Annotated in this window: 54 protein-coding genes (1 of these 54 cut by a window edge); 27 read left to right on the top strand and 27 right to left on the bottom strand. The window is 63.7% G+C overall.

The window, feature by feature from the left end; all coding sequences use genetic code 11:
• Together crgA and NG898_RS10725 are read left to right on the top strand one after the other, a co-directional pair.
• A protein-coding gene (crgA, locus tag NG898_RS10730; RefSeq protein ID WP_252692284.1) for a LysR family transcriptional regulator CrgA crosses the window boundary here: on the top strand, window positions 1–590 show its 3' portion. 319 nt of this gene lie to the left of the window's left edge; only the last 590 of its 909 coding nucleotides appear in the window; its start codon lies off the left edge, out of view; its stop codon occupies window positions 588–590.
• 5 nt (window positions 591–595) lie between these two features.
• Complete coding sequence (locus NG898_RS10725) at window positions 596–811, top strand: DUF3820 family protein (RefSeq protein WP_252692283.1); 216 nt, start codon at window positions 596–598, stop codon at window positions 809–811.
• A gap of 12 nt (window positions 812–823) precedes the next feature.
• Here the strand turns inward: NG898_RS10725 and NG898_RS10720 are convergent, their stop codons facing one another.
• Complete coding sequence (locus NG898_RS10720) at window positions 824–1,720, bottom strand: LysR family transcriptional regulator (protein WP_252692282.1); 897 nt, start codon at window positions 1,718–1,720, stop codon at window positions 824–826.
• 105 nt (window positions 1,721–1,825) lie between these two features.
• Between NG898_RS10720 and NG898_RS10715 the strand changes: the two genes are divergently transcribed.
• On the top strand, window positions 1,826–2,782 hold the full coding sequence (locus NG898_RS10715; protein ID WP_252692281.1) for an SDR family oxidoreductase: 957 nt from the start codon (window positions 1,826–1,828) through the stop codon (window positions 2,780–2,782).
• Here NG898_RS10715 and NG898_RS10710 read toward each other — a convergent pair.
• Window positions 2,768–3,319 carry a phosphonate degradation HD-domain oxygenase gene (locus tag NG898_RS10710; protein ID WP_252692280.1) on the bottom strand — a complete coding sequence of 184 codons (552 nt, stop codon included), beginning with the start codon at window positions 3,317–3,319 and terminating at the stop codon, window positions 2,768–2,770. The two genes, NG898_RS10715 and NG898_RS10710, sit on opposite strands and share 15 nt — an antisense overlap.
• A 169-nt stretch (window positions 3,320–3,488) precedes the next feature.
• On the opposite strand from NG898_RS10710, the gene NG898_RS10705 reads away from it, so the two are divergent.
• Window positions 3,489–3,866 carry a cupin domain-containing protein gene (locus NG898_RS10705; protein WP_252692279.1) on the top strand — a complete coding sequence of 126 codons (378 nt, stop codon included), beginning with the start codon at window positions 3,489–3,491 and terminating at the stop codon, window positions 3,864–3,866.
• Here NG898_RS10705 and NG898_RS10700 read toward each other — a convergent pair.
• Both NG898_RS10700 and NG898_RS10695 read right to left on the bottom strand, forming a co-directional pair.
• Window positions 3,856–4,614, bottom strand: a complete 759-nt coding sequence (locus NG898_RS10700; RefSeq protein WP_252692278.1) for a sulfite exporter TauE/SafE family protein — start codon at window positions 4,612–4,614, stop codon at window positions 3,856–3,858. The genes NG898_RS10705 and NG898_RS10700 overlap by 11 nt on opposite strands.
• 23 nt (window positions 4,615–4,637) lie before the next feature.
• Window positions 4,638–5,075 carry a hypothetical protein gene (locus tag NG898_RS10695; protein ID WP_252692277.1) on the bottom strand — a complete coding sequence of 146 codons (438 nt, stop codon included), beginning with the start codon at window positions 5,073–5,075 and terminating at the stop codon, window positions 4,638–4,640.
• A gap of 121 nt (window positions 5,076–5,196) precedes the next feature.
• Between NG898_RS10695 and NG898_RS10690 the strand changes: the two genes are divergently transcribed.
• Window positions 5,197–5,421: a hypothetical protein gene (locus tag NG898_RS10690; RefSeq protein WP_252692276.1), complete on the top strand. Its 225-nt coding sequence runs from the start codon at window positions 5,197–5,199 to the stop codon at window positions 5,419–5,421.
• A gap of 246 nt (window positions 5,422–5,667) precedes the next feature.
• Here the strand turns inward: NG898_RS10690 and NG898_RS10685 are convergent, their stop codons facing one another.
• The 6 genes from NG898_RS10685 to NG898_RS10660 all read right to left on the bottom strand — a co-directional run bounded on the left by NG898_RS10685 (window position 5,668) and on the right by NG898_RS10660 (window position 12,406).
• The gene (locus tag NG898_RS10685) at window positions 5,668–6,654 is read right to left on the bottom strand and encodes a branched-chain amino acid ABC transporter permease (RefSeq protein ID WP_092976335.1); all 987 of its coding nucleotides are present in this window, start codon (window positions 6,652–6,654) and stop codon (window positions 5,668–5,670) included.
• Between the two features lie 14 nt (window positions 6,655–6,668).
• On the bottom strand, window positions 6,669–7,553 hold the full coding sequence (locus NG898_RS10680) for a branched-chain amino acid ABC transporter permease (protein WP_252692275.1): 885 nt from the start codon (window positions 7,551–7,553) through the stop codon (window positions 6,669–6,671).
• 83 nt (window positions 7,554–7,636) lie between these two features.
• A complete protein-coding gene (locus tag NG898_RS10675; protein ID WP_252692274.1) occupies window positions 7,637–8,845 on the bottom strand; it encodes an ABC transporter substrate-binding protein in 1,209 nt (402 codons plus the stop codon).
• Window positions 8,846–8,920: 75 nt separating this feature from the next.
• Window positions 8,921–9,661 carry an ABC transporter ATP-binding protein gene (locus NG898_RS10670; protein WP_252692273.1) on the bottom strand — a complete coding sequence of 247 codons (741 nt, stop codon included), beginning with the start codon at window positions 9,659–9,661 and terminating at the stop codon, window positions 8,921–8,923.
• A 94-nt stretch (window positions 9,662–9,755) separates the two neighbouring features.
• Window positions 9,756–10,526, bottom strand: coding sequence for an ABC transporter ATP-binding protein (locus NG898_RS10665; RefSeq protein WP_252692272.1), 771 nt, complete (start codon window positions 10,524–10,526; stop codon window positions 9,756–9,758).
• Window positions 10,527–10,771: 245 nt separating this feature from the next.
• A complete protein-coding gene (locus NG898_RS10660) occupies window positions 10,772–12,406 on the bottom strand; it encodes a GMC family oxidoreductase (protein WP_027678825.1) in 1,635 nt (544 codons plus the stop codon).
• Between the two features lie 569 nt (window positions 12,407–12,975).
• Here NG898_RS10660 and NG898_RS10655 point away from each other — a divergent pair.
• Both NG898_RS10655 and NG898_RS10650 read left to right on the top strand, forming a co-directional pair.
• Entirely contained in the window at window positions 12,976–13,569 is a 594-nt protein-coding gene (locus NG898_RS10655) for a hypothetical protein (protein WP_252692271.1), read from the top strand.
• Window positions 13,560–15,083, top strand: coding sequence for a hypothetical protein (locus NG898_RS10650; protein ID WP_252692270.1), 1,524 nt, complete (start codon window positions 13,560–13,562; stop codon window positions 15,081–15,083). The genes NG898_RS10655 and NG898_RS10650 overlap by 10 nt, the downstream gene beginning before the upstream one ends.
• 46 nt (window positions 15,084–15,129) lie before the next feature.
• Here NG898_RS10650 and NG898_RS10645 read toward each other — a convergent pair whose 3' ends face one another.
• The 3 genes from NG898_RS10645 to NG898_RS10635 all read right to left on the bottom strand — a co-directional run bounded on the left by NG898_RS10645 (window position 15,130) and on the right by NG898_RS10635 (window position 18,755).
• Window positions 15,130–15,999, bottom strand: coding sequence for an alpha/beta hydrolase (locus NG898_RS10645; protein WP_252692269.1), 870 nt, complete (start codon window positions 15,997–15,999; stop codon window positions 15,130–15,132).
• 75 nt (window positions 16,000–16,074) lie between these two features.
• Window positions 16,075–16,536, bottom strand: a complete 462-nt coding sequence (gene cueR / locus NG898_RS10640; RefSeq protein ID WP_252692268.1) for a Cu(I)-responsive transcriptional regulator — start codon at window positions 16,534–16,536, stop codon at window positions 16,075–16,077.
• A complete protein-coding gene (locus tag NG898_RS10635; RefSeq protein ID WP_252692267.1) occupies window positions 16,533–18,755 on the bottom strand; it encodes a heavy metal translocating P-type ATPase in 2,223 nt (740 codons plus the stop codon). Before NG898_RS10635 ends, cueR begins: the two co-directional genes overlap by 4 nt.
• A 147-nt stretch (window positions 18,756–18,902) precedes the next feature.
• Here NG898_RS10635 and NG898_RS10630 point away from each other — a divergent pair, with 147 nt between their 5' ends.
• Entirely contained in the window at window positions 18,903–19,115 is a 213-nt protein-coding gene (locus tag NG898_RS10630) for a heavy-metal-associated domain-containing protein (protein ID WP_252692266.1), read from the top strand.
• A gap of 65 nt (window positions 19,116–19,180) precedes the next feature.
• Here the strand turns inward: NG898_RS10630 and NG898_RS10625 are convergent, their stop codons facing one another.
• From NG898_RS10625 to NG898_RS10610, 4 genes are all read right to left on the bottom strand, one after another.
• Window positions 19,181–19,909, bottom strand: coding sequence for an OmpW/AlkL family protein (locus tag NG898_RS10625; protein ID WP_252692265.1), 729 nt, complete (start codon window positions 19,907–19,909; stop codon window positions 19,181–19,183).
• A 205-nt stretch (window positions 19,910–20,114) separates the two neighbouring features.
• Window positions 20,115–21,116 (bottom strand): delta(1)-pyrroline-2-carboxylate reductase family protein, encoded by a 1,002-nt coding sequence (locus NG898_RS10620; protein WP_252692264.1) that lies wholly within the window; start codon window positions 21,114–21,116, stop codon window positions 20,115–20,117.
• A gap of 34 nt (window positions 21,117–21,150) precedes the next feature.
• Complete coding sequence (locus NG898_RS10615) at window positions 21,151–21,915, bottom strand: lysoplasmalogenase (protein WP_252692263.1); 765 nt, start codon at window positions 21,913–21,915, stop codon at window positions 21,151–21,153.
• Between the two features lie 92 nt (window positions 21,916–22,007).
• Entirely contained in the window at window positions 22,008–22,484 is a 477-nt protein-coding gene (locus tag NG898_RS10610; protein ID WP_004628561.1) for an Lrp/AsnC family transcriptional regulator, read from the bottom strand.
• 138 nt (window positions 22,485–22,622) lie between these two features.
• Here NG898_RS10610 and phhA point away from each other — a divergent pair, with 138 nt between their 5' ends.
• The gene (gene phhA, locus NG898_RS10605) at window positions 22,623–23,567 is read left to right on the top strand and encodes a phenylalanine 4-monooxygenase (RefSeq protein WP_092976170.1); all 945 of its coding nucleotides are present in this window, start codon (window positions 22,623–22,625) and stop codon (window positions 23,565–23,567) included.
• Between the two features lie 61 nt (window positions 23,568–23,628).
• Window positions 23,629–23,943 (top strand): 4a-hydroxytetrahydrobiopterin dehydratase, encoded by a 315-nt coding sequence (locus NG898_RS10600; RefSeq protein ID WP_092976167.1) that lies wholly within the window; start codon window positions 23,629–23,631, stop codon window positions 23,941–23,943.
• 18 nt (window positions 23,944–23,961) lie between these two features.
• Here the strand turns inward: NG898_RS10600 and NG898_RS10595 are convergent, their stop codons facing one another.
• The gene (locus tag NG898_RS10595) at window positions 23,962–24,189 is read right to left on the bottom strand and encodes a DUF3717 domain-containing protein (protein WP_045205351.1); all 228 of its coding nucleotides are present in this window, start codon (window positions 24,187–24,189) and stop codon (window positions 23,962–23,964) included.
• 76 nt (window positions 24,190–24,265) lie between these two features.
• Between NG898_RS10595 and NG898_RS10590 the strand changes: the two genes are divergently transcribed.
• Window positions 24,266–24,976 carry a response regulator transcription factor gene (locus NG898_RS10590; protein ID WP_252692262.1) on the top strand — a complete coding sequence of 237 codons (711 nt, stop codon included), beginning with the start codon at window positions 24,266–24,268 and terminating at the stop codon, window positions 24,974–24,976.
• A gap of 8 nt (window positions 24,977–24,984) precedes the next feature.
• Window positions 24,985–26,661, top strand: a complete 1,677-nt coding sequence (locus NG898_RS10585; protein ID WP_252692261.1) for a sensor histidine kinase — start codon at window positions 24,985–24,987, stop codon at window positions 26,659–26,661.
• 16 nt (window positions 26,662–26,677) lie between these two features.
• On the opposite strand, the gene NG898_RS10580 is transcribed toward NG898_RS10585, so the two are convergent.
• Window positions 26,678–27,217 (bottom strand): SET domain-containing protein, encoded by a 540-nt coding sequence (locus tag NG898_RS10580; protein ID WP_252692260.1) that lies wholly within the window; start codon window positions 27,215–27,217, stop codon window positions 26,678–26,680.
• Between the two features lie 633 nt (window positions 27,218–27,850).
• Here NG898_RS10580 and NG898_RS10575 point away from each other — a divergent pair.
• The 4 genes from NG898_RS10575 to NG898_RS10560 all read left to right on the top strand — a co-directional run bounded on the left by NG898_RS10575 (window position 27,851) and on the right by NG898_RS10560 (window position 31,148).
• Window positions 27,851–28,129, top strand: a complete 279-nt coding sequence (locus NG898_RS10575) for an HU family DNA-binding protein (protein WP_004628548.1) — start codon at window positions 27,851–27,853, stop codon at window positions 28,127–28,129.
• A 144-nt stretch (window positions 28,130–28,273) separates the two neighbouring features.
• Window positions 28,274–29,221 carry a DUF2272 domain-containing protein gene (locus NG898_RS10570; protein WP_252692259.1) on the top strand — a complete coding sequence of 316 codons (948 nt, stop codon included), beginning with the start codon at window positions 28,274–28,276 and terminating at the stop codon, window positions 29,219–29,221.
• Between the two features lie 120 nt (window positions 29,222–29,341).
• Window positions 29,342–30,166, top strand: a complete 825-nt coding sequence (locus NG898_RS10565) for a class II aldolase/adducin family protein (RefSeq protein WP_252692258.1) — start codon at window positions 29,342–29,344, stop codon at window positions 30,164–30,166.
• 4 nt (window positions 30,167–30,170) lie between these two features.
• Window positions 30,171–31,148, top strand: a complete 978-nt coding sequence (locus tag NG898_RS10560) for a 2-dehydropantoate 2-reductase (protein ID WP_252692257.1) — start codon at window positions 30,171–30,173, stop codon at window positions 31,146–31,148.
• A 14-nt stretch (window positions 31,149–31,162) separates the two neighbouring features.
• Here the strand turns inward: NG898_RS10560 and NG898_RS26175 are convergent, their stop codons facing one another.
• From NG898_RS26175 to NG898_RS10540, 4 genes are all read right to left on the bottom strand, one after another.
• The gene (locus NG898_RS26175) at window positions 31,163–32,176 is read right to left on the bottom strand and encodes a fimbrial protein (protein WP_252692256.1); all 1,014 of its coding nucleotides are present in this window, start codon (window positions 32,174–32,176) and stop codon (window positions 31,163–31,165) included.
• Between the two features lie 193 nt (window positions 32,177–32,369).
• Window positions 32,370–33,374, bottom strand: a complete 1,005-nt coding sequence (locus tag NG898_RS10550) for a fimbrial protein (protein ID WP_252692255.1) — start codon at window positions 33,372–33,374, stop codon at window positions 32,370–32,372.
• A 229-nt stretch (window positions 33,375–33,603) separates the two neighbouring features.
• Window positions 33,604–34,407, bottom strand: a complete 804-nt coding sequence (locus NG898_RS10545; RefSeq protein ID WP_252692254.1) for a tetratricopeptide repeat protein — start codon at window positions 34,405–34,407, stop codon at window positions 33,604–33,606.
• A 12-nt stretch (window positions 34,408–34,419) separates the two neighbouring features.
• Window positions 34,420–36,486: a bifunctional 2',3'-cyclic-nucleotide 2'-phosphodiesterase/3'-nucleotidase gene (locus tag NG898_RS10540; RefSeq protein ID WP_252692253.1), complete on the bottom strand. Its 2,067-nt coding sequence runs from the start codon at window positions 36,484–36,486 to the stop codon at window positions 34,420–34,422.
• A 342-nt stretch (window positions 36,487–36,828) separates the two neighbouring features.
• On the opposite strand from NG898_RS10540, the gene minC reads away from it, so the two are divergent.
• The 3 genes from minC to minE are packed head-to-tail and all read left to right on the top strand — an operon-like array spanning window position 36,829 to window position 38,734.
• A complete protein-coding gene (gene minC / locus NG898_RS10535; protein ID WP_252692252.1) occupies window positions 36,829–37,599 on the top strand; it encodes a septum site-determining protein MinC in 771 nt (256 codons plus the stop codon).
• Between the two features lie 44 nt (window positions 37,600–37,643).
• Window positions 37,644–38,465 (top strand): septum site-determining protein MinD, encoded by an 822-nt coding sequence (minD, locus tag NG898_RS10530; protein ID WP_012436754.1) that lies wholly within the window; start codon window positions 37,644–37,646, stop codon window positions 38,463–38,465.
• Window positions 38,466–38,479: 14 nt separating this feature from the next.
• Window positions 38,480–38,734, top strand: coding sequence for a cell division topological specificity factor MinE (gene minE / locus NG898_RS10525; RefSeq protein WP_024977189.1), 255 nt, complete (start codon window positions 38,480–38,482; stop codon window positions 38,732–38,734).
• A 7-nt stretch (window positions 38,735–38,741) separates the two neighbouring features.
• On the opposite strand, the gene NG898_RS10520 is transcribed toward minE, so the two are convergent.
• Complete coding sequence (locus NG898_RS10520) at window positions 38,742–39,974, bottom strand: citrate synthase family protein (protein WP_252692251.1); 1,233 nt, start codon at window positions 39,972–39,974, stop codon at window positions 38,742–38,744.
• A 107-nt stretch (window positions 39,975–40,081) separates the two neighbouring features.
• Between NG898_RS10520 and NG898_RS10515 the strand changes: the two genes are divergently transcribed.
• Complete coding sequence (locus tag NG898_RS10515; protein ID WP_252692250.1) at window positions 40,082–41,515, top strand: CoA transferase; 1,434 nt, start codon at window positions 40,082–40,084, stop codon at window positions 41,513–41,515.
• 60 nt (window positions 41,516–41,575) lie between these two features.
• Window positions 41,576–42,433, top strand: a complete 858-nt coding sequence (locus NG898_RS10510) for a 23S rRNA (adenine(2030)-N(6))-methyltransferase RlmJ (RefSeq protein WP_045205262.1) — start codon at window positions 41,576–41,578, stop codon at window positions 42,431–42,433.
• 28 nt (window positions 42,434–42,461) lie between these two features.
• Here NG898_RS10510 and NG898_RS10505 read toward each other — a convergent pair whose 3' ends face one another.
• Window positions 42,462–43,661: an AVRPPHE avirulence protein gene (locus NG898_RS10505; RefSeq protein ID WP_252692249.1), complete on the bottom strand. Its 1,200-nt coding sequence runs from the start codon at window positions 43,659–43,661 to the stop codon at window positions 42,462–42,464.
• Between the two features lie 232 nt (window positions 43,662–43,893).
• Here NG898_RS10505 and ppk2 point away from each other — a divergent pair, with 232 nt between their 5' ends.
• Entirely contained in the window at window positions 43,894–44,796 is a 903-nt protein-coding gene (gene ppk2, locus NG898_RS10500; protein WP_252692248.1) for a polyphosphate kinase 2, read from the top strand.
• Window positions 44,797–44,901: 105 nt separating this feature from the next.
• On the opposite strand, the gene NG898_RS10495 is transcribed toward ppk2, so the two are convergent.
• The gene (locus tag NG898_RS10495; protein ID WP_252692247.1) at window positions 44,902–45,189 is read right to left on the bottom strand and encodes an acylphosphatase; all 288 of its coding nucleotides are present in this window, start codon (window positions 45,187–45,189) and stop codon (window positions 44,902–44,904) included.
• A gap of 288 nt (window positions 45,190–45,477) precedes the next feature.
• On the opposite strand from NG898_RS10495, the gene NG898_RS10490 reads away from it, so the two are divergent.
• The 3 genes from NG898_RS10490 (at window position 45,478) to NG898_RS10480 (ending at window position 49,946) form a co-directional block, all read left to right on the top strand.
• A complete protein-coding gene (locus NG898_RS10490; RefSeq protein WP_252692246.1) occupies window positions 45,478–47,262 on the top strand; it encodes an ABC transporter permease in 1,785 nt (594 codons plus the stop codon).
• Between the two features lie 156 nt (window positions 47,263–47,418).
• On the top strand, window positions 47,419–48,792 hold the full coding sequence (locus NG898_RS10485; protein ID WP_252692245.1) for an ABC transporter ATP-binding protein: 1,374 nt from the start codon (window positions 47,419–47,421) through the stop codon (window positions 48,790–48,792).
• Window positions 48,793–48,983: 191 nt separating this feature from the next.
• Window positions 48,984–49,946 (top strand): mannuronate-specific alginate lyase, encoded by a 963-nt coding sequence (locus NG898_RS10480; protein WP_315862497.1) that lies wholly within the window; start codon window positions 48,984–48,986, stop codon window positions 49,944–49,946.
• A 50-nt stretch (window positions 49,947–49,996) separates the two neighbouring features.
• Here NG898_RS10480 and NG898_RS10475 read toward each other — a convergent pair whose 3' ends face one another.
• On the bottom strand, window positions 49,997–53,479 hold the full coding sequence (locus tag NG898_RS10475; protein ID WP_252692243.1) for an autotransporter outer membrane beta-barrel domain-containing protein: 3,483 nt from the start codon (window positions 53,477–53,479) through the stop codon (window positions 49,997–49,999).
• A 533-nt stretch (window positions 53,480–54,012) separates the two neighbouring features.
• On the opposite strand from NG898_RS10475, the gene NG898_RS10470 reads away from it, so the two are divergent.
• Window positions 54,013–55,023 (top strand): dienelactone hydrolase family protein, encoded by a 1,011-nt coding sequence (locus NG898_RS10470; protein ID WP_252692242.1) that lies wholly within the window; start codon window positions 54,013–54,015, stop codon window positions 55,021–55,023.
• A 54-nt stretch (window positions 55,024–55,077) separates the two neighbouring features.
• Window positions 55,078–56,040 carry a chromate resistance protein ChrB domain-containing protein gene (locus NG898_RS10465; protein WP_252692510.1) on the top strand — a complete coding sequence of 321 codons (963 nt, stop codon included), beginning with the start codon at window positions 55,078–55,080 and terminating at the stop codon, window positions 56,038–56,040.
• The last annotated feature ends 4 nt before the right edge of the window (window positions 56,041–56,044 follow it).

Raw genomic sequence — 56,044 nt, 5'->3', positions numbered from 1 at the left:
TCGCACCGTTGGCGGCGACGTTCCAGCAGGCACATCCGCAGGTGCTCGTAGAGCTGAACCTAAGCAACAGCATGGTCGATCTCGTCGACGAGGGGTTCGACCTCGCCATCCGCATCGGGCCGCTGGGCGATGCCGATCTGGTCGCCAAGCCGCTGTGCGTGTATCGCATGGTCATCTGCGCGTCGCCGGATTACCTCACGCGGTACGGGCGGCCGGAAACACCGGCAGACCTGCCACAGCACCGCTGCCTCTCGCACATGGTGTGGAACAACCGCAATGCCTGGCAGTTGCGGGACTGGGAAGGCGACACGCCCTGGCGCGACGACCCCGCCTTCACCTGCAACGACGGCCACGGCCTGCGCGCTGCAGCGGTTGCGGGCGCGGGCCTGCTGCTGCAGCCCGAAGTGCTTGTCGCAGAAGACCTGGCAAGCGGCCGCCTCGTGCGCGTGCTGCAGGCGTATGCGCCCGAGCCACGGCCGATTCATGTCGTGTATCGGCAAGACCGGCGGCCGTTGCCGAAGCTCTCCGGTTTTGTTGCGCATTTGCTGAAGCAGGTGCCCGCGCTCGTCCCCACATCGACGGCACAATAGCGCCCATGAACCCCGAAGATCTCCAACGCCTCGTCACCACGCAAATGCCCTTTGGCAAGTACAAGGGCCGCCTGATTGCCGACTTGCCGGGCCATTACCTCAACTGGTTCGCGCGCGAGGGCTTCCCGCCGGGGCAGATCGGCCGCTTGCTCGCGCTGATGCAGGAGCTGGATCACAACGGGTTGAAGGGGCTTCTCGACCCATTGCGCCAGAGGCGATAGCAACACGATCGATCAATCGCCGTTGATGTATCGCAGCAACCCCGAGGCCAACGCATCAAACACGACGCGGCAGCGCGGGCTGTCACGCAGGTCTTCGTGCATGGCGAGCCAGGTGTCGAGCGTGATGGCGATCCGATCGCTGAACAGCCGGACCAGATCCGCGTTGTGCCGTATCAAGCCGACCTGGCAAAAGCCGACACCAAAACCAGCACGCAGCGCGGCAATCGCAGCCAGATCACTGTCGGTGCGCAGCGCGAAGCGGTTGCGTTGGATCCATGGGAACTGCGCCCGCACGCTGCGCAGAAATGCGTTTTCCTTGTCGTAGCCAATCAGGGTGTGGCCCGCGAGTTCTTCCATCGTGGTTGGCGTGCCGCGCTGTGCCAGATAGCGCTGATGCGCAAACAACCCCAATTCGATGCCGCCCAGATACCGCGCGACAAGCACGCCCTGGCTCGGCGGCTGCATGCGCACAGCGATGTCCGCCTCGCGGCGCAGCAGGTCTTCCATGCGGTTGGACGGCACAAGTTCAAGCGTCAGCTCCGGATATGCAGCGTGCAGATCGGCGAGGATGGGCGGCAACACCTCCACCGCCACGACCTCGCTGGCGGTGATGCGCACGGTGCCGCGCACACCCTCGCCCTGGCTGGAGGCGGCGCGCAACAAGGCGGCGCTGGTGGCTTCGAGCGATTCGGCAAACGGCCGCAGCGATAGCGCCGTTTCTGTCGGGCTCAGCCCCTGCTGCGTGCGAATGAACAGCGACATGCCCAGCGCCCGTTCCAGCGCGTCGACATGCCGGCCCGCCGTCGGCTGCGTCAGCCCCAGCGCGCGGGCGGCGCCCGACAGCGATCCTTCTCGCACGACGGCAAGAAACGTCCGATACAACTCCCAACCCGGCTCAGATCCGTTCATACAAATTCGTATAGCTGTACGCTCATCATCAACAATTCCATTGAAGCACAGCTGCGTCCAGAATGCCTCCATCGCAACGCTCTCACACACAACAGGAGCACGGTCATGGAACAGGCACAACGCATTGCATTGGTATTGGGCGCCACCGGCGGCATCGGCGGCGAAGTGGCACGTCGGCTGGTGGCACGTGGCTGGCATGTGCGGGCGTTGCAGCGCAATCCGGACGCGCTGACGAACCGCAACACCGCATTCGAATGGATTCGCGGCGACGCGATGGTGCGCGAAGACGTGGTTGGCGCGGCGCAAGGCGCGGAGTTGATCATCCACGCCGTCAACCCGCCGGGCTACAAGAACTGGGCCGGCCTGGTGCTGCCGATGATCGACAACACCATCGCCGCCGCCCGTGCTTCAGGTGCGCGCATCGTGCTGCCGGGCACGGTGTACAACTTCGCACCGGACACGTTTCCAGTGCTGCGCGAAACGACAAAGCAGGCACCGCTCACGCGCAAGGGCAAGATCCGCGCAGAACTGGAGCGCCGCATGCAGGCCGCCAGCGCCGAGGGCATGCGTAGCCTGATCGTGCGTGCGGGCGACTTCTTCGGGCCGCAAACAAGCAATACGTGGTTCGCTGGCGCGCTGGTCAAGCCGGGCAAGCGCGTTCGCACCGTCACGTATCCGGGCGCCGACGGCATCGGCCACCAATGGGCGTACTTGCCGGACGTGGCCGAAACGATGCTGCGTCTTGTCGAGCAAGGCGACCGTCTGCCGGACTTCGCCGTTTATCACATGCGCGGGCACTGGGATGCCGACGGCACGCAGATGCCCGCATCGATCGGCCGTGCGGTGGGCCACCCGGTCAAGACGCGCGCATTCCCGTGGTGGCTGATGCCCGTGCTGGCGCCATTCTCGGAGATGCTGCGCGAGATGCGCGAGATGCGTTATCTGTGGCAACAGCCGGTGCGCATGGACAACGCCAAGCTCGTGCAGACGCTCGGGGCCGAGCCGCACACACCGTGGGACGAAGCCGTGGGCACGACGCTGCGTAGCCTAGGCTGCCACTGAAACCCGCGCGGCCGTCGCGAGGAAGTGGGCAAGATCAGGTGTGCGCTGCCCGGCTACCTTGGCGAGGTCATCCCAGCGGCGCAGTTGCAGTGCATCGGCAGCGTACGGACGCTGCATGAAGGCCTCCGCTTCCTGCGCCGAAAACACTCCGCCCTGCAATGCCAGGCTCCGTACGGAATCCGCTGACAGACGCGCGTAGTAATGCGCATCCATCGCGCACAGGCAGCGCTTGGCATCCACATGCAAGCGGATTGGCTCCAGCACGGCATCGGGAAACGTCGCACGCAGAAACGGCAGCGCAAAGTATTGGTGCTGATCGTCGATGCCGTGGGCGGTCGGCGTCTCACCCTGCAGGTTCAGCAAATGGCCAAGGTCGTGCAGCAGCGCCGCCGTGATTAGCGCATCCGACGCGCCGGCAGCCTCTGCCAGCGCCGCCGTCTGCAAGGCATGTTCGAGCTGGGTGACGGGCTCGCCGCTGTAGGCAATGTCGCCGTGGCGGTCGAACAGCGTGCGGATGTCGTCGAAACTCAGGGCCATGATGCTGCGCGGGCAAAAGCAGAACCTCGCAGCGTAGCCGCCCCGTGCGGCAACACGGTGACAACGCGCCGCGCATTAGCCCGCGTGATCGGCACGATTAGAAAGTTTGGTTGGGAATGCGCGGCGCCCGCCCATATCTTCAGTGCCTTCCCACACATCGGAGCGCAACATGCTCGCAGGACACGCCGTACAGGTCACGCAGGCGCTGGAACAGGTCACGGACTATTGGTCGCCGCGCGTCGTCGGCCAGGTCAACGACCAATACGTCAAGGTCGCCAAGCTCAAGGGCGAATTCGTCTGGCACGACCACCCGAATGAAGACGAGCTGTTCTTCGTCGTCTACGGCCACCTGAAAATCGCCTTCGAAGACCGCGCCGACGTGCATCTCGGCCCCGGCGAATTCTGCGTCGTGCCGCGCGGCGTGCGTCACTTTCCCGTGGCCGACGAGGAATGCGGAATCATGCTGATTGAGACTGTCACCACACAGCACACGGGTGACGTCATCACCGAGCGCAGCGTGGCGCTTGAGAAGCAGCTCAACGGATAAACGCGTCGTAAGCCGTCTTCAAAATCAACGCCAGCACCACCACGATGAACACCTTGCGCACGAAGCGGCTGCCGTGCCGCAGCGCGAGGTGGCTGCCGACCTGATTGCCGGCCACGTTGGCGACCGCCATCACCAAGCCGAGCTGCCACCACACGTGGCCCTTGGAAGCCAGCAGCAGCAAAGCCGCCACGTTGGTCGCCAGATTCACGATCTTGGTAGACGCCGACGCGTGCAGGAAGTCGTAACCGAACACGCGCACGAACACGATCATCAGAAAGCTGCCGGTGCCCGGGCCAAACACGCCGTCGTAGAAGCCGATGGCCGCGCCGGCCAGCAATGCCGCCGCGCGCTCGCGCCAGCCCTTGAGGCTCGGGGCATGATCGGCGCCCAGGTTCTTCTTAGCCACGGTGTAGACGAGCAGCGCCACCAGCACGAACGGCAGCGCGCGGCGCAGCGGCTCGGCCGGGATATGCATGAGCGCCCACGCGCCCAGCAGCGAAAAGGCAAACGCCGTGACCACTGCCGGCGCCGTCGCGCCCCAATAGATGCGCACTGTGCGGCCGTAACGCACCGCCGCCGTCGCGGTGCCCGACATCGACGCGACCTTGTTCGTGCCGATGAGCGTAGCGGGCGCGATGTTGGGATACGCCGAAAACAGCGCGGGAATCTGCACCAAGCCGCCGCCACCGGCCACGGCATCGATCAGGCCGGCCAGAAAGCCAGCCACGGCGAGCAAAGCGAATTCCATCAGGAAAAACGAAACGGGAAGGATTAGCCCAGCGACTTGGGCGACGGACGTGCGCTGCGCCGCCAGCAGCCCGATGTGTCAGGCGCAAAGCCGAGCGCTGCAGCCTCTTCAGCCGAAAGCGCCGCGGGCGGCAGCAGGACGTGGAGTATGCCATGTGCTCTGGCGTACTCATTCACGGCGGCCAAGGCGGTGTCACGGGTGGCCATGTCGCCGGAAAGCACCAACACGCCAGCTGGCAACCACGCTACCAACCCGCCCAACACCAGATGCGGCACGAGCGTGATCGGGGCCACGCCGGCCAATACCTCCTCCTTTTCGATCAGGAAGCAGGGATGCACGCTCGGATGGGCGAGCAGCGTATCAACGGCATGCGCCAGCTGCAGCGGCGAGGCGGTCGAGGCGACGGCGGCCAGCAGGCGCTGCCGGTCTTCGGGCGTGGCAAGGCGAGTGGAGAGGGTCATGGGCAGTTTTGGCGAAGGCGCCATTGTCATGCAGCGCGCGCATAGGCGTCGACACCGAATGCATTTCTCTTGTGAACGCGCGCGAACCAGAATGGATCGGTCGCCCCACGTGGAGCCCGCCATGGCCGATCCGACGCATGCTCTCACCCTGCAATTGCTGCAGTCGCTGGCGGAGCGGCCCCGGCCCTATGCCGAAGTGCTGGAAACGTGGCGGACGTCCTGTCCGCGTTTGTCGATCTGGGAAGATGCGTGCATTGACGGGCTGGTGGACTACGCGCCGGGATCGCATCTGGTGACGGTTAGCGCCCGGGGCCGGGCACTATTGGCGGCAAACGCCACCGATTGAACACACAAACTAAAAGGCCCTGCCGGGGATCGCCTGGCAGGGCCTTCATTTATTTTGCATCTCCACCGTACGTGCGGTGTGTGCTGTCGTCTCCTCGCTCCCGCCTCATTTATCTCGTGCGAAAACCGTAACGCGACTGTAAAAGATGCACCGCAATGCAGCAACTAGAGCAAACCCTTACGGTGCATGAGGCACCAAATTCAGCCGTCTGGGTGAAATTCGCCGGCATCTTCGCGCATTGTGGCGTCAACGTCGCAACCAGGGCACACGAGCTGCAATTTCGCCCATGATGCCGCGGCGGAAGGTCAGCACGCAGATCACGAAGATCGCGCCCGTGACCGTGGTGACCGATTCGCCGAGGATATTGAAGCCGTCGATGCCGGTGGCGCCCGCCAGGAAGCTGCCGATGTCGCCGAGCTTGTTTTCCAGCGCAATCACCAGCGCCGCGCCCAGCAGCGGGCCCGACAGGATACCCAGGCCGCCCACCAGCGTCATCAGGATGACCGAGCCGGACATCGACCAGTGCACGTCGGTGAGCGTCTCGAAGCCGAGGACCAGCGTCTTGAGCGAGCCGGCCAGACCTGTGAGCGCCGCCGACAGCACGAAGGCCAGCAGCTTGAAACGATCGGTGTCGTAGCCGAGGGACGTCGCGCGCGGCTCGTTCTCCTTGATGGCCTTGAGGATCTGTCCGAACGGCGAGTGGATCGTGCGCACGATCAGCAGAAACGCCAGCGCAACGATGACGAGCACCACGTAATACAGCGTCAGATCGGACGACAGATCCAGCACACCGAACAGCTTGCCGCGCGGCACGCCTTGCAGGCCATCTTCACCGCCGGTGAACGGCACCTGCAGGCAGAAGAAGTACAGCATCTGCGCCAGCGCCAGCGTGATCATCGCGAAATAGATGCCCTGGCGGCGGATGGCCAGCAGGCCGACGATCAATCCGATGAACGCGCCCGCCGCGGTGCCGGCCAGCAGCCCCAGTTCAGGCGTGACATGCAGATCGCGCATCATGTAGCCGGCGACGTAGCCCGCGCCACCAAAGAACGCCGCATGCCCGAACGACAGCAGCCCCGTGTAGCCCAGCAGCAGGTTGAATGCGGAGGCAAACAGCGCGAAGCAAAGCAGCTTGGCGACGAACACCGGATACGCACCCACCAGCGGTGCGGCGATCAGCGCGACCAGCAGCAGGCCGTACAGGACGTATTTGAGGGAAGAAGAGTTGGTCATGTTGGCCGCGCCGCTCATTTCTCTTTACCGAACAGGCCCGCCGGACGCACCAGCAGCACCAGCACCATGATCACGAACACCACGGTCGCCGACGCCTGTGGATAAAACACCTTGGTCAGCCCCTCGATCACGCCCAGGCCCAGCCCGGTGACGATCGAACCGAGAATCGACCCCATACCGCCAATCACTACCACCGCAAACACGGTGATGATCATGCTCTGCCCCATCAGCGGCGAGATCTGGATGACGGGCGCAGCCAGCACGCCGGCAAACGCCGCCAGCGCGACGCCAAAACCGTAGGTGAGCGTGACCATCAGCGGCACATTCACGCCAAAAGCTTCCACAAGCTTCGGGTTCTCGGTGCCGGCACGCAGGTAGGCGCCCAGCTTGGTCTTTTCGATCATGAACCACGTGGCGAAGCACACCGCCAGCGACGCCACCACCACCCACGCGCGATAGTTCGGCAACATCATGAAGCCGAGGTCCGTGGCACCCTGCAGCAATTCGGGCGTGTCGTACGGCAGGCCCGACACGCCATAGATGGCGCGGAACACGCCTTCGATGACAAGCGTCACGCCCAGCGTGAGCAACAGGCCATAGAGATGGTCCAGCTTGTAGATGAAGCGCAGCAGCGTGCGTTCGATCACCACGCCCAGCAGGCCGATCACCAGCGGCGAGAGCACCAGCATCGCCCAGTACGGCACGCCCAGGTACGAGAAGCCCATCCACGTGAGCACCGCGCCCAGCATGAAGAGCGCGCCGTGCGCAAAATTGATGACGTTGAGCAGCCCGAAGATGACCGCAAGGCCCAGGCTCAACATCGCATAGAAGGAACCGTTGACCAGACCCAGCAGCAATTGGCTGAGCATGGCCGGTAGCGGAACGCCGAAAATTTCCATCGCGGTCAGGAAGAGAACACCACACCAACAACGTTGATGACGCCGCCCTCCACACGGACGGCGGCGCCGGATTGCCTACGCCTTTACTTCTTCATCAGCGAGCACTTCGACTCGGCCGGCGTGGTGAAAGCCTGTTCGCCCGGGATCGTCGCCACGACCTTCAGGTAGTCCCACGGCTTCTTCGATTCGGCCGGCGTCTTCACCTGCAGCAGGTACATGTCGTGGATGCCACGGCCGTCCTGGCGGATGTAGCCCTTCGTGTAGAAGTCGTCGATCTTGGTCTTCTTGAGCTGCGCGATGACCTTGTCCGGATCATCCGTGCCGGCAGCCGCCACGGCCTTGATGTAGTTCGATACCGCCGAGTAATCCGCCGCCTGCAGGCTGCTCGGCATCTTCTTCATCTTCATGAAGTAGCGGTTGGCGAACTTGCGCGTGGCGTCGTTCATGTCCCAATACCAGCTGTCGGTCATCAGCAGGCCCTCGGCCGTCTGCAGGCCCAGGCTGTGCACGTCGTTGATGAACATCAGCAGGCCGGCGATCTTCATCGACTTGGTGATGCCGAATTCCTTGGCCGCCTTGATCGAGTTGATCGTGTCGCCACCGGCGTTGGCCAGACCCAGGATCTGCGCCTTGGACGACTGCGCCTGCAGCAGGTACGACGAGAAGTCCGACGCCGACAGCGGGTGCTTGACCGAACCCACCACCGTGCCCCCGTTGGCCTTGACCACGGCGGTCGTGTCGTTCTCCAGCGAGTGGCCGAAGGCGTAATCAGCGGTCAGGAAGAACCACGACTTGCCGCCCTGCTTGACCACCGCGCTGCCCGTGCCCTTGGCCAGCGCCACGGTGTCGTACGCATAGTGGATCGTGTACGGCGTGCACTCCTCGTTGGTCAGGCGCGCCGTGCCAGCACCGATGTCGATGAACACACGCTTCTTCTCAGAGGCCACCTTGTTCATCGCCAGGCCCGTGGCGGAGTTCGTGCCGCCCAGCAGCATGTCCAGGCCTTGCTGGTCCATCCATTCACGCGCCTTTGAAGCGGCGATGTCGGCCTTGTTCTGGTGATCGGCCGTCACCAGTTCGATCGGCTTGCCGAGCACCTTGCCGCCCGCATCCTCGATCGCCATCTTGACCGCCTCGACACCACCCTGCCCGTCGATGTCGGCATACAGACCCGAGAGATCGGTGATGTAGCCGATCTTCACCTTGTCGCCGCTCACCTGCGCATGCGCGCCGAATGCCGCCGCGCCCAGCCCTACCGCCATCAATGCACTAGCCAGCTTCTTGAGTGTCATGGTCTTGTCTCCTGTGTCGTGCGCGCCGCGGATCACGCTGGCGCATGGGTCTTGCAAGTCGATCGGGAAAACGCCTTAAACGCCGAGCAGCTCGTGCAGCACCGGCATCTTGTCCTGCAACTGCGCCGCTTCGAAGCGCTCGACGATGCGGCCGTGTTCCATCACATAAAAGCGGTCTGCCAGCGGCGCCGCAAAGCGGAAGTTCTGCTCCACCATCACAACCGTGTAGCCACGCTTCTTGAGCATCAGAATCATGCGGGCCAGCGCCTGCACGATCACCGGGGCCAGTCCTTCGGAAATTTCATCGAGCAGCAGCAGGTTGGCGCCGGTGCGCAGGATGCGCCCAACCGCCAGCATCTGCTGTTCACCGCCCGACAGGCGCGTGCCCTGGCTCTGGCGGCGCTCGGCCAGGTTCGGGAACATCTCGTAGATCTCGTCGATGCTCATGCCGGCATTGCCGGTCTTGGCCACCTGGCCCTTCAGCACCGGCGGCAGCATCAGATTCTCTTCGCACGAGAGGCTCGAGAAAATGCCGCGCTCTTCGGGGCAGTAGCCAATGCCGCAATGGGCGATCTTGTGCGTGGGCAGGTCGATCGTCTCCACGCCCTGGCCGCTCGCGTCGTGCACGACGATGGAACCCTTGCGCGAGCCCACCAACCCCATGATGGCGCGCATCGTGGTGGTGCGGCCCGCGCCATTGCGGCCGAGCAGCGTGACGACCTCGCCGCGATTCACGGTCAGGTCGACACCATGCAGGATGTGCGATTCGCCGTACCAGGCGTGCAGGTCCTTGATCTGGAGCGCGGGCGTGCTCATGCAGTGTTCTCGTGTGTTCGGGTCTAGCGTTCGCTTACGTTTGATGCGCGGCATGCAGCCGCGTCGCGTGATCGATCAGCGTCGATCAGTGGGCTCAATGGCCTTCCAGCGCCGCATCGGCGGTGCCCATATAGGCTTCCATCACCTGCGGGTTCTTCGAGACGTCTTCGTACGGGCCTTCGGCCAGGATCTGGCCGCGCTGCAGCACCGTGATCTTGTCGGCGATGGACGAGACCACGTTCATGTTGTGTTCGACCATCAGGATCGTGCGGCCCTGCGCGACGCGCTTGATCAGCTCCGTCACACGGTCCACGTCTTCGTGGCCCATGCCCTGCGTGGGCTCGTCGAGCAGCATCAGCTCGGGCTCCATCGCCAGCGTGGTGGCAATTTCCAATGCGCGCTTGCGGCCGTAGGGCAGCTCCACCGTCACGGTGTGCGCGAACTGCGTCAGGCCCACCTGTTCGAGTAGCTCCATCGCGCGTGCATTCAACTTGTTGAGCGACTGCTCGCTGCGCCAGAACGCGTACGCCGTACCGAGCTGCCGCTGCAGCCCCACGCGAACGTTTTCCATCACCGTCAGATGCGGAAACACGGCGGAGATCTGAAACGAACGGATGACGCCACGGCGTGCGATCTGCGCCGGCTTTTCCGAGGTGATATCCACGCCGTTGAACAGAATCGTGCCGCGCGTGGGCACCAGGAATTTGGTCAGCAGGTTGAAACAGGTCGTCTTGCCGGCACCGTTCGGGCCAATGAGCGCATGGATGGACCCACGCTGCACGCGCAGGTTGACGTCGGACACGGCGGTAAAGCCCTTGAAGCCCTTGGTCAGTCCGCGCGTTTCGAGAATGATGTCCTGCGCCATGATTCCCTCTTGTCTCCCGCCCTTTTTATGGTGCGGATGATTGTCAACGGCTGTTGCGTTGCAAAACATCGGGGTTTTTACCGAGACGATTACACCCCGCTTACGCCCCGGAAACCCGCACCGGTATTGGCTTTCCGCCTCAGAGGAGGGCGTTACGTAGAGTTACCTATCGGGGCAATGCGGATTGCGTATTCATATGACACGGGCGGTGTGTCACGCCCGTGTCATCGGTGCCGGAGCCGGCGTCAGGCTGGTACGGCCTCGCCGCGGGCACGGGCTTTGCGCGCGGCACGGATCATCTCGCTCGCCTTCTCCGCAATCATGATCGTCGGCGAGTTGGTATTGCCCGACGTAATCGTCGGCATGACGGACGCATCAACCACCCGCAGTCCCTCGATCCCTCGCACGCGCAGTTGGGCGTCAACCACCGCGTTTGCATCATCGGCGCGCCCCATGCGGCACGTGCCGACCGGGTGGAAGATGGTCGTGCCGATCTCGCCGGCGGCGCGGGCAAGTTCCTCGTCGGTTTGGAACGCCGCGCCGGGCAGGTACTCCTCCGGCTTGTATTGGGCCAAGGCCGGCTGCGCGACGATGCGGCGCGTGAGGCGTAGCGAATCGGCCGCCACCTTGCGGTCTTCCTCGGTGGACAAGTAGTTCGGCGCGATGGTCGGAGCCGCAAACGGATCGGCGGATGTGACATGCACCGTGCCGCGCGAGGTGGGCCGCAGATTGCACACGCTCGCGGTAAACGCATTGAACGCGTGCAGCGGATCGCCGAACTTGTCGAGCGACAGCGGCTGCACGTGGTATTCCACATCGGGCCGCGACACATGCGGATTCGATCGCGCGAACACGCCCAGCTGGGAAGGCGCCATGCTCATCGGCCCGCTCTGATTGAATGCGTATTGCATGCCGATGAGCGCCTTGCCCCACCAGTTGGACGCGCGCGTGTTGAGCGTCGGCACACCGTTCACCTTGACCACGCTGCGCAGCTGCAGGTGGTCCTGCAGGTTTTCTCCCACGCCCGGCAACGCCTGGCGCACCGGAATGCCAAGCGCCTGCAAACGCTCCGGCTGCCCGATGCCCGCCAGCTCTAGTAATTGCGGCGAGTTGATCGCGCCGGCCGACAGGATCACCTCTTCGCGCGCGGCAACCGTGTAGTCCTGCCCTGCGCCGCGATACGTCACGCCGGTGCAGCGCTTGCCGTCAAACGTCAGCGCCCGCACCTGCGCGCCGGTCACGATGGTCAGGTTCGGCCGCTGCGATGCCGGGCGCAGAAACCCCTTGGCCGTGTTCCAGCGGATGCCGCGTTTCTGGTTGACCTCGAAGTAGCCGACGCCGAAGTTGTCGCCGCGGTTGAAGTCGCTCGTGCGCGGGATGCCCGCCTGCACGGCCGCTTCGATGAAGGTCTCGAGCACCTGCCAATGCAGGCGTTGCGGCTCGACGCGCCATTCGCCGTTTGCACCGTGCCATGCATTCGCGCCGCCGTGATGGTTCTCGCTGGCCTTGAAAAGCGGCAGCACCGCATCCCACTTCCATGAATCATCACCGGTGATGGCAGCCCAGCCGTCGTAGTCTTCGCGCTGGCCGCGCATGTAGATCATCCCGTTGATCGACGAGCAACCACCCAGCACGCGGCCACGCGGATACCCGAGCGAGCGGCCGTTCAGGCCAGGTTCTTCGCGGGTGCGATAGAGCCAGTCGGTGCGCGGGTTGCCGATGCAATACAGATAACCGACGGGGATGTGGATCCAGTGGTAATCGTCCTTGCCACCCGCTTCGAGCAGCAGGACGGAAACGTCGGGGTCGCGGGTCAGCCGGTTGGCGAGGACGCAGCCTGCGGAGCCTGCGCCGATGATGATGTAGTCGTAGGTGTCCATGTCTCCGTGCTTCTTTTCCTTGGTGTTATTGGTTTTTATTTTTTGTGGTGCAACCGTCGTTTCATATCCTGCCGAGCTAACTTACTTTCTTCCAAGAACATAAGCAAAGACAGCCGCCATCTGGGCAAGCACGGCCGCACTGTTCGCCCGCCGAGGTTGCGGTTCCATTCTCACCGGCGAAAGCCATTGTGCACGGATCTGCCATTCAGCGTTCCGGTACAGCTTTGAGGCTGGGCTCCGACGGCAATGCGGAGCGCTTGAGCATCATTCGCTGGAATGCGTTTTCGGCGTCCCTATACCCTGCCGGGTAGTCACCGAGATTCCGCGGGACTTAGTACTAACCCTGCAGGCTTGGCCATCGCTGCATACAAGGGCGCCGTAAGGCCTACAGCAACGTGGAGCCGCAGCTAGGCTGCGACAACCATACCGCTCGAGATGTCAGCCGACACTAAGCAAGATTTCACACACCTGACTTGCAAACGCTTGCCTTCCTTTCTACGTTTCAAGAACGCATTCGAATAAACGTCCAGCGCGGGCGATGAGCCAAACGCCCCGCAAAAGGGGGAGACGTGAAGGCAAAAATCGTGGCTGCGGTCGCCGTGTGCTCAATTGCCGCTGCTTGGTGGTCGTTCTCATCCAAAAGTGAGGGCGAAGGTCACAACCAGGTAACCGGCGCAACAACGGGCAGCGCACCAACAACATCCGGGGCCGCTCAAGCCAACAAGAGTTCAGCGCTCAATCCCCAGATTGGCGCGGTCGAGAATCAGGCCGGCCGCCCAGGCGTGAAATCGACGGATTTCGACGCTTCCATCGCCGGCATCGACGCTAACAAAAACGGCATACGCGACGACGTCGAGCACTACATCGAGAAAACATATCCGGATCCGGCACAACGCGCAGCGATGATGCAGTACGCGAAAGCGCAGCAGAACTTCATCCTTACAGCCACCACTCCGGAGAGGGCGCAGCTCGCTGCACAAGAACTATGGCGGTCATTCGCCTGCGCTCGTAGCCAGCTTGGACGGCCATGGCTCGATGCCACCAAGGACGTTCTCGCCATGTACCTCAATACCCGCGATCGGCTGAATGCCCAAGCGAAAGCTCAGGACAATCTAGCCGGGCAAATCGTCGAATCGTATTCAGGAGACAAGCCATGCGACTAAGAGCTGTCGTTCTCACATGCTGCGTCTTTCTTGGAGCCCTGTCGTCGCCAACCGTCGCCCAAGTCGAGACAAAGTGTGAGTCGAGATATCGCATCTATTTCGGCAACGGTATCCGGAATACTCCGCAAGATTGGGAGGCTAGCAAGGAAGAGCTGGCCACAATGATTGGTGCGAGGTTCAACGGTGTCCCTGTCAGCTACGCAAATGCGATCAACCCTACTGGCGGATTTATCGATGACCTTCAGCGCGTATTCGAGCAAAAGTTAGCTGAAAACTCTGATCTCTCGTGGGAGCTGCTTGTCCGTGCATCGCTGGGGCTGATCAACGGAATTTCTCCAGAACTCGTGCGAATTGCTCTTGATCTGATCATCAAAACAGAAACCGAATCGAGCGCCGAACTGAAGAAAAAGTGGGAAGCGGAGAACAGCTACGTTGACAGCCGGGTCACAACCCACGTGGCGAGCTACACGCAGGACATCGTTGAGAACGGTAGGCGGGTCCTGCTGGTGGCCCACTCGCAAGGCAACCTCTACGGCAACGCTTCCCACCGAATTCTATATAGCAACCCTAACGTTACGCCAGGCAGTTTCGGAATCGTTGGCGTTGCATCACCCGCTAATTACGTACCGGGAGGCGGTTCGTATGTGACTTCCGATGCCGATATGGTCATCAATGCTCTTCGATCGATCATCACGGATCAAGTTTTACCAGCCAACATTTCCATCCCCCTCGACACGTCAGAGCTATCTGGGCATAACTTCATCAAGACTTATATGCACCCCGAAAAGCCTGCCAGGGAAAAAATTCAGGAGATAGCGACAGTCGCACTGAATAAGCTGGTAGAGCCTAAAGAGGCTTACGACTATAAAATAGTTTCTTACATTTCCGAAGCTACCGTCTCCGGCACAGGCTCTGAATACAGAGCCACTGGATACTGCCCAGATTTCGGCCTCACCGGTGAAGCCTCCTTGTGGCAAGTAGCACTATGCCCCAGGTATCCAAATCAAAAAAGCATCTACGATTCGCGTGGCATCGGATACGATCCCACGTTGCCAGCAGAAGCGGAAGACTTCAATCGGCTTATCCAATTAGCAACCGACCGCCTCAGGAGCGTAACTGATCAAGTGGATGACCCGGCATCTCCTGCCTACTGGTTAAGCCACGCCGAACTACCGACAGTGACGCTTAGCATCGTCGGCTGCAACCGAGGAACAAATTCCTATGATCAGAGTGGAAACATAGCGATCCCCGTCCAGACACTGACTGGGCGTAACCGTTTTAAAGAATATTCCCTGGAGTGCAATAGCGTTTGGCCCGACCCATCATTCGTTTATTTGACAAAAGTTAAACTGTCAATAATAAATCTTTTCCAGGAATTACCAAATAATAAATTCAAGTTTGAATACTCAACGGAAAAAGGAGGCGACTACAGTTTTTACGGAGGCAATATTACACAGAGATTCTCAAAATACTCCATTAAGATTTGCAGATCAGAAGGAAGTGCAGCGATTTAGGGACTAACCCGCTGTGAAAATCAATAGGGCACCTGTAAGAAACGCCTCAAATCCGCGAAGCCAGCCACTCCGTCATCTTCCCAAACACCTCACTACGCAGCGGTTCGGCTTCGTTAAAGATCTCGTGATAGCCCTTGTCGAACCACGCCAAGGTCCGCAAATCCTCCGGCGCGTTCGCATAGAAATCCCGGCTGCCGGAAGGATCGACAATCGAATCCGCGCCGCCGGCCATCAGCAGCATCGGCGCTTCCAGACGTGGCGCGTCTTGCTGCGCCTGTGTAATCGCATTGAGCATGAACTCCAGCAATGATGCGCTGATCGTGCCCTGCACCAGCGGGTCTGCTCGATAGGCCGGCGCAATGCTCGGGTCATGCGACAGCTTGGCCGGGTCCACCGGATTGGGCACCGCCAGCTTGGGCGCCAGCGCAGAAAGAACCCCCCGCACGATGCCCGCCCCTGGCGGCAACTTCACGCGCAGTGCAGGCGATGACAGCAGCACGCCACGCACGGGCCGGATGCGCGCTGTGGTGAAGCGCGCGACGATCAATCCGCCCATGCTGTGCCCCAGCACGAACGGCATCTCGTGCCATTCAGCGACGGCCGCGTCGATGATTTCTGCGAGATCGGTGAGGTAATTGTCTTGCGCGTCGAGCGCCATGCGCGGGCCGCCGCTCTTGCCGTGGCCGCGCAGGTCGAAGGCCCGTACGCGCAGGCCCAGGTCGGTGAGCACCTTGGCCACATGTGGATAGCGGCCGCTGTGTTCGGCCATGCCGTGGACGAGGATGACGGTGCCGCGAGGTTCGCCGTTGTCGGGCGTGGGCAACCAGGTGCGGACCAGCAGTTCAGTGCCGTCCTTCATGCGCTGGCGGGTTTCCAGTGCTTGATGGGCGGTGGCCTGAGCGGGGGCTTGCGTCATCGGCGTCTCCTCCTTGGGTTGCCAGATTGTGGCATAGACGCCGCCTGCCGCAATCTGCATCAGTAGAGCGCCGCGTCAGTGACAGCAGGCGTCGGCGTCGCCGCCTTCGCCACCTTCGCCGGCCACGCTCTGAAGGATCGGGCAATCGGGGCGGTCATCACCGTGGCACGCATTGGCGAGCGTCATGAGCGTGTCGCGCATGCTTTGCAGCTCGCTGATGCGCGCGTCGAGATCCGCCACATGGCGCAGGGTGACGGCCTTCACATCGGCGCTGGCGCGTTCGCGGTCGTTCCATAGCGAAAGCAGCGTGCGGATCTCTTCCAGCGAGAAGCCCAGCGAGCGCGACCTGTGGATAAAGCGCAGCACGTGCACCGCCCGCGCGTCGTACATGCGGTAGTTGCCTTCGGTGCGCGGGCTGGGCGGCAGCAGGCCGATGCTTTCGTAGTAGCGGATCATCTTGGCCGACACGCCGCTGGCCTTCGCGGCCTCGCCAATGTTGACGGGGCCTTGGGTCTCGTTGAGGTCCGTGCGAGTCATGCGTTGTCTCCGGTGGCACGCCAGCGGCGCAGCATCAGTGCATTGGTGACCACGCTCACGCTGGAAAACGCCATGGCCGCGCCGGCAAAGGTGGGGTTCAGCAAGCCGAATGCCGCCAGCGGAATGCCCACCACGTTATAGATGAAGGCCCAGAACAGGTTCTGCCGAATCTTGGCGACGGTGCGGCGCGACAGGTCCAGCGCGTCGCTCACCAGACGCGGCTCGCCGCGCATGAGGGTGATACCGGCGGCCTGCATTGCCACATCCGTGCCCGTGGCCATGGCGATGCCGACATCGGCCGCCGCCAGCGCAGGCGCATCGTTGATGCCATCGCCCACCATCGCCACCACATGGCCGCTCTGCTGCCACGCCGTCACGCGTGCGGCCTTGTCTTGCGGCAGCACTTGCGCGGCCACTTCGTCGATCCCCAGTGCCTGGGCCACGCTGCGTGCGGCGCCTGCGTTGTCGCCCGTCACGAGCGCGGTGCGCACGCCACGCGCCTGCAGGGCGGCCACGGCATCCCGGGCACCGGGCTTGAGTGCGTCGCCAAATGCAATCAGGCCGCGCAATTGCACACTGCCCTCATCACGCTGCGCAAGCCATGAGACGGTATTGCCTTGTGCTTCCAGCGCATCGGCGCGTGCTTGCAATGCACTGCGATCCAGCCCCAGTTCATCCATCCACCGCGCATTGCCGAGTTGCAGCGATGCGCCATTCACGATGCCGCGCGTACCGCGGCCAGCCAACACCTCCGGCGATTGTGCGGGCGTGATTGCACGGCACTGCTCTTTCACATATTCACGCGTGGCCTGCGCAAGCGGGTGCGTGTTCTCAGCCTGCAGCGCGGCAAGTTGGTCGAGCAGCATGTCGGCGTCAATGCCGGATGCCGCTTCCACCGCCGTCACGCGCGGCTGGCCCACGGTGAGCGTGCCCGTCTTGTCGAAGACGACGAAATCCACCTGCTGGGCGCGCTCCAGCGCCTGCGCATCGGCAATCAGAATGCCGCGCCGCGCGCCCGCACCCGTGCCGGCCATGATGGCGGACGGCGTGGCAAGACCCAACGCACACGGGCAGGCGATCACCAGCACCGCCACGGCGTTGACGATGGCCGTCTCCCACCCTGCACCGGCGATCGTCCAACCGGCCAGCGTGAGCAGCGCCGCCACCAGCACGGCCGGCACAAAGATGGCGCTCACGCGGTCGACCAGTTGTTGGATCGGCGGCTTGGCGGCCTGCGCGTCTTCCACGAGGCGGATGATGCGCGAGAGCATCGTGTCTGCGCCGATGGCCGTGGTGCGCACGAGCAGCACGCCATCGGTGGCGATGGCGCCGGCGGTCACGCGGTCGCCTTCGCGCTTGGGCACGGGCAGGCTTTCGCCGGTCAGCATGGATTCATCGACGTGGCTTGCGCCTTCCAGCACCACGGCATCCACGGGGATGCGTTCACCGGCACGCACAGACACCACATCGCCCACGCGCACCTGCGTCACCGGGGTATCGCGCAGCGTGCCATCGGCGCTGCGCACGCGAGCGGTGTCGGGGCGCAGCGCCTGCAGGGCACGGATGGCCTGTGCGGTCTGGCGCTTGGCGCGCACTTCCAGCCACTTGCCAAGCCGGACCAGCGTGATGACCACGGCGGCGCTTTCGAAGTACAGGTGCGGCTGATGGTGCATCCCGTCCGCGCCGGCGCGCCACCACAGCCACAGCGACAGCCCGTACGCCGCGGATGTGCCGAGCGCGACCAGCAAATCCATATTGCCGGCACCCGCACGCACCGCCTTCCAGCCCGCCTTGTAGAAGCGTGCGCCAATCACGAACTGCACCGGCGTCGCCAAGAGCCATTGCACCCAGGCCGGCAGCATCCAGTCACCCCCGAACCACCCGGCAATCATCGGCAATACGAGCGGAATGGCCAGTGCGGCGGCAATCCACACCGGGCCGGCACCTTCCCAGAAGTCGGGCTCGGCGGCAGCCGGGGCGGCGGTTTCGTCGGAAGCGACGCGCGCCTCATAGCCGGCGCCCGTCACAGCGGCGATCAGTGCATCGCTGGCGGCACCTCCCTGCACGCGAGCGCGCTCGGTTGCGAGATTCACGCTGGCGTCGGTCACGCCAGGCACGGCGCGCAAGGCACGTTCGACACGGCCTGCACAGGCGGCACACGTCATCCCGCTGATATCGAGATCGGTGGAGGTCACGTCGGCAAGGCTGGCGGCGGTCATGGAAGCGTCCGTTCTAAGGAAGATGGCATCAGCCTAGACCTTCCTATCTTGGTAAGGTCAAGCCCGCATTTTACGCTTGCGCTTCCAACGATAGGAAGGTTCATACTGCTCCCGTGATTTTCTCTTCCCTCTTTTCAGGAGCAAACCATGACGACGTCTTCCACGACCTTTTCCGTGAGTGGCATGAGCTGCGGCCATTGCGTGTCGGCCGTCACGCGTGCGGTGCAGCAGGTCGACGGCGGTGCCAATGTGCAGGTGAATCTGGACAAGCAGACCGTTGCTGTCACCAGTGGCGCCAGCACCGATGCGGTCAAGGCCGCCATTGAGCAAGCCGGCTACCCGGTCAAAGCCTTCGCCTGAACCCCAGGTGGCCAACAAAAAAGGCGTGCCGCTGTGGCACGCCTTTTTTGTTGTGCGGAAACCGCTTAGAAGCGGTAGCCGACGTTCAGGAAGGTCACGACCGGGTTGATCTTGATCTTCGCTTCGCTCTGGATGTGCACGCCGTTGATCAGCGTGGTGTCGATCTTGGCCGTGGTCTTCAGCGGCAGGTAGGACACCGACAAGCCAACGAACCAATCCTTGGTGATGGCGTAGGTAGCGCCCACGTTCAGCACCGGGTTCAGCGAGCTGTCGGTCGTCACACTGCTCGTGCTGCCCGGCGTGCCGCGGCCCAGGACTTGGTTCTGGAATGCGCTGTTGGTGATCTTCTCGTCGGAGAACCAGGTGTAGTTCAGGCCGGCGCCGACATACGGACGGAACTTGCTGTCCGCGCTGAAGAAGTACCACTTGGCCAGCACGGCCGGGCTCCATTGCTTGGCGGAACCGATTTCGCCATAGCCGGAGAACGAGCCCGTGCCTTCAATCTTGTGGCGCGGCGGAATGCCGCCAACCAGTTCCACGGCAATGTTGTCGGTGAAGAAGTGCGTAAAGGCGAGACCGACGGTATCGGCTTCCTTGATCTTCGCGCCTGTATTCGGCACCGATTGATTGATGGGTGCCCCGCCAACGCTGTTGATGAACAGCGGATCGCTGGAGCTGTTCGGCATCACGCGGAACCAGCCGAGGCTAACGATATTGCTGCCGGCAGCCTGTGCGTGCGCGGCGGTGGCGAGGATCATCCCGGCGGCGGCCGCCAGTGCTTTTTTATAGGCCATCTCTGTATGTGCTCCTGTGTCAGACGCATCCGAGGCAAAACGCAGTTGTTACGTTTGCGGTGCGTTCTCAGTCTCCTCCCAGGCGGAAGGGATGGCCATTATCCCGTGTGATTGCCGTGGCTAGAACCCTTTTTCTAGAGGTTTCCTGTTACAAGCTGTGCGCTAAATCGGCCTGCAGCGGGCGTCTTCGGCACAGGCTCGGTTTTTAAACAGGCTTGGACTTGGATAGCGCCAGCACGCAGGCGGCCAAGTCCCATAGGGCATTGCCGACGCTTTTGAAGACCACTGGCGACGCTGGCACGGGCTGCGCGAGCGTGTCCGGCGGTGTATCGACGCACTGTTGTAACGGCCGCACACGCGACCACGGCACGCCCGCCTGCAGCAGGTCGCCGGCTTCGGCTTCCAGGTCGACCAGGGTGTCGGCGTACAGACGATCGACCGCAGCGGCATGCACGCACAAGCGCGGCGGCAGTTCGGCCATGTCGGGCCGGAACGCGCCAACCGCCGCGATGAAGTGATGCGCGCCCCACGCATAGCCAGCAGGGTGGCTCGGATCGCCCAGATCCGGAAGTACCGGTTGCGATGACGGTGTGGCGGTGATGACCAGCGGCGTCTGCGGGAGCACCGCACGGGCGGCATCTGCCACGCCAGCCGCATCGCCACCCGCCAGCGCAGTGGCGTCCATGCCGAGCGCGCGAGCGTACCCCGCCAGCCCATCCGCGCTGGCAGCCGTGCGCGCGATGATCGTGACGCGTCGTGTACCCAACCCGAAGCGGAGGGCTTCCAGATGCGCGCGTGCCTGGGCACCGGCCCCGACCAGCAGCAAATCCCCCGCCGGCTGAGGCGCCAGCAAGCGCGCTGCCAGCAACGACACAGCCGCTGTGCGGTGTGCGGTGACGGTGGGGCCATCAAGCATGAGTTGGCGCTCGCCGGTTCGGGCGTCCATCACCACCACCTCGCCGTGAATGGCCGGCAAGCCCTGCGCAGGGTTGTGCGGATGCACGGTGATCATCTTGGTGACAGCGATGTCGGCGTTGGACGCGGGCATCAGCAGCAAACTGCCGCCATCAGCCACCGGCATCACAAGCCGCGCGGGCGCCTGGGCACGGCCCGCGCGTGCATCGCGCAATACCTGAGCGATGGCATCGGCCAGCGCGGCATAGGGCAAGCGGGCCGCCGTGGTGGCAGCATCGAGGGTCTGCAACATCGGGCTCCCGCAGAGGAGAAACGTCGGACGGACCTTATGCCGCGGCGCGGCGCGCGGGGGGCGTGCGGCGCGTAAGCAAGCCGGCGCTGATAAGGAGTTGGGCGGCGGCGTAGCTCCACCAGATCGCCAACTCGTGATCAGTAAACGGGAAGACGAACACGCTGATACCAATCATGGCATCGGAAGCCGCAAAGGCGAGTGCGCCCCAAGCCGTCAGCGGGCCAGGCAGGCGCGCCAGCAATGCCGCGCACACCATCGCCGAGAGCACCAGCATGTAGACGATCACGGGCCCTTTTAACTCGCGCAGACCCGGCCAGTACCACAGCAACATGCCGATGGCCACGCCGATCATCAAGCCGACGCCAATCATGCGGATGGCCGACGACGCCCCGCGCAGCCCCACCAGCACCCGCAGGTAGCACACGTGCGCCAGCAGGAAACAGCCCAGCCCCGCCATGAAAGAGAACGCCAGCCACGGCAACGCTAGCCATAGATCGCCGAGTGCGGAAAACACCATCGCGCCGATCAGCCAGCGCCGCTCGCGTGGAATCTCGTGCAACGATGCGGCGCGCGCCAGCAGCAACGCCATCAGCATTTTCCACAGCGGCTGCGCAACGATGCGGCCCACGAGTGGGGTGCCGGGCGGTACCTCGACGGCCACCATGGTCAGCATGCCGCCGTAAGTGACGCCTGCCACTGCAGCGGCCACCCACCACGCGCGAACCCGTGCCGGCATGCCGTAGCCGCCTGACAGATGCGCCGGCGTGTGCACCGGATGCGTGGTGTGTCCCTCAACCATTGTGGTCTCCCGCCTAGACAGGCGTTTCAAATCAGCAAAGTGATGTCGGCTTGCAGCGTGACACGCCGCGCACCCTGGCGCAAGGCGCCAATTTACCCACCAAGGTGGGATAGCGGCAACGCGCCATCTCGCTTCAAGGCCGTTAGAACGATATTGGAACGCACGTTATCCACACCCGGCACGCGCATCAACTTGCGCATGACGAATTCCGACAGCGCAGGCAGATCGGGCACCACCACACGCAGCATGTAATCGGCGTCGCCGGCCACGGAATAACACTCCTGCACGGCGTCGAGCAGGCTGATCTCTTCATGAAAGCGTTCGACGATGGCGTCGCCGTGGTGCGCCAGCTTGACGCTGGCAAACACCGTCACGCCCAAGCCCAGCCCCGTCGGCGAAAGCACCACCCGGTAGCCCTCGATCACGCCTTCCGATTCAAGCCGCGCCAAACGCCGCCCGACCTGGCTGGCCGACAGGTGAACCTGCTCCGAGAGCTGCTGATGCGTCGCACGCCCATCGCGCTGAAGGGCCGCCAGCAGGGCCAGATCGAAGGTATCGAGCGAAATCATGCACATCTCCTGCGTTGATAAGCTGAATTTTGCATGGTTTCCGCAAACAATGTGCAATGGGTGGCGGTTTTGCGGCCAACCCGCGTGGGCGCGCCCATACACTGGCCGGACTTTGATTGCACAAGATCGACATTACAAATGGACATCGCAACCACCGCCCCCGATGCAGCCCAAAACGCCGCTCCGGCCGGCTTCAACGGCACCCTGACCGACAAGCTGCGCGAGCAATTCGCAGAAGGCCTCGACGGCCAGACGCTGCGCGCCGACTTCACCATGCAGCAGCCAGTGCACCGCTACACCGCTGCCGATCACGCAACGTGGCGCACGCTGTACGACCGCCAGGAAGCGCTGCTGCCCGGCCGTGTGTGCGATGAATTCCTGCAAGGCCTGTCGACGCTGGGCATGAGCCGCGATGCCGTGCCGTCATTCGACCAGCTCAATGAAACGCTGATGCGCGCCACCGGCTGGCAGATCGTCGCCGTGCCGGGCCTGGTGCCCGACGAAGTGTTCTTCGATCACCTGGCTAACCGCCGTTTTCCCGCCAGCTGGTGGATGCGTCGCCCCGATCAGCTCGACTACCTGCAAGAACCGGATTGCTTCCACGACATCTTCGGCCACGTGCCGCTCTTGATTAATCCGATCTTTGCCGACTACATGGAAGCCTACGGCAAGGGTGGCCTGAAGGCCGCACGCCTGGGCCAGCTCGACATGCTCGCGCGCCTGTACTGGTACACGGTGGAGTTCGGCCTGATCCGTACGCCGGCGGGCCTGCGCATCTACGGTGCGGGGATCGTGTCGAGCAAGAGTGAATCGGTGTACGCGCTGGATTCGGCGAGCCCGAACCGCATCGGCTTTGACGTGCGCCGCATCATGCGCACGCGCTACCGGATCGACACTTTCCAGAAGACCTACTTCACCATCGACAGCTTCGAGCAGTTGTTCGATGCCACGCGCCCCGACTTCACGCCGCTGTATGAAGAACTCGCCGCGCTGCCGACCATTGGCGCGGGTGATGTGGTGGATGGGGATCTGGTATTGAACGTGGGCAACCGCGAAGGTTGGGCAGACACTGCGGACATCTAGCAGCAGATAGTCGAGCGCTGACTATACTGCGCGCATTCAAGACCGAACTTTGCACCCCATCATGATGCCGACCCTGAACGAAGACCAACGCAAGGCCCTTTTTGCCGAACTGCCCGGCTGGACGCTACAGAGTGAGCGCGACGCCATCCAGAAGACCTTCACCTTTGCCGACTTCAACGCTGCGTTCGGTTTCATGACGCGCGTGGCGATCAAGGCCGAGCAGATGAATCATCATCCGGAGTGGTTCAACGTGTGGAATCGCGTGGACATCACCTTGTCCACACATGACGCGAACGGGCTCACGCACCGTGATGCAGATCTCGCGCGCTTTATCGAGCAAGCCGCGAAAGGCACCAGCGCCACCGCCGCAAAGTAACGACCGCAATGCTGGCGCTCAGCCCTGTGAGGCTGCGCGCCACGCCTCATATGCCGCCCGCGCCTTGTCGCCCAATTGCTCAGGGGCGATGCGGGTGGCGCCTTGTACAATCATCAGCGCATACGGCTTGGCCAGCGCCGACGCCTCGGCACACAGCCGCAGTTCTTCGCCTTCGGCGGGTGAACGGGCGCGCCAGAAATTGATGGCGGCCTCCAGATCGGTGATGGTGAGCAGGGCATCGGTCATCCGCGCATTGTAGCGCTGCCAAATCACGCCGATCGCCCCTTTTTGCCTTTTCCGCCCCGCACTCTGGATCGAGTCAATGCGCATCCTGCTGATTGAAGACGACCGTGCCATCGCCAGCGGCATCCATGCCGGGCTCACGCAAGCCGGGCATCGCGTGCACGTCGTGCACGACGGTGTCTTCGCCACTGAACAGCTCACTCGGCAGACCCACGATCTGGTGATCCTCGATCTCGGGCTGCCCGGTATCGACGGCATGACGTTGCTGTCGCAGTTTCGGGCGCGCGATCGCGTGACGCCCGTGCTGATCCTGACGGCACGCGACGGCCTGCTCGACAAAGTGAACGGCCTGAACGCCGGCGCCGATGATTACCTGCTCAAGCCGTTCGAGATGCTCGAACTCGTGGCCCGCGTAGGCGCATTGCTACGCCGTCGCAACGATTCGACCGAACCCGCCGCGCGCCCTGACGTCCTTGTCGGCCGGCTGCGCATGAGCGGCGTAGAAAGGCGCATCTTTGTCGACGCCGCGCCGCTCGAACTGTCGCCGCGCGAATTTGCCGTGCTGGAGTTGCTGATGCAGCGCCAGGGCCGGGTGGTCAGCAAGGTGCAGTTGCAGGACCACCTTGCCAGCTTCGGGCACGCCATCGGCGAGGCCAGTCACGATGTGGTGGGCGATACGGCCATCGAAGTCTACGTGCACCGCGTACGCCGCAAGATCGAGCATTCCGAGGCGGAGATCGTCACGGTGCGCGGCTTCGGTTACCTGTTGCAGGCACGCGCCGCGGCGTAGTCCGGCCCATGTTCAAGCGCCACCGTCCTACCTCGTCGTCGGCTTCATCAGCTCCGGTCAAGGGTGCTGGCAACGGTGCCATCAGCCTGCGCCTGCATCTGTTGCGTGCGCTGGCGACACCGCTGTTTGGTTTGATCGTGGGTACCGGCGCGCTGTCGTATTGGCTGGCGGCGCACTACACCGCTCAGGTGTTCGATCGCGCATTGGTGGGTGTGGCCAACACGCTGGCCGAACAGTTGCGCATCGCTGGCCCGCACGTGCCGGCGGCCAAGCTCTACGACATCGCCCTCACCGCGCAGACGCTCGTACAGAACAGCGGCGAAGACCGCATCTACTGGCGCATTTCCGGCCCCATGGGCACGCTCGTCGGGCGCGACACGCCGCTGGGCTACGGCTCGGGCCAGGTCCGCATTGGCGATGCACGCGTGTTCTATAGCTGGATCGACGGCAAACAGGTGCGCGCCGTGCATCTGCTCGTTCCGGGCGTGAGTGCAGAGGTGCCCAAGCCGCGCTCGCCGCGCCAGCCGGTGCTGCCCGAACCGGAAGACGACGTTACACGCCCCGCGCTCGCGCCCACGCAGGCGCAGACGGCACCGGCATTCAACCCGTCCAATCCGCCTGACACCATGAAGGCGGAAGACGGCATCGTCGTGGAAGTGGCGGAGCTGCTGGACCACCGCGATACGGCGGCCAAGGAAGTGCTGCTATCGGTGTCGATTCCGTTGATCGTGCTGCTGGCAATCGGCGGCCTGATTCTCTCGCTCGTGCTCAAGGAAGAGCTGCAGCCGTTGCAGACGCTGGCCGACACGCTTAACAAGCAGAGCGCACGATCGGTGACACCGCTGCCTGCGGAATCGGCGGAACGTGTGCCCGCCGAACTGCAACCGCTCATCAATGCGATGAACGCGCTGCTTGCCCGGCTGCGCGACGCGCTTGAAGCGCAGCGCACCTTCATCGCAGACGCTGCACATCAACTGCGCACGCCGCTCACCGCGTTGAAGCTGCATGCCGATCGCGCTGTCGATGCCAAGACATTGGACGAGGCCCGCCCTGCACTGCTGGAGCTGCAATCGGGTGCCAACCGTGCCGTGCGTCTGTCCAACCAGTTGTTAACGCTGGCGCGTGCCGAGCCAGGCATGACGCTCGATCAATTGGGCCCACCGATGCAGGTCGATCTCGTCGCGCTGGCGTTCGATACCGGCGCCGAGTGGGTACCGCGCGCGCTGGCACGTGGGCTGGATCTCGGCTTCGAGGCCTGGCCGCAGGAGGCAGCATCGCCGGGTTCGTTGCAGGCGCCGGTGCTGGCCAACGTGGTGCTGCTGCGCGAGGCCATCAACAACCTGCTCGACAACGCCATCAAATACGTGCCGGCCGGCGGACGCGTGACCTTGCGTGCCGGCATGGAGGCCGATGCGGCATCCCAGTGGTGGGGTGTGGTGAGCGTGGAAGACAATGGCCCCGGCATTCCACCCGAGCGGCGCGGTGAAGTGTTCCAGCGCTTCTTCCGCGGGGATGCGGACCACCGCCCTGGACAGCCGCAGGGCAGCGGCCTGGGCCTGGCCATCGTGCACGACATCGTGCGTCTGCACGGCGGCACCGTCGCCATTGACGATGCGACTGCGCGTGACGGCAGCCGCGTAATGCGCTTCGTGTTGCGCCTGCCGCTGGCAAGCGAATCCGTCTGAACGACGGACGATCGGCTTACTTCTTCTTTTTCTTCGCGGGCGGCGCCAGCATCGTGCCGCGGCACTTCTTCGCGCCGCAGCGGCACGCAAACTGTTCCTTCAATGCCTTGGTCTGACGGCCTTCGATGACGAGGCCGTAGTCGTAGAACAGTTCTTCGCCAGGTTCGATGTCGCGCAGCGCGTGAATGAACACGCGGCCATCCGCTTCGCGCGCCTCGCAGTTTGGCTTGCAGGCGTGGTTGATCCAGCGCGCGCGGTTGCCGCCAAACTTGGCGTCGATCACGCTGCCGTCTTCCAGGCTGAAGTAGAAGGTGTGATTCGGGTCGGACGGGTCGTGCGGATGGCGGCGCAGCGCCTCCTTCCACGTGATGTGCTCGCCCTTGTATTCGATGATCTTCTTGCCGCGTGCGATGGCGACCACGGCATACACGCCGCGTCCGTGCACGCCGGATTCGCGCACCTCGATGCGATCGCGGCGGCGCAGTTTGGCCGGCGCTTCCGTCGCGGGCGAGGACTCAGCCAGAGCCGGCGTGGCATCAGGGGACGTGCGTGTCATGGGAAATGGCGCAGTAAAGCGAAACAAAAACGTCGATCAACGAAGCCGTGAGCCTACACCAAAAGCATGGCATCTCGACACGTGCCGCAACCCCATGCCGCCCGGTCAATGTGGATAACCTGGCCTGCAGCTGTGGATAACTACCGGCAAAGGCTGTTGGCTGTCTGTGGCTGCCCTGTCGACGGTGTGGGCACAAGTGACGGGGTTGCCAGGCCGGTGGTCGGAAAAAACAGCAAGCTATCCACCTGAGGACACACGCGGTACCCCCTGTTTTGCTTGCCACAAGTGTTTGAACATAAAGCGCTTTTTCCACTTATCCACAGAAACTATCCACCGTTATCTACTACTACTATCTGTATACATAAGAAAAAAGGTAAACCAACTGATCGACTTGCGTCGAACCCTATCTGCGAGCAAACAGCCAACCGCAAATCAGAACATCGAGCGTTAGCATTGATGTGATTGGATCGCCTCGCAACGTAGAGCCCGTGCGGTTTTGCGGAACCCACATGCCACGCGCCGTTACAAAGCTCACGTGCCGACGCTGTTCGCATGCCGGTATCATGTCGCCCTTGGAGCCATCCCCCGGACGCTCTGTTGTGTGTTTTATCTACTCTTGAAGGGAGTCAAGCAATGACGAAAACCGAACTGATCGACGCCATCGCCAGCGGCGTAGACGGTCTGACCAAGGCCAAGGCCGAGCAGGCACTGAACGTGACGCTGCAAGCCATCATGGAATCCGTTGGCAAGGGCGATGCGGTCAGCCTCATCGGCTTTGGTACCTTCAGCCAAGGTGAGCGTGCCGAGCGTATGGCCCGCAACCCGCGCACCGGCGAAGAAATCAAGGTCGAAGCGGCCAAGACGGTCAAGTTCAAGGCCGGCCAGAAGTTCAAGGACGCTGTCAACGCCTAAGGCAATGACAACCCTCGGCGTAACCAGCGCGTCTGGTTAGCGCCAACGACGTGGCATGCCATTGCATGCGTGAATCGACCGCAGCATTGGCGTACCACGTCGGAAGGCCTGTCTCCCCGTCAGGCCATCCCTTCTCCCTCTTCCATGTCTCGCCCTTTCCTGCGCAATTCGCTCGCTCTGCGCATTGCCCTGCCGATCGTCCTGATCGCACCGGTCCTCTGGTTTGCCGGTTGCGCCACGCCGCCTGCGCGTCCGCAAGCTGAACCGTTGCCCGACAACGAAGTCGTGCAAACGCGCCCAGGTGCGACCCCGCGTGAAAAGATGATCGAGATTGCCCTGGCCGAATGGGATCGGTGGGGGCGCCAGGTTGTGCGTGTGGGGCGTGACGATACGTATTGCGTGGCAGGCGGCGGCTTTCCTGACCAGCCGCAAGGCCGTTGGCTGACAGCCGACGACCCCACGCCTGCCCCGTCGGATGAAGAAAGCGGTACCGACATGCCGCTGCCCAAAGCGGTTGCCACGCCTGCTGTACCGCCCCCTGCGCCTTGCCTGCGCTATCCGGACGGCACGGGCGGTGAATCCACCGCGCGCGGCTGCATGCTGGCCAAGCGCTACTGGGGCATCGTCGGCAAGACACCGACCTGCCAGCAGTTGACCACCGGCGGCTGGGCGTGGTCTGCGGTGTTCATCTCGTGGATCATGCGCAAGGCCGGCTTGCAGAACGATCAGTTCCTGACCGGCGCCACGCACGCGGAATACGTGACCGACGCGCGCGACCATCTGCTCAAGCACCCCGCCTTCGTACTCGAACGCACGCCGGCCGTGCCGCGCCCCGGCGACCTCATCTGCACCGCACGCGGCGCAGATCGCTTCATGACGGATCCTGCCGAGATCCAGGCCGGCAGAACGCCGATGCACTGCGACCTCGTCGTTGAGGTGGACCCGATGCGCCATGAAGTGAAATCGATTGGCGGCAATGTGCAGCAATCCGCGTCGATGAGCATTACCGAGTTGAATGACGCCAACCAGCTCGATCCGTACACGAACTCGGTCATGCAGTGGTTGGTGATCCTGCGTAACCAGTTGCCCTAGCAGACAGCGAGCCAACGGATGTAACGTTGTTTGACGCCGGACGCAAATTCATTAACATGTGAATCACTTGAGCGCCGGCAACCCGACCGGCGCATGGCCCCTGCGATCAGGAGACAGGTCATGACGGTGCTTTCGCTTTCACCCGACGCCGGATCGGACATCCAGGCGCATCGCCCAGCATGGTGTGGCCCACGCGAATGGGCCGCGCGCGTAAAGCTGGCAGCGTGCTACCGCATCTTTTCGCAGCTCGGCTGGACAGAACTGATCTACAACCACATCACGCTTCGCCTGCCAGCCGAAGATGGCAGCGCCGACGATGGCGGCCCGCATTTCCTCATCAACCCATTTGGCCTGACCTATGCCGAGGTTTGCGCGTCGAACCTCGTGAAGATCGACCTGCGCGGCAATGTGCGGCGCGCCGCGGGCCAGCCGGACTGGCCGGTCAACCCGGCAGGCTTTACCGTGCATGCCGCCATTCACACGGGCATTGCCGGTGCGCATTGTGTGATGCACACCCACACGACTGCCGGCATGGCCGTGGCCTGCGCGCGCGATGGTCTGTCGATCAGCAACTTTTACGCGGCGCAGTTGCACGGCAAGGTGGCGTATCACGACTTCGAAGGCATCACCGTGCATGCAGACCAAGGGCCACGCCTGGTGAAGAACATCGGTGACAAGCCCGCCGTGATCCTGCGCAACCACGGGCTGCTGGCCTGGGGCGATTCGATTGCGCGGGCGTTTGCAGTGCTGTGGCTGCTTAACCGCGCGTGCGAGATCCAGCTCGCTTCCACTTCGATGGGACCGGTGCTGGAGATACCCGAGGCGGTAGCGCGCAACTGCACGCGCGATTCACTGCAGTTCAACCCGAACTTTGGCGCGGGCGAAGATGTGTTCGCGGCGCTCACCCGCACCATCGACCGCATCGACCCTTCCTACCGAACCTGATCACATGACGCGTATTTGCATTGTCGGCGCCGGCGCGGTCGGCGGTTATCTTGGCGCGAAGCTGGCGTTGGCCGATCAACCTATCAACGTGTTGGCGCGCGGCGCGACGCTTCAAGCGCTGCAAGCAGAAGGTCTGCGACTGACCGAAGACGGCAATACACGCTCTGTGCCGGTTCGCGCGAGTGACGATGCGCATGCGCTCGGTGTGCAGGATGTCGTTGTCGTTGCCGTGAAGGCGCCCGCCATGGAAAGCGTGGCGCAAACCATCGCGCCCCTCATCGGCGCTGAGACCGCCGTGGTGGTGGCGATGAACGGCGTGCCATGGTGGTTCTTTGATCGACCTGGCCCGCTGGAAGGTCTGCGCCTGCAATCGGTCGATCCACACGGCCGTATCGCGCAGGCCATTCCAACGAGGAACGTGCTGGGCTGCGTGGTGCATCTGACGTGCTCGACGACTGCGCCTGCGCACGTGCGCCACGGGTTCGGCAAGCGACTGATTTTTGGCGAACCGGCGGGCGGCACCTCACCCCGCCTTGATGCAGTTAGCTCACTCTTTGAACGCGCCGGTCTGCAGATCGAACGTAGCGAAGCCATCCAGCGCGACATCTGGTTCAAGCTGTGGGGCAACATGACGATGAACCCCGTGTCGGTGCTGACCGGCGCGACGTGTGACCGCATTCTCGACGACCCGCAGGTCAGCGCGTTTTGCCTGGCCATCATGGAAGAAGCGAAAGCGATCGGCGTGCGCATCGGCTGCCCGATCGAACAAAGCGGTGAAGAACGCAGTGCCGTCACGCGGCAACTTGGCGCGTTCAAGACGTCGATGCTGCAGGATGCGGAAGCCGGGCGCGGCCCGTTGGAGATCAATGCGCTGGTTGCGTCGGTGCGAGAGATCGGTCAGCACGTTGGCGTGCCGACACCACAGATTGATGCCCTGTTGGGTCTGGTGCGTCTGCATGCCCAGACCCGTGGACTTTATTGAACGGTCAGGCCGCGTTACTGATACGTGAGCGTAAACGTCGCACTGCCGTTGGCGACGCCCGTCGTAACGCTGTTAGCGGTTTGCACGTAGCGCGCTTTCAGCGGAATCGCGTAGTTCCCATCCGCATCGGCCACCTGCCACTTGAAGCGTTTGGCCAGTTCGACAGGTTTGTCGTCGTACAGCAGCTGGATGGACACACCCGTGGCACTGGTAGAGCCCGCGTCCAATTTGAGCATGCCCTGCGCGGCGTCATATGCCTCCCCGTCCAGCTGCACGTTGATGCTTGTGCCTTTTGCGCAGTTCAGCGGAATGCTGAAGGCCTGCGTCCTCGAAGGCGGCGAAGTGCCCGGCCCCTTGAACACACTAATGGGCACGTCGCCAAGTTTCACTGGGATCAACTTGCTGCTCACCGTGCACGACATAACATCGACCTTGAATGCGCCGATATTGATGGTGGATTCTGGCGTGTGCCAAGAGGTCTTGTTGTTTCTCAGGATGAAAGAACCAACCTGTTTTCCCGAAACCGACCCAGCGCTGATGCTTTGGGCCGTCTTGTAGAAGCGGACCAACGCTTTGCCTTGCCTTGGTAGCGCGCTGAACATCCCGTTCACCGCGCAGTAGACGTAGTGGTTCGGGTTGTCGGTGTTCGATCCGGTGACCCACCACGTCAAGTTGGCGCATGCATCCCATGTGCCCCCTGGGGTCGATATGCCAACGGCATAGCCAATTCCATCAACATTCGTCTTATAGACGCGTTTACCGTCGAAGTCGGCAACGTACGTTCCATACGCCTTAATGCCGACCTCCTGCCAAGGAAGCTTCGGCTCGGTGTTGGAACACTTGAAGGTGCTTACGATGTCCGACGCTACCTCTGCAATGACGGAGCCCACCGGAAGGTCTCTCTGTATCGCAAGGTCCTTCGGCTGGATCGTGGTGCTGCTTGTAACGGTTTCGCAGGTGTACGAAAGGGCACGGCCTCCAGCGAGGCACAGCAACGCTGCCAAGAAGCTCCGGTATCCGATGCGCACGTCCTGCTCCCGTCATGATTGAAAACGATGAATGGAAGCACGTGAGCCATCGCGTGTATGTAGGAATCTTCTCGTTTTGGCGTTAGCGGGAGGTGCTCGACAGCGTAGTCGCTGAAGCCGGGGCGAGAGCGGAAATCGGCATGCATGGCATACGCACGCTGATTCCCAACTTCAGTAAACCGGCTGCGCTGAGCTATTGATACGTCAGCGTAAAGGTGGCACTGCCGTTGGCGGCGCCGGGCGTGATGCTCTTATCCGTTTGCACGTAGCGCGCCTTGAGCGGGATCGAATACGTACCTTCGGCGTCGGTTGTCTGCCACTTGAAGCGCTTGGCCAGCTCCACGGGCTTGTCGTCGTAGAGCATCTGGATGGCCACGCCCGTGGCGCTTGCGGCATCCTCGCTCAACTTCAGCATGCCTTGCGAGGCGTCATGTGCGGTGCCGTCAAGTTGCAGGTTGATGCTGGCGCCCTTAGGGCACGTCAGCGGAATACCGAAGCTCTTCGTGCGGTCATCCGGAGGCGACGTGCCCGGCCCCTTGAACACACCCACAGGCACATCTCCCATTGGAACAGTGATTGCCGCGCTGCCCAACGTGCATGAAAGATTCTCAACCGCGACGGAGCCAATACTGAATTGGGCTTCTGTCTGCCAGTAACTCTGGTTGTTCTTCAGGATGAAGGCGCCGATCAGTTTGCTTGACACCGTGCCCGTTCCCGTGCTAGCTGCTGTCTTGTAGAAGTTGATCAACGCCTTATGCTGCATGGGTTGCGCGGTGAACATGCCGTTGATCGCACAGTAGAGATAGTGGTTGGGATTCTCTTTGTTCGTCCCGTTGACCCAGCGTTCCAGGCCGGCAGCGCATCCGTTCACCATCCTGACTCCGATGGCATAGCCAATACCTTCGATGTTGGTCTTGTAAATACGCTTGCCGTCCAAGTCGCTATCGTAAGTGCCATAGGCCTTCATGCCGACTTCCTGATACGTCAATTGCGGCGCTTCATTGGAACACTTGAAGGTGTCCACGACATCCGACACCACTTGCGTAATGAGTGCGCCGACCGGGAGGTCGCGCTGCACCGAGATCGTTTTCGGCTTGATGGTGGTACTGGTTGAGACTGTGGTGCATGTAAAGGCAAAAGCGCCCTTTGCAGCGGTTAGCATGAGGCCCGCTGCCAGCCTTGCGCACCATACGCGCATGTGTCGCTCCGTTCGTTATCGTCGGGCAACATAAAAACACGTGGTCCAATCTCTGTGGATAGGAATCGTCCCATTCTGCAAACGCAGCTGCTGCAGACATGGCGCGCGCTGATCAACGATGGGACGGCAAGGCGGAGCGATGCACAAACCAGAAAGACCAACGCGATCCATCGCCATGGCAGCGAGGATCGCGTTGACCAGAACAGCCCAGAAGAAGTGAAGGTGATGCTTACGGCGCAAGCGCTGGATGCTTCAGCGCATGCGCCGTTTCGATCCACTGCTGGTGGTACGCCGCATCGTCGCGCTTAAGGCCGAGTTCGCCGTTCTGATACGCCATCGCCAAGGCCTGCACGGCTTCGGGCAGTTCGTGTTCGGCGGCGTCCTGGTACAACGCCAGCGCGCGCGCTTCATCACGCGGCACGCCATCACCGTCACGATACGCATTGGCCAGCATGAACATCGCGGCCGGAATCTCGTGGCGCGCGGCACGATCAAACCAGTGCGCAGCCTGCGTCGTGTCGATGGCTGTGCCGTAGCCGCTGCGATACATCAGGCCGAGGTAATACGCGGCAGCAGCATCGCCCTTGTCAGCGGATTGACGCAACAGTCGCAGCGCACGCGGATAGTCGCGCGCCACACCACCGGTACCAAGCAGCAGCGCCTTGCCCAGCGACAGCTGCGCACCTGCGTCGCTCGGTGCAGCGGTTTCCAGCCAGCGCATCCCTTCGTTACGCAAGGCGCTGTCGTGCGCGCCGAGCAATGCCTCGCCCAACGCGGATTGCGCCGGCACTGAACCGCTGCGCGCGAGCTGACGCAACCGCTGCAGCGCTTCCGGCTCCATCGCTTGCACGACCATCGCGCGCCACGACTCCAGTTGAGTGGCATCCACGGCCGGCGCCTGGCGTGCGTGCGACAGCCAACCGCCGGCCATCACGACAATCGCGAGCGCGGCAGCCACGGTCAGCATCGGCACCGACTGGCGCGCAGATTCCATCGCCGGTGCACCCGCCCATGCAGAACGAAGAGAAGGCATGGCGTGGTCCTCTTACTGCGTCAGGTCGATCTGATACACCGCCAGGCCCTTGCCCGAGCCGTCATCCGCGGCCACCTGCGTGACGTTGGTGATGCCGGCGGCCGTGGCACTGGCCAGCTTGTTGGGCGCCGACGTGAACTGCACCTGCGCCACCGAACTCGCCAGCTTCGTGAAGCGCCAGCTGCGCTGCGAGCCGTTGGTGGCACGCTTCACGCTGCCGATCTTCTTGATGTAGCTGATCAGCACGTCACGGTTGGCATCGGGCGATGCATAGATCGTCTTGCTGCCGTCCAGGCCCGGAAAGTTGCCGCCACCGCTTGCACGGTAGTTGTTGGTCGCCACGATGAACTGCGCTGCCGGGTCGAGCGCCACGCCCTTGTACATCAGGTTCTTGATGCGGCTGCCTACCGGTTGCGTGACGTCAATCTCGTACGTCAGGTCCGGCGTGGTGAACATGTCGAAGTTGTAGCCTGGGAACGTGCTCACCAGCTTCTGCACCGTCGCTTGCGTCGGGTCGATGGTGTTGAAGCGCTTGGCCGCCGTCTCCAGCCAGTTCTTGATGTCGGAGCCCGCCACCTTCACCGCGTAGACCGTGTTCGGATACAGGTACAGGTCGGCCGCGTTGTTGATTGCCAGCGGGCCGGCCGCCACGTCGGTGAAATCTGTCCCACCACCAAAACCGCTCTTGAACGGCGCGCTGACCGACAGCACCGGCAGCGACGCGTACTGCGGCAGGTTCGCCTGGATGTACGCCGACACGTAATCGGCCTGCGCCTGGTTGACGATCTCGATCGCGCCCGGGTCGCCCACGTCGGCAAAGTACGTGCTCATGTTGAAGTCGGTGCTGCCCACCGGCGTCTTCACATAGTTGATCGTCGCCTGGTGCTCGGTGGCAATGGCGGCCGAAACCGTCGGGTCGGCGGCCACATACGTCTTGTCGGCGTTCTGGATCGAGCGCGCTTCCACCGTGGTCTGCGTCTTGTCGACAGCCCAGTTCGTACCGTTGAACGTCAGGCCGAGCTTGATGACGCCCAGATGCTTGCCCCAGTAGTTCGCCATCACGGTCGGCACGCCATTCACGGTGCCGGCCACCTTATCCACACCCGGCAGGTTGAACTGGCTCACGGTGCTCTTCGCATCCGGGAAGAGCTGGTGCGAGTGGCCGATCAACATGGCATCGATGCCCGGCACGGTCGACAGCCACCAGCTGCCGTTTTCCATCGTCGGCGAGTACGTCGAGTTATCCAGCCCGCCGTGCGAAATCGCCACCACCAGATCGGCGCCCTTCGCGCGCATTTCCGGGATGTACTTGGCGGCGGTCTCCTTGATGCCGACGGTATAGACCTTGCCGTCGAGCCAGCGCTTGTCCCAGCTCGTGATGGTGGGCGGCGTAAAGCTGATGATGCCGACCTTGACCGGCGCGCTGATCGTGCTGCCATCCGGCGCCGTGGCCGTCACCGTCTTGGTGATGATCGTGTACGGCTGGAACAGCGGCGCATTCGTCTTGGCGCTGATCACGTTGGCCAGCACCTGCGGGAAGTTCGGGCCCGCGCATTTTTTCTGCGTGGCAGGATCGGGCAGGCCATCGACGTTGAACGTATTGCCCGTGACTTGCGACAGATACGGCAGGCCGTAGTTGAACTCGTGGTTGCCGATGCCGCCGCCGTCGTACTTGGCGGCGTTCATCACCTTGTAGATCGCCAGCGTCTGGTCGCAGGTGACGGGGCTCACCATGGCCTGGTAGTCCGACAGCGCGGTGCCTTGGATGGTGTCGCCGTTATCCAGCAGCAGCGTGTTGGGGAATTGCGCACGCGCCTGGTTGATGAGCGTCGCCACGCGCTCGAAACCGAGCGAGTTGTCGGCCGTGAGCTTGAAGTAGTCGTACGACAGCACGTTCGTGTGCAGGTCGGTCGTTTCCAGCACGGCCAGCGTGGCCTTGGTGCCTGCGGGGGCGGCGCTGGCGGCAGGCGTGGCGCTGCCGTTCGACGGGGTATCGTCGCTGCCGCCACAGGCAGCCAACGACATCGACAAGAAAACAGCAAGCGGCAACGCCGCCGAACACAACGGTCGGACTCGCATGAACTTCTCCCTGAAGTTTATTTTTGGTCTGCGAACTACGAACTGCTGAATGCGAATTGCTGATGAAGCGAATGACGCGTGGACGCGCCCGCGGAATCGGGGGAACCGTTTGCGTAGCGCGAGAGGACAACAGACTGGGCCGGCGGGCACAGAAGCGGAGAAGTATCAAAAGCGTGCGTGACGATGCCGTGACCATCGCATGACATTTGTGCGTGGACTCTGCAGCGTGGAGAACAGCGCCGGTTGCGGGTCTCAGCCGGATGGCGGAGCGGCGGGGCCAAAAAATCCAAGGCGTTTCGTCAACAACGTTAGAATGAGCCCATTTTTCCGCGTAGCCGTTCTATGTCCCAGAAGAAAGCGCCGCTGTTCGAGATCCGCAGCGGCACCGTCGATGCCCTGCTGCTGTCGCCGCGCACCGCCGACATGGACGCCTTGGCCGCCGAACTCACGCGACGCTTTGCCGACACGCCGGAGTTTTTCTCCGATGACGTGATCGCCATCGATGTGCGCCGCCTGGCTGAAGACGAGCGCCTGCCCATCGACCGTTTGGTGGAGACCCTGACTGCGCTGCGTGCCCATGCGATCGGCGTGGTGGCCAGCCCGGAACAGGCCGAGTGGGCCCAGGCCTTTGGCCTGCCGCTGCTCGACAGCCACGGCCGCCGCCCGCGCGGTGAGAAAGAGGGCAAGGACGCACAGGATGCGCCCGAGCACGCCCAGGCCGCCGAAGCCCCTGTCCCTTCCCCCGCCGTTCCGCCCGTCGATGCCGTGGCCATGCAGCCCGGCACGATGATCGTCGACCGTCCCCTGCGTTCCGGCCAGCGCATCTATGCGCGCGGCGACCTCGTCGTGCTGGACCTGGTGAGCGACGGCGCAGAGGTGATCGCCGAGGGCAACATCTACGTCTATGCCTCGCTGCGCGGCCGCGCGCTGGCAGGCGTGAAGGGCAACCTGGACGCGCGCATCTTCTGCACGTGCCTGGAGCCTCAACTGATTTCCATCGCCGGCATCTACCGCACCGGCGAAACCCCGTGGCCCGACGCCTACGCCAGCAAGCCTGCGCAGGTCCGGCTCGCGGACAACACGCTGGTTTTCGAACCGTTGCGGATGAAGTGACGCACCCCGTGCGCCGAGCGATTTAACTTTTCGATATACGAGCCATGACCAAGATCATCGTAGTCACCTCCGGCAAGGGCGGTGTCGGCAAGACGACCACCAGTGCGGCGTTCTCTGCCGGCCTTGCGCTGCGCGGCCACAAGACCGCTGTCATCGACTTCGACGTCGGCCTGCGCAACCTCGACCTCATCATGGGCTGCGAGCGCCGCGTCGTGTATGACCTGATCAACGTGATCCACGGTGAGGCCAACCTGAACCAGGCCCTCATCAAGGACAAGAAGTGCGAAAACCTCTTCATCCTCCCGGCCTCGCAGACGCGCGACAAGGATGCGCTCACGCGTGAAGGCGTCGAGAAGGTGATCGAAGGCCTGAAGGAAATGGGTTTCGAATACATCGTCTGCGACTCGCCGGCCGGTATCGAATCGGGCGCGCTGATGGCGATGTACTTTGCCGACGAAGCCATCGTCGTCACGAACCCGGAAGTGTCTTCGGTGCGCGACTCCGATCGCATCCTGGGCATCCTGTCGTCCAAGTCGCGCCGCGCGGTGGAAGGCAAGGAGCCGATCAAGGAACACCTGCTGCTCACGCGCTACAACCCGAAGCGCGTGTCCGAAGGCGAGATGCTGTCGCTGACCGACATTCAGGAAATCCTGCGCATCAAGCTGATCGGCGTGATTCCCGAATCGGAAGCCGTGCTGCAGGCGTCCAACCAGGGCACGCCCGCCATCCACATCGAAGGCTCAGACGTGGCGAATGCCTACCACGACGTGATCGACCGTTTCCTGGGCAAGGAAAAGGAACTGCGCTACGTCGAATACAACAAGCCGGGCTTCCTGCAGCGCCTGTTCGGCGGCAGCGGTAAATAAGGAGACGCACATTCATGTCGATTCTGTCTTTCCTGCTGGGCGAGAAGAAGAAGACTGCGACCGTCGCCAAGGAACGTCTGCAGATCATCCTCGCCCATGAACGTACCGCCAGCGGTGCGCCCGCCGACTACCTGCCCGCGCTGCAACGCGAGCTGGTGGCCGTGATTTCGAAGTACGTGAAGATCGGCAACGACGACATCAAGGTCAACCTCGAGCGCCAGGACAACCTGGAAGTGCTTGAGGTGAAGATCGAGATTCCGCAGGCCTGATTGCGCCTCAGCGCACACGAATGATGCGGCCCGCCGGTGCGTCCGGCGCGGCTGGCATCGGTCCCACATAGGCGGCTCTCGGGCGGATCAACTGCCCCGCCGCGCGCTGCTCCAGCGCGTGCGCAATCCAGCCTGCCGTACGCCCCGCTGCAAACAGGCCAAAGCCTGAACCGTCGGGTAGCCCGAGTACACGCCGGGTGGCCACCAGCGCGAAATCCACCGATGGCCCATCGCCGGTCAGCCCGGCCACGGCATCCATCACGTTTTGCAGCCGCCTGCGTACCGCGCCTGCCTTCGGCAGCTGCGCCAGGATTGCACCGGCGCGCGGGTCGGCCTTGCGGTACAGCGGGTGGCCAAAGCCCGGCAACGCATCGCCGCGATCAAGCCGACGGCGCAGTGCCGTTGCCACGGAGCGCTCCCCTTCCAGCTCACTCAGCAATGCCTCCACGCGCGCCGTGGTGCCGCCATGCCGGCCACCGGTGAGCGCAGCCAGGCCTGCACTCACCACGGCGCCCAGGCTGGCGCCGGTTGATGCGACAACGCGCGCCGCAAAGCTTGAGGCATTGAGTTCGTGATCGGCGCAGAGCACCAATGCGACGCGGATGGCCTCGGCGGCGCGCGCATCAACGTTCCATGCCTGCTGGCATTGCAGATGCACGGGCGCGGTGTCGGGCTTGCAGCCGAGCATGGCGGCAAACACCACGCGCAGGAGTGCACCGGCATCGCGCGCCGTGCGTACGGAATCGTGCCGCCACGCAGCCTCGTCCAGTGCCGGCAAGGCAAGCGTGCACAGCGCCATGCAGCGTTGGCGGATGTCTGCGTCTGCCAACGACGTGAGCGCTGCGTACCAACTTTTCGGCAACACCGGCGCGGGCGCGTTGAAGGCTGCCGCTTCTTCGCATTGCCACAGGTGCGCCGCAACGGCCTCCAGCGTGGCGCGTTCGGCCAATTCCAAAGCGGGCGTACCGCGATAGAACAACTGCCCGTGATCGATCAGGGTGATGGCCGATTCCATGACGGGCAGGCCCCAGTCCAGCGCATGACGCACCACCTGGCGCGGGCGCCGTCCGCCGGAACGCTGATCGGCCAGCCGTGCCACATCGGCTTCGCGATAGCGGCTGCCGCGTCCATCGGGCGACGGGTACGCCGCGAGCAGCCCGCGGCTTACATAGGCGTACAGCGTCGGGCGCGAGACGCGCAGGCGCTCGGCGGCTTCGGCGGCATTGAGGTAGGTCGTCATCGGGCCGGATGAGGTGGACGGCAATCGAGGTTGATCAGTCTAGTCAATGTTGACGCTACTGGCGGTGCGGGACTGTAATGGGCGCACCTTCCCCGCGGAGCCCCGCCATGCCGTCACCCGTTGCTGATGTGGTTGATCCTTCCATGCAGACTGTCAGCCCCGCCGGCGCACTCAGCCAGTTATGGAGCGTGCTCGGTCAGCCGGTCGATGTGCTGACGCGCGCCACACTGACGGGCGCCGAGCCGGCGCTGCCGTCGTCGTTTGCCGTGGGCACGCTGGCGCAGAGCACCATTGCCGCCGCCGCGCTGGCAGCCGCGCAGGTCGACACGTTGCGCACTTCGCGGAAGCAAACCGTGTCGGTCGACATGCATCACGCCGCGCTGGAATTTCGCTCTGAACGGTACTTCCGTGTCGACGGGCAATTGCCACCCGAACCGTGGGACAAGATCGCCGGGCTCTACTGCTGCGGCGATGGCCGGTGGGTGCGCCTGCACACCAACTTTGCGCATCACCGTGACGGTGTGCTGAAGCTGCTCGGCTGCGCGTATGACCGGGCCGCCGTGGCCGCCGCGCTGAACCAATGGAACGCCGAGGCGTTTGAGGAGGCGGCCGCGCAAGCGAGCATGGTCGTCACCGCCGCGCGCACGTTTGAAGAGTGGGACGCGCACCCGCAAGGCATCGCCGTCGCAAGCCAGCCGCTGATGACGATCGAACGGATTGGCGATGCGCCACCGCAGCCGCTGGCGGCGCATGCCGACGGCCGACCGCTCTCAGGCGTGCGCGTGCTCGACCTCACGCGCGTGATTGCCGGGCCCGTCTGCGGGCGGACGCTCGCCGCGCATGGGGCCGATGTGCTGCTCGTCACGGGGCCGCATCTGCCCGCCATCCCGCCGCTGGTGATCGACACCGGGCGCGGCAAGCGCTCCGCGCAGCTCGACTTGCGCGATGCGGCCGGCGCCGGCCAACTCCGCACGCTGCTGCGCGACGCCGATATCTTCGTGCAGGGTTACCGGCCCGGTGGCTTGGCGGCGCTGCAATTTGGTCCGGAGCAGGTTGCCGCGCTGCGCCCCGGCATCGTCTACGTCAGCCTGTGCGCGTACGGCTATGACGGCCCCTGGGCCAATCGCCGAGGCTTCGACTCGCTCGTGCAGACCGCCAGCGGTTTCAACTGGGCCGAAGCGCAGGCCGCCGGTGATGTGAAGCCGCGCCCGCTGCCCGCACAGGCACTCGACCACGGCGCCGGTTACCTGATGGCGGCTGGCGCAATGACTGCGCTCGCACGCCGCATGACGGAAGGTGGAAGTTGGCACGTGCGTGTGTCGCTCGCGCAGACGGCGCACTGGCTGCGCAGCTTCGGCCGCATGGCCAACGGGTTCGATGCGACCGACCCGCGCTATGAAGAGATTGGTGCGTACCTGGAAACGTCGCCGTCTGGTTTTGGAGCGCTCACCGCGCTGCGTCATGCGGGGCAGCTTTCCGACACGCCGCCGCACTGGACGCTGCCGAGCGTGCCGCTGGGGACGCATCCCGCGCGGTGGTAGGATTCGCGCCTACCGTTTTCTCTGCCCGCGCCTGATACTCCGGGCGCACATGGCCCGCCGATGCTCAGTTACCGTCACGCCTTCCACGCCGGCAATCACGCCGATGTCCTCAAGCACGCCGTGCTTGTGCAGATGCTCGATTACCTCACGCAGAAGGACAAGCCGTTCTGGTACATCGACACACACGCTGGCGCCGGCCTCTACGCGCTGGACCACGAATGGGCGCAGAAGAAAGCCGAGTTCGATACCGGCATTGGCCCGCTGTGGCGCGCGGCCCAAGCCGGCGAAACGCTGCCGCAGCTGCTCGATGCCTACCTCGACCAGGTGCGCGAGTTGAATCCCAACGGTGAACTGAGGCACTACCCGGGTTCGCCGTGGCTGGCGTGGCAGATGCTGCGCGACGCCGATCGCCTGCGCCTGTTCGAGCTGCACAGCTCCGAGATCAAGGTGCTGTCCAACAACTTCCGCGGTGCCGGGCGCAAGGTCATGCTGTACGACGGCGATGGCTTTGCCGGCATCAAGGCGATCCTGCCCCCGCCGCCGCGCCGCGCGCTGGTGCTGATCGATCCGTCGTTTGAAGACAAGCAGGATTACGCCCGCACCGTGCAATCGCTGCAGGACAGCCTGCAGCGCTTTGCGACCGGCATGTATGCGGTCTGGTATCCGCTCGTGCAGCGGCGCGAAGCTGCGCAATTTCCCTCACGCCTGAAGCAGTTGCGCCCCAAGGATTGGCTGCACGTCACGCTCACCGTCAGGCACCCGGTCGAGGGTGGCCTCGGCTTGCACGGCAGCGGCATGTTCATCGTCAACCCGCCGTGGACGCTGAAGGCGCAATTGCAGGAAGCCATGCCCACGCTGGTGCGCCTGCTCGGCCAGGACGACGGCGCCAAGTTCATGCTGGAAGGCGAATCGAGCTGAGGCGGCTGCCTTCGCTCCAGCGATACGCCTAGAGATCTTCGTGCGCGGTCTGCGCGGGGTGCGATGCCAGCGGATAGTTCTCCAGATCCGCCGCAACCTGGGCGATGCGTGCAGCTGCTTGTGTGACTTCCCGTACGCCCCTCGCGCCCAAGGCCCGTGCGGTTTGCGTGGCAAGAATTTCCTGACGCAACGGTGCCATCCGGGGTTCGCCGGCGCGTATCCGTTCTTTCGCCTGCCGCACGAGGCGTCGGTCTTTCGGTGCCAGCTTGGCAGCTTCCGGTGCAGCAGACATCTTCTGGCTGACGCGTGCTGCAAATTCGCTGGAGATCACCGGCGTGACGGCAAAGATCGCACCGTCCCCGATCCGGAAATCGGGCCCCAGATGCTCCATCACCACGTGCAGATTGGTCTGCATCTGCTGATGGTGATCGCGCTGGAGTTCGCTCATGTCCGCATGGGACTTGGCACCCGTGCTCTGGTCGTACTCGTGCGCGATCCCGACGTCGTGTTGGCCGCCCGCGAATTCACCATCCACCGCAAAAATGGCGGGGCCTTTGCCCCACGGGTCCATGACGATGTCGTGGTCGGGGTCGCGCGCCCTGGCGGCATGCCACTGCGCCCAGCGGTGGTCGATTGTCGTGCTGCCCACGGCATACGCGTATTCGCCGCTGCCCAGCTTGGCGGCATGCAGAAACGCCGCCACGTTGGCATGTTCGCCGCAGTTGCCGGCCTGCGCCGCCATGGCGCTCGCCGCGATGCTGACCTCAGGACCGTAGTTGGAGAGAAGCTGTGTCCTCACGATACGGCCAGCCACCGCCCGGATCGTGCTCCGGCCGTTGCTGTCGCGGATATCGTCGACGACATTGCCGCGGCCATGCGCCAGCGCCTGGCGGGTCTCCATGACGGTTTCGTTCGCGCGCTTGAGCCGATCAAGCGCTCTGCCCTTCACTGGGCGGCCGTCGGTCTGACGGCCTTGTACATAGCCGCCCAGTTGGCACTCGCCATCGGATAGCGCCCTGCGCGTATCGGGCTCCAAGGCCCTGATCTCGACCTGCCGCTCACGGATGCGTTGGGCGTCTAAGCTGGCCAGGCCCTGCAATGTCACCGGCACACGGCGTGGCGCGGCGGCCGCCGAGTCGGCGGGGTGGCTGGTTGAAGTGGACGCGCGCTCGTCGGCCGGCGGCGTCGCTCGGAGGCAGCTTAGGATCGATCGCAATGGGGACGGCATGGGCAGCTCCGGCTTCTGTGGCCCGCAAGATACGCGGCGGCGCAGGTAGCTTAGGAGCGCTGCCGTGCGCGCTTGTACTGCCGTGCGAAGCCATGGCGCCATGGCCGAAGCCGCCATGTCACTCCCCTGCCACATGCCCGTGCTACCTAGTCGGGCTTAGACTTGCACTGCGCTGCCCATGCGAAGCGCACCCTCTCAGCAATATCCGCAAGATCGGCAGGAGCAACACACCATGAGCGAACGTGACGCAGCCCGGCAGGCGCGCCTGCAGGAAGACCTGCTCGACACGCTTGACGAAGAGCTGGAGATGGAAATCGACGACCACCTGCTCGGTGGCGGCGAAGGCATCAGCGACGAAGTGCGCGAAACGCGGCGCATGTACTTCCGCGAGCTGTTCCGCCTGCAAGGCGAGCTCGTCAAGCTGCAGGACTGGGTGATCGAGACCGGCCACCGGCTGGTGGTGATCTTCGAAGGGCGTGATGCCGCCGGCAAGGGTGGCGCCATCAAACGCATCACGCAGCGGCTGAACCCGCGCGTGTGCCGCGTGGCTGCGCTGCCCGCTCCCACCAACCGCGAACGTACGCAGTGGTACTTCCAGCGCTATGTGGCGCACCTGCCGGCCGCCGGCGAGATCGTCCTGTTCGATCGCAGCTGGTACAACCGCGCCGGCGTCGAACGCGTGATGGGTTTCTGCACCGACGAGGAATACGACGAGTTCTTCCGCTCCGTGCCCGAGTTCGAAAAGATGCTCGCGCGCTCGGGCATCCAGATCGTCAAATACTGGTTCTCGGTGACGGACGAAGAGCAGGAAGTGCGATTCCAGAGCCGTATCAACGATCCGCTCAAGCAGTGGAAGCTGAGCCCGATGGACCTGGAAAGCCGCCGCCGCTGGGAAGCCTATACGCAGGCCAAGGAGGCGATGCTCGAGCGCTCGCACATTCCCGAATCGCCATGGTGGGTGGTGCTGGCGGACGACAAGAAGCGTGCGCGCCTGAATTGCATCCATCATCTGCTTGGCCAGGTGCCTTACCACCCGGTGCCGCATTCGCCGGTGTCGCTGCCGGAGCGGGTGCACCACGAGGAGTACATCCGCCACCCGGTGCCGGAAGACATGATCGTGCCGAACGTGTACTGATCAGCCTGCAGCGCCATCGGCGATAGAAAGAAGGGCGGCCTGCGTGGTCGCCCTTTTTGTTTCAATGCATGCCTTCAGTTGCTTGGAAGACTGCTGTGCCGAGCGTTACACCGTCGGGCGGATCTCAAAACCATGGACGAGCACTTCATGCTCGCCCGTGACCACCTCCAGCTGCGTGACCAGCGCGCTGTCCGGCCCCTCCCACATCCATTCCCGCATGCTCAGCACATTGGCCTCCGGGCCGGCCAGGAATGCCTCGACCGCCCCGTCGCGGCGGTTGCGCACCCAGCCACGCAGACCCAGCAGGCGGGCGCGGTCGGCACACGCGGCGCGGTAACCGACGCCCTGCACGCGGCCCTGTACGGTAACGATCACTTGCGCAATGGTGGACATGGCGGCCTCCGAAGCGAACCCGCAGGTGATGTGTTGGATAAAACATGACAAACCAGCGCTGTCGCATCTCTGTCACATTTCTGGAATGTGACGTCGTCAGACTGACAACCGCGCGGCGGGCTCTGACGTTACGCAAGGTAAACTAGGCGGCTTGCCGCCGGGTGCCAAGCAACGCTTGCGCAAACCACTGCGCCCGGCCCCGTAGTACGCCATGTCATGTATTCCGCCTCGGCCCCAGGCCTTGAGGCGCCCGAATTTCGTCCGCGGTTTCCGTCCCGGTTATCCAAGATGCAGCAGAACGACAACGAAACCACCATCCGGGGCCGCTTGGGTACCACTTTCGGTACCAACTTTGGCGTCAACTTCGGCAGCCTGCTGACGGCGCCGCCCAACCGGTTTGACTTGGCCCTGCTGCCGATCATCCTGGCCGCCATCGTGCTCGTGGCCTATGCCGCCAAGCAGATGAACGTGCCCTACACGCCGGGCGAACATCTGGACGTCAGCCTCGACGTCATTGAACTGCCCTATTACCTGCTGCGGACCAGCATCCGGATGCTGCTGGCGCTGGGCGCGTCGCTGGCGTTCTCGTTTGCGTTTGCAGCCATTGCATCGAAGAACCGCACGGCCGAGAAGGTGATGGTGCCGGCGCTGGACATCCTGCAATCGATTCCGGTGCTGGGTTTCCTGTCGATCACGGTCACGGGGTTCATAGCGCTGTTCCCGGGCAACCTGGTCGGCGTGGAATGCGCGGCCATCTTCGCCATCTTCACGTCGCAGGCGTGGAACATGGCGTTCTCGTTGTACCAATCGTTTCGCACCATCCCGACCGACCTGGAAGAGGCCGCCACGGTGTTCCGGCTGTCCAAGTGGCAGCGCTTCTGGCGCCTGGAAGTGCCGTTCGCCATGCCAGGCTTGCTGTGGAACATGATGATGTCGATGTCGGGCGGCTGGTTCTTCGTGGTGGCATCGGAAGCCATCTCGGTGTCGGGCCACGACATCAAGCTGCCGGGCATCGGTTCGTACATCTCGCTGGCGATCCAGCAGCAGAACCTGCCGGCCATCGGCTGGGCCATCCTGGCCATGCTGATCGGCATCATCCTGTACGACCAGTTGCTGTTCCGCCCGCTGATTGCCTGGGCAGACCGCTTCCGCTTCGACACGATGTCGTCGGAGCGCGAACCGCAATCGTGGCTGCTCGACCTGCTGCGCCGCTCTGAATGGGTCAAGGCGCTACTTGAGCGCACCGCCGCACTGGCCGAGCGCACGCTGTCCTGGGGTGCCGAGCGTACCCGCCCCACGGCGGCCGGCGGCAACGGCTTTCTGCCGCGCTTCCCGTGGTCGCACCGCATCGCGGATGTCGTCATCATCCTGGCCGCGCTGGTGGCGGTGGCGCACGTGCTGCAATTCGTGCGCTCCGAGGTGGGCTGGGCCGAGGTCGGCCACGTCTTTTGGCTCGGCTTCCTGACCATGGTGCGCGTGATCCTGCTGATTGCGCTGGCCGCGCTGGTGTGGGTGCCGATCGGCATCCGCATCGGCCTGAACCCGAACGTGGCACGCATCGCCCAGCCGGTGGCGCAGTTCCTGGCGGCGTTCCCGGCCAACCTGATGTTCCCGCTGGCGGTGATGCTCATCGCGCGCTTCGCGCTCAACCCCGAAATCTGGTTGAGCCCGCTGATGATTTTCGGCACGCAGTGGTACATCCTCTTCAACGTGATTGCCGGTGCGTCGGCCATCCCGACCGAGCTGAAACTGGCCGCCCGCAACTTCGGCCTGCGCGGCTGGCTGCTATGGAAGCGCTTCCTCATTCCCGCCGTGTTCCCCAACCTCCTGACGGGCCTGGTGACGGCCGCCGGCGGTTCGTGGAACGCCAGCATCGTCTCCGAATACGTGTCCTGGGGCGACCGCACGCTGGTCGCAACGGGCCTGGGCAGCTACATCGCCGAGATGACCGCCAAGGGCGACTTCCCGCGCATTGCACTCGGGATTGCCGTGATGAGCCTGTTCGTGGTCGGCTTCAACCGGCTGCTGTGGAACCGCTTGTATGACATAGCGCAAGAGCGCACCCGCCTGTAAGAACATGCTCACGACCCTACTGCGCACCCCGATCTTGACCCTGCGATGCTCGCCGTACTCATCTCATGCAGGGCTGCGCGTCTCGGGTCAACCTCGGGGCGCTCGCTACGGATCTTGAGCACGTTCTAAGACGACCTTATTTTGCAGAGAACACACATGGTTACCACCAGCACCCATAGCCAGAGCGCTGAAAGCGTCATGGAGTTGCGCGGCGTCTCGAAGATCTTCCGCACCGCAGACCACACAGACCGTGCCGTGCTCGAAGGCGTGGACCTCAACCTGCGCCAGGGCGAGATCGTCGCCATGCTGGGCAAATCGGGCTCGGGCAAGTCGACGTTGCTGCGCATCATGGCGGGCCTGGTGCGCGCCGATCGCGGGCAGGTGCTGTTTCGCGGGCGTGAATACTCCGGCCCAGTGCAGGGCATCGCGATGGTGTTCCAGTCGTTTGCACTGTTTCCGTGGCTGACCGTGCAACAGAACGTGGAGCTGGGCCTGGAAGCGCAAGGCGTGGCCAAGGCCGAGCGTGAAGAACGCGCTGAACAGGCCATCGACCTGATCGGCCTGTCGGGTTTCAACAGCGCCCTGCCCCGCGAACTCTCCGGCGGCATGCGCCAGCGTGTGGGCATTGCGCGCGCGCTCGTCACCGAGCCCGACCTGCTGCTGATGGACGAAGCGTTCTCCGCGCTCGACGTGCTGACCGGCGAGAACCTGCGCGACGAAATGCTCGACCTGTGGGAAGGCCGCCGCACCAACATCAAGAGCATCCTCATCGTCTCGCACAACATCGAAGAGGCGGTGATGATGGCGGACCGCATCGTCATCCTGTCGAGCGATCCGGGGCGCATCCGTGCCGAGGTGCGCGTGCCGTTCCCGCGCCCGCGCAATCGTGATTCGGCCGTCGTGCGCAACCTCATCGACGAGGTGTACGGCCTGATGACCTCGCCAGAGCGTGTGGGCGTGCATGTGGGCGTGGAGCCCGCGGCCGAGCAGCTTGCCTACCGCCTGCCCGATGCCGAGATCGGCCAGATGGAGGCCATTCTCGACCTGCTGGTCGAAGCGCCGTTCAACGGCCGCGCCGACCTGCCGCACCTGGCAGAAGAAGCCGGCGTGACCGACGACGATCTGCTGCCCGCGTGCGAAGCGCTTGCCCTGCTGCAACTGGCCACCATCGAACGCGGCGACATCATCGTCACGCCGTTCGGCAAGACCTACATGGAAACCGAACCGCCCGAGCGCAAGGTGCTGTTCGGCCAGAAGCTGCTGGAGCGCGTGGCCCTGGCCGCGCACATCCGCGCCGAGCTGGACGCCAATGAAGACGGCGAGATCCGCGAAGAACATGTGCTGCGCGAGCTGGAGGCGTACCTCAAGCCCGAAGAAGCCGAGCGCGTGCTCAAGATCGGCATCGAATGGGGCCGCTACGGCGAGGTGTATGAATACGTGTACAACACCGGCATGCTGACCCTGCCCCGTGAAGAGCGCGAGGAACGCGAGGAGCGTGAGGCGCAGGAAGGTGGGGATAATGCGGCGTAAGTGCGCGTCGCTGCTGACGTAAGAAGAGCCGCTCGATGCGGCTCTTTTTCATAGTCGCGACAGTTTGTAACCCCCGTCAACGCCACCGCGAACCACGCCGTTTTGCCTGGGCGGACATCGATTCTCACAAGCCCGCTCGTTCCAGCCTTCCCTCGCCAGCCGTCCTTTGCCGTCCCGTCCCGGAGGTCGAAATGCGTCGCGCGTACGTTCGAACGTTGTTAGCCGTTTCGCTGGCCGTCGGCGCAGGCTTCGGCCTGGTGCATGCAGCCCGCGCCTGTGAGATTCCTGCCCCGGTGCGGACGATCGATCCCCCAGGCTTTTACGACGACGCAGCCGGCTATGCGCGCGACGTGAAACCAATGCGCAATTTCATCGCGCACCTAAACGCCTCAGCCGACAAGGGCGATTGGACGTGCGCCCTGAGCCAGCTTCGAACCTGGGCCGAAGCGGACGCGCTGATGGGCAAGATTTCCGGCTATCAGGGCCACTACGAGCGGTCGTGGGCGGGAACAGATTTCGCCATGGTGATCCTGCGCATGCCGAACGACATCCGCAAGCGAAACCAGGCGCAGCTCGATGCCATCGCACCGTGGCTCGAACGCATCGCGATCGCTACCCGCAATGCCGAGGCCATCAACCATCTGCATAACAACCTGGTGTATTGGGCCGGCCTCAACCTGATCGCCATCGGCACGGCAACCGACAACAGCGACCTGATCAACTCGGGGCTCCTGCGCGTTCGCGAGGGCATCCGCGATATCGGCCCGGACGGCGCGCTCGCACGCGAGGTCAAGCGGGGCGATCGGGCGCTGCACTACCACACGTTCGCGCTCATTCCGCTGGTGTTTGCCGCAGAGCTGGTGCAGCGGCGGAATATCGATCTGTATCGAGAGAACGACCACGCGATCGGCCGTCTGGCAAATCTCGTGATCGACGCGGTCATTGACCCCGCGAGTTTCAAAAAAATCACGCCGATCAAGCAGGCGCTGTTTCCGTGGACCTTCCAGGATGAACTGTGCTGGATGGAGCCCTACTACGCCCACGTGCGAGACCCGCGGCTGCCTGCGCTGATTGCACCGCGCCGCCCGTTCTCTGAGTGGCGGCTCGGCGGCAACGTTACGGCGGCATGGGGCGCGGAGCTGCCCGGCCGTTGACTGGGCCGGGCAGTGCCGCGCCGCGTGGGCGTCCCGCTACGCGCGCTGTCTTACCAGCCCCAGCGCACCCCCGCCTTGCCATTCACCCCATGCAGGCGACGATCCGCGCTGACCTGGTAGCCGAGGCTGGCATAGAACACGCCGTTCTTCGCCACCTGCGCCGTGAGGCCGCCCGTCAACTCCAGCGTGGTGCTCGGCAGTTGCGAGGTGAACGGCACGAAGCCACCATCCGGCGACGACATCTGCGTGCCCGTCTGGCCGCGGAACTCATGCCATACATTGGCACGCACCCACGCCGTGTGCTGACGCTCCGGCGATTCGCCCCAGCGCTTGCTAACGCGCACGCCCAGGCGGCCGAGCATTGAGTTCACGGAGTTGAAGCGCACATCGGCGGCGCCGTCGTTGGCATCGGCAAACGCGGCACGCTGATACACAAGCTGCGCTTGCGGCTCGACACGCCATTGCGGTGACAGCGCGATCGGGTAGCCCGCCTCGAGCGATGCGGCGTAGCCGAGCGCGTGCGTCTTCAGACCGTTCACACCATGCGGCGAAGCATCGGCGTCGTAACGCGTGCCCTGCACCACGCCATCCAGATACCAGCCCGACGGGCCGAAGTGCGTCCAGTACAGGCCGACCGTGTTGGCGTTGACGGAGTCGCGGCCGGCGTCTGCGCCGTCGGCGTGTGTCACGTCTGCCGCGATGCGGCCGGTGGCGAAGTAGCCGCCGGCGTGGTCGTGGCTGCCGTCTTCGCGCTGGCGCTGGTAGACGTCGGCGCCGAACTGCACGCCGCCAAAGTCATAGCTGAACGCCGGGCCCTGATTGCCGTAGACACCGTTGCCATCCGACATGCGGCTGCCCTTCTGGGCGATCACGCGTGCCCAGCCGGTGCGCAGCACGGGCGACGTGCCTGCCGGTGCGGCGGCTTGGTTGCTCTCTTCACCCACACGTTCGTGCAGCGTATCGAGCAGCGCGCGGCCGTAGAGCAGCGTCAGTTGCGGAATGGCCGTGTAGAGCGACACCTCCGGGCGCAGCGCCGGCTGCGTGGTGCCCGTGCCATTCGTGCCGGTGCCGGTGCCTTGTGTTGCAGTCTGCTGGGTGCGCAGATACCAGCTGTCGGCGCTGGCCGAGCCACCACGTTGCAGCGTGTACTCATACGGGCCGGCTACGACACGGTTGGCCAGCGCAAAGGCATTGGCTTGCGTGGTCGCGCCGTTGATGGCGCTGACGACTTCGATGCCATCGCCCGTCGTCTTCGCACCCGCGCCGCCCGCATTGGTCACGCGCACTGCCGTTTTGCCGCTGGCCGTGCCGCCCGAGATGACGAGCTTGTCGGTCGGTGAATTGTCTGTGCCCAGCTTGGTGTTGATGGCCAGCACGCCGCCATTGCCGACGTAGTTGCCGTTGACCACGAGCTTGTTGCCGACGCCTGCGCCACCAACCTGCACCGTGCCGGCGTTATTCAGCGACCCGTTGATCGTCAGGCTGCCGCCGCCAGCGTTGGCAAACGCCGCCAGCGCATCGGCCACGGCCACCGTGCCGTTGTTGGTGACGGCGCCGTTCACTGTGCCGTAGCCGCCCAGCGTGGCGTTGGCCGCGATCTGGACATCGTTGCCGCTGGCGCCCGCCATCGGCCGCAGGCTCTGCGGCGCATTGGCGGCCGACACGCCGAGCGCGGCACTGGCGTGTGTCGCGTCGCCGATGGCCAGCGCCCCGCTGGCGACCAGCGTGTCGCCGCGGATCGCGTTGTTGGCGGTGAGCACGGTCGTGCCCGTACCGGCCTGCGTGATGCCGCCCGTGCCGGAGACGGTGCCGCCGAACGTGAACACGTCCGATCGGTTGAACACCAGCGTGCCGTTGTCCACGACATTGCCCGTGATCGAACCTGACGTGCCGCCGTTGCCGAGTTGCAGCGTGCCGGCCGAGATGGTCGTGCCACCCGAATAGGTGTGATCGTTCGTCAGGACCGTTGTGCCGGCGCCGCTCTGGTTGACCGCACCCGTGCCGGAAATCTGGCCACCATACGTGTAGGTATCGGAACGGTTGAAGGCGAGCGTGCCGTTATTCACGACATCGCCCACGACGCTGCCCGACGTACCGCCATTGCCCAGCTGCAACGTGCCGGCGGCGATGGTGGTACCGCCTTGGTAGGTGTTGTCGCCCGCCAGCACCAGCGTGCCGCTGCCGGCCTTGGTCAGTGCGCCGGCGCCCGTCACGCCCTGGCTCAGGGTCGACGTAAAGCCTTGCGTATCGATCGTGCCGTTGGCATTGGTGATGCTGACCGCGCGCGTGGCGGCCACATCCACGTTGCCGGTCAGTTGCAGCGTGCCGCCATTGAATGTGAGCGCGCCCGTGGCGTCGCCCATTGCACTGTCCGCGCCGATGGCCAGCGTGCCCTGCGTGATGGTCGTGCCGCCGCTGTACGTATTGCCGGCGCCCAACGTGAGCGTGCCCGTGCCGGTCTTCTCCACCGCGCCGGTCCCGACGATCTGACCGGCATAGCTGCCATCCACGTCTTGCTGGAAGCGCACCAGGCCGTTGTTCGTCACGGCCTTCGTCACGCCCAGCGCATCGCCTTGCAACGTGCCGCCGGCATCCACCTGCATCGTGCCGGTGTAGGTGCTGTTGTTGCCTTGCACGATCAGCGTGCCCTGCTGCACTTCGGCATTGGTCACGCCCATGCTGACGAGCGTCTTGGACAACGTCCACGTGCCGCTGTCCTGCTTCTGCAGGGTCTGGAAGTTCGTGATGGTGCCCAGCGTCGCGCTATCGGTGCCGTTGAGCGTGATCACGTTCGCGCCGCCGCCCCCACCGATGCTGCCGCTCACCGACGAGCCCGTGTACAGGTGCAGCGTATCGTTGCCGCCCGCAAAGATCAGGTTGCCGATCACCTTGCCGCGGTTGGTGAAGTCGACTGACCCGTTGCCCGATGCGCCCATCACGTTGCCGCCGGCGACGTCCGTCTGGATTACGCCCGTGGCGTTGTTGACGACCGTGTTGCCGCCCGTGGTGTTCTGGAACCAGATCGCCGCCCCGTGCGCCGATTTGATGAGGCCGTCGTTAACAATGGTGTTGCCCGTGCCTTCCGGGTTGACAGCCTCTCCGCTGACCTCTGTGCCGTTGGCCAACACCTGGCCCCCCTGCTGCACCGTCAACGTGCTGTTGTTGCGGAAGTCGATCGCGTTGCCCCCCGTACCGTAGAAACCATTCGACGTCACGGCATTGGCGCTGACCGTACCGCCCGCCTGCACTGTGATGTTGGCGTTGTCGCGCACGGCGATGGCGCTGGTGTCACCCACCGCCACCGTGCTGCCCGTCTGCACCGTTACCGTGCGGTTGTCTTCTGCCGCTACGTTGCCGGTGCCGATGGTGGACGTGGTTGGATTGGGTGCCGCCGTATCGCAGACGGTGGTCTGCCCGGTGGTGGTGCAGTCTGCATGCGCAAGCGCCCCAAACAAGGCGAATGGCGAAGCAACAAGCGCGATGGAGACAAACTGAAGCCGCCCGCGGCGGCGCTGGAACAATGGCGTAGACATACGTTTGCGTCCGCGCGCAGCGAAAAGAAGCCGCTACGTCTGTCCCCCCGGACAGACGTAGCGCGATTTGCGCAGACTTCCCCTTCTTATCTTTGATGGTTTGATGAAGTCCTACTTCCCCGGTGGGCCGATCATCTCGCTAAGGTTGTCTCTGAACCGGCCCCGTCTTTAGCGGTGCACATGCCAGACCAACTTATCGCCGCGAGCATCAGCCCTGTCCGCGCGACTTGACCCACTGCATTTATTTTTAAAGTGTTGCGGACGGCGTGATTCTAGGAATGCCAATCAATAGCGATGTACAAAGAATGTAAAAATCAACGGTATTTGAGAATGTGTTCCTTCCCCACATCGAATGAGCCGCGTTTTATTTCCATTCAATAAAGAAAGAAGCGAAGAACCTCTACCAATCTAGGATTCCAGCGATGCCCCTTTCTCCGCTGTTGAAAGAACAAATGAGAAGCTGCGATGATTTGCGCGATGAAAAAGACGCCCGGTGCATGCGCGCGTGGCGATGGAATGCAATCGGCGTGTTGATGCTTGGCATCTTTGTCATCGCGCTGATCTCCGCACCTGCATCAGCGCAGGAAATCGTCAACGACCTCTCTGCAAAACCAACTGGCCGCGTCCACTTCAACAGCATCACCCCCAAGAGCAAATGGGAGCTGGTGCATCGAAAGTTCGACAAGTCGCCCACGCCCATCTGGGGCACGTTGTATCTGCCCGAGACCCTGCAGGGCCGCGTGCCTGCGATGGTGATTTCGCATGGCTCCGCCGGGCCGCAGCAGAAAGACGTCGACCGGTGGGTGCGGCTGTTCAACCAGATGGGCATGGCCGCGTTCGTGGTGGATTCGTTTGGCCCGCGCGGCATTGCCAACACGATGGACAACCAATCGCAGCTGAACCCCGCGGCCAATGACGCCGATGCGCTGTTCGCGCTCAAGCTGCTGAGCACCGATCCGCGCATCGACCCGAAGCGCATCGGCCAGATTGGTTTTTCGCGCGGCGGCGGTGTGGCAATGGACATGACGCTCGACGCATTCCGCAAAGGCGTCATCGATGACGACACGCGGTTTGCGGCGCTCATCGGTTTCTACCCGGGGTGCTCGGCGCTCTGGTGGGAAGTACCGCCGCCACCGCTGTCCGGCGCCCCGCTGATGCTCGCGCTGGGCGAGAAAGACGACTACACGCCCGCACAGCTTTGCCGCAATGCGGCTGATGTCATGGAGCGTGACGGCCAGACCGTCGACGTGCACGTCTACCCCGGCGCGTATCACGACTTCGACAACACGCATGCGTACTTCAAGTACTTTCCGGGTGCCACCACGGCGCGCGACTGCCCGCAGACCATGATCGACGTGCAGCACGACGCGTACTACCGGCTCCAGAGCGGCGAGAAATACCCCAACCTGCAGGCCATGGAAGCCGACTACAAGCGCTGCACCGTCCGGGGCGTTTCCACCGGCGCCAACCTGGACCAAGCCCAACGGGCCGAGGCCGACGTCAAAGCGTTCCTGACAAAGGCGATGGGTCTGTCGCCGCGCTGATGTAGGAACCTCTACAACGTTGCAGCGGTTATGACGCGCGCCTATGCTGCCGTCATGACCGCCTCCCCCGATTCTTGGCTGCTGCTGATCGTCAGCCTGCCCACTGCCCGAGCGACCGCGCGCATGCGCATCTGGCGCGCTATCAAGGCCATCGGCTGTGCAGCGCTGCGCGATGGCGTCTACCTGCTGCCCGCGCGTGCCGAGCATGCCGCACAGCTCAATGACCTGGCAGACGAGACGTTGCAGGAAGACGGCCAGGCCTGGGTGCTACGCGTGCAGGCCAGCGATGCGGCGCAAGACGCGGCCTACCGCGCCCTGTTCGACCGCACGTCCGACTACGCCGACTGGCTGGCCGAACTGTCTGAAGCGCGCAAGACGCTCCCCGACCTGCCCAGCGCCGAGCGCAACCGGCTTCTGCGCCGCCATGCCCGCGCCTACGAGGCCATCCGCAAGATCGACTTTTTCTCCAACGAAGCGACCGTGCGCGCCGATGCCCAATGGCGCGACTTTGCTGCGGCGGTCGAAGCCACGCAATCGCCAGGCGAACCGAGCGCCGCTGCGGGAAGCATCCCGCGCCGTGATCGCACGCAATATCAGGGGCGCCTGTGGGCAACACGCCGGCACCTGTGGGTAGACCGCGTTGCCAGCGCCTGGCTCATCCAGCGCTTCATCGATCCGCACGCGCGGTTCGTGTGGCTCGACAGCCCCGCCGATTGTCCCGCCGATGCGCTCGGCTTCGACTTTGACGGTGCCGCCTTCACGCATGTGGGCGAGCGTGTTTCATTCGAGGTGCTCATCGCCAGCTTTGGGCTGGACGACGACGCGGGGCTCGCGCATCTGGGCGCAATGGTGCATGCACTCGACGTGGGCGGCGCGACCACGCCGGAAGCCGGCGGGTTCGAAGCCATCCTGGCGGGCGCCCGCAAGCGGCTGGCCGATGACGATGCCCTGCTCGCAGAGATCGGCACCGTGCTCGATTCGTTGTATGTGCATTTTTCCGGCAGCCGGAAAGCATGACGGC

Source organism: Ralstonia mojiangensis (assembly GCF_023955645.1).
Taxonomy (GTDB): domain Bacteria; phylum Pseudomonadota; class Gammaproteobacteria; order Burkholderiales; family Burkholderiaceae; genus Ralstonia; species Ralstonia mojiangensis.
Note: the sequence above shows the minus strand (reverse complement) of the source record. Positions and strands in the feature narration are given on the sequence as shown.

Bases quoted from the DNA above. Each gene is read 5' to 3' on its own strand.
- NG898_RS10725 (WP_252692283.1), top strand. From the start codon at position 596: ATGAACCCCGAAGATCTCCAACGCCTCGTCACCACGCAAATGCCCTTT.
- NG898_RS10720 (WP_252692282.1), bottom strand. From the start codon at position 1,720: ATGAACGGATCTGAGCCGGGTTGGGAGTTGTATCGGACGTTTCTTGCC.
- NG898_RS10715 (WP_252692281.1), top strand. From the start codon at position 1,826: ATGGAACAGGCACAACGCATTGCATTGGTATTGGGCGCCACCGGCGGC.
- NG898_RS10710 (WP_252692280.1), bottom strand. From the start codon at position 3,319: ATGGCCCTGAGTTTCGACGACATCCGCACGCTGTTCGACCGCCACGGC.
- NG898_RS10705 (WP_252692279.1), top strand. From the start codon at position 3,489: ATGCTCGCAGGACACGCCGTACAGGTCACGCAGGCGCTGGAACAGGTC.
- NG898_RS10700 (WP_252692278.1), bottom strand. From the start codon at position 4,614: ATGGAATTCGCTTTGCTCGCCGTGGCTGGCTTTCTGGCCGGCCTGATC.
- NG898_RS10695 (WP_252692277.1), bottom strand. From the start codon at position 5,075: ATGACCCTCTCCACTCGCCTTGCCACGCCCGAAGACCGGCAGCGCCTG.
- NG898_RS10690 (WP_252692276.1), top strand. From the start codon at position 5,197: ATGGCCGATCCGACGCATGCTCTCACCCTGCAATTGCTGCAGTCGCTG.
- NG898_RS10685 (WP_092976335.1), bottom strand. From the start codon at position 6,654: ATGACCAACTCTTCTTCCCTCAAATACGTCCTGTACGGCCTGCTGCTG.
- NG898_RS10680 (WP_252692275.1), bottom strand. From the start codon at position 7,553: ATGGAAATTTTCGGCGTTCCGCTACCGGCCATGCTCAGCCAATTGCTG.
- NG898_RS10675 (WP_252692274.1), bottom strand. From the start codon at position 8,845: ATGACACTCAAGAAGCTGGCTAGTGCATTGATGGCGGTAGGGCTGGGC.
- NG898_RS10670 (WP_252692273.1), bottom strand. From the start codon at position 9,661: ATGAGCACGCCCGCGCTCCAGATCAAGGACCTGCACGCCTGGTACGGC.
- NG898_RS10665 (WP_252692272.1), bottom strand. From the start codon at position 10,526: ATGGCGCAGGACATCATTCTCGAAACGCGCGGACTGACCAAGGGCTTC.
- NG898_RS10660 (WP_027678825.1), bottom strand. From the start codon at position 12,406: ATGGACACCTACGACTACATCATCATCGGCGCAGGCTCCGCAGGCTGC.
- NG898_RS10650 (WP_252692270.1), top strand. From the start codon at position 13,560: ATGCGACTAAGAGCTGTCGTTCTCACATGCTGCGTCTTTCTTGGAGCC.
- NG898_RS10645 (WP_252692269.1), bottom strand. From the start codon at position 15,999: ATGACGCAAGCCCCCGCTCAGGCCACCGCCCATCAAGCACTGGAAACC.
- cueR (WP_252692268.1), bottom strand. From the start codon at position 16,536: ATGACTCGCACGGACCTCAACGAGACCCAAGGCCCCGTCAACATTGGC.
- NG898_RS10635 (WP_252692267.1), bottom strand. From the start codon at position 18,755: ATGACCGCCGCCAGCCTTGCCGACGTGACCTCCACCGATCTCGATATC.
- NG898_RS10630 (WP_252692266.1), top strand. From the start codon at position 18,903: ATGACGACGTCTTCCACGACCTTTTCCGTGAGTGGCATGAGCTGCGGC.
- NG898_RS10625 (WP_252692265.1), bottom strand. From the start codon at position 19,909: ATGGCCTATAAAAAAGCACTGGCGGCCGCCGCCGGGATGATCCTCGCC.
- NG898_RS10620 (WP_252692264.1), bottom strand. From the start codon at position 21,116: ATGTTGCAGACCCTCGATGCTGCCACCACGGCGGCCCGCTTGCCCTAT.
- NG898_RS10615 (WP_252692263.1), bottom strand. From the start codon at position 21,915: ATGGTTGAGGGACACACCACGCATCCGGTGCACACGCCGGCGCATCTG.
- NG898_RS10610 (WP_004628561.1), bottom strand. From the start codon at position 22,484: ATGATTTCGCTCGATACCTTCGATCTGGCCCTGCTGGCGGCCCTTCAG.
- phhA (WP_092976170.1), top strand. From the start codon at position 22,623: ATGGACATCGCAACCACCGCCCCCGATGCAGCCCAAAACGCCGCTCCG.
- NG898_RS10600 (WP_092976167.1), top strand. From the start codon at position 23,629: ATGATGCCGACCCTGAACGAAGACCAACGCAAGGCCCTTTTTGCCGAA.
- NG898_RS10595 (WP_045205351.1), bottom strand. From the start codon at position 24,189: ATGACCGATGCCCTGCTCACCATCACCGATCTGGAGGCCGCCATCAAT.
- NG898_RS10590 (WP_252692262.1), top strand. From the start codon at position 24,266: ATGCGCATCCTGCTGATTGAAGACGACCGTGCCATCGCCAGCGGCATC.
- NG898_RS10585 (WP_252692261.1), top strand. From the start codon at position 24,985: ATGTTCAAGCGCCACCGTCCTACCTCGTCGTCGGCTTCATCAGCTCCG.
- NG898_RS10580 (WP_252692260.1), bottom strand. From the start codon at position 27,217: ATGACACGCACGTCCCCTGATGCCACGCCGGCTCTGGCTGAGTCCTCG.
- NG898_RS10575 (WP_004628548.1), top strand. From the start codon at position 27,851: ATGACGAAAACCGAACTGATCGACGCCATCGCCAGCGGCGTAGACGGT.
- NG898_RS10570 (WP_252692259.1), top strand. From the start codon at position 28,274: ATGTCTCGCCCTTTCCTGCGCAATTCGCTCGCTCTGCGCATTGCCCTG.
- NG898_RS10565 (WP_252692258.1), top strand. From the start codon at position 29,342: ATGACGGTGCTTTCGCTTTCACCCGACGCCGGATCGGACATCCAGGCG.
- NG898_RS10560 (WP_252692257.1), top strand. From the start codon at position 30,171: ATGACGCGTATTTGCATTGTCGGCGCCGGCGCGGTCGGCGGTTATCTT.
- NG898_RS10550 (WP_252692255.1), bottom strand. From the start codon at position 33,374: ATGCGCGTATGGTGCGCAAGGCTGGCAGCGGGCCTCATGCTAACCGCT.
- NG898_RS10545 (WP_252692254.1), bottom strand. From the start codon at position 34,407: ATGCCTTCTCTTCGTTCTGCATGGGCGGGTGCACCGGCGATGGAATCT.
- NG898_RS10540 (WP_252692253.1), bottom strand. From the start codon at position 36,486: ATGCGAGTCCGACCGTTGTGTTCGGCGGCGTTGCCGCTTGCTGTTTTC.
- minC (WP_252692252.1), top strand. From the start codon at position 36,829: ATGTCCCAGAAGAAAGCGCCGCTGTTCGAGATCCGCAGCGGCACCGTC.
- minD (WP_012436754.1), top strand. From the start codon at position 37,644: ATGACCAAGATCATCGTAGTCACCTCCGGCAAGGGCGGTGTCGGCAAG.
- minE (WP_024977189.1), top strand. From the start codon at position 38,480: ATGTCGATTCTGTCTTTCCTGCTGGGCGAGAAGAAGAAGACTGCGACC.
- NG898_RS10520 (WP_252692251.1), bottom strand. From the start codon at position 39,974: ATGACGACCTACCTCAATGCCGCCGAAGCCGCCGAGCGCCTGCGCGTC.
- NG898_RS10515 (WP_252692250.1), top strand. From the start codon at position 40,082: ATGCCGTCACCCGTTGCTGATGTGGTTGATCCTTCCATGCAGACTGTC.
- NG898_RS10510 (WP_045205262.1), top strand. From the start codon at position 41,576: ATGCTCAGTTACCGTCACGCCTTCCACGCCGGCAATCACGCCGATGTC.
- NG898_RS10505 (WP_252692249.1), bottom strand. From the start codon at position 43,661: ATGCCGTCCCCATTGCGATCGATCCTAAGCTGCCTCCGAGCGACGCCG.
- ppk2 (WP_252692248.1), top strand. From the start codon at position 43,894: ATGAGCGAACGTGACGCAGCCCGGCAGGCGCGCCTGCAGGAAGACCTG.
- NG898_RS10495 (WP_252692247.1), bottom strand. From the start codon at position 45,189: ATGTCCACCATTGCGCAAGTGATCGTTACCGTACAGGGCCGCGTGCAG.
- NG898_RS10490 (WP_252692246.1), top strand. From the start codon at position 45,478: ATGCAGCAGAACGACAACGAAACCACCATCCGGGGCCGCTTGGGTACC.
- NG898_RS10485 (WP_252692245.1), top strand. From the start codon at position 47,419: ATGGTTACCACCAGCACCCATAGCCAGAGCGCTGAAAGCGTCATGGAG.
- NG898_RS10480 (WP_315862497.1), top strand. From the start codon at position 48,984: ATGCGTCGCGCGTACGTTCGAACGTTGTTAGCCGTTTCGCTGGCCGTC.
- NG898_RS10475 (WP_252692243.1), bottom strand. From the start codon at position 53,479: ATGTCTACGCCATTGTTCCAGCGCCGCCGCGGGCGGCTTCAGTTTGTC.
- NG898_RS10470 (WP_252692242.1), top strand. From the start codon at position 54,013: ATGCTTGGCATCTTTGTCATCGCGCTGATCTCCGCACCTGCATCAGCG.
- NG898_RS10465 (WP_252692510.1), top strand. From the start codon at position 55,078: ATGACCGCCTCCCCCGATTCTTGGCTGCTGCTGATCGTCAGCCTGCCC.